This window comes from Terasakiella brassicae, from assembly GCF_014641495.1.
Lineage (GTDB): Bacteria > Pseudomonadota > Alphaproteobacteria > Rhodospirillales > Terasakiellaceae > Terasakiella > Terasakiella brassicae.
On the sequence record NZ_BMHV01000002.1, the window covers coordinates 1 to 57,671 of the forward strand.

Below are 57,671 nucleotides of genomic sequence, written 5' to 3' on the forward strand. Positions count from 1 at the left end.
AAAACTTATCCGTCTGAACCCTAAGATCCTCTGTCTAAGCCCTTGTTTTGCCGAAGCTTTTTGAGAGCCCCTCCGAGGCAGCGCCCCGTTGGTGAAGCCGGGTTATAAAGACCTCAATCAACCCTGTAAACACCTTTTTTCAAAAAAATGAAAAAAAAGGTCAAATAAACTGACACATTACACTTAAGTCATTGTTTTTACAATATAATTTAAATGGTATTATTTGAATTAACCGGGACTCGGTGAATGCCCCTTACATAAAACACATAAGCTATGATAAAGATAACGCCATGACACAAGATAATGATGAGACGGAATTGCCCGTCACCGACCCCATCGTCACCGGCATTCTTGATGCGTTGGCAGGCGGGTCCTCACTGACCGTAGAACAAACCGCACGCGCCATTGCCGAACAACGGCGCAAACCCAAGGATGGCCCGCAGTTATGGCGCAAGTACATGCTGGCGGTTAAACAACAGGCCATGCATCTGGGTAAAACCGGACAAATTGAAATTGTCCATAAAGGCGAAGTCATCGACCCGGATAATTTCAAAGGTCGGGTTCATCTGCGCCTGAAAAAGTAATACGGTCGCGTTACAGACCAACAAAAAAGCCCCTTTCATTTCGATAAGGGGCTTTTTCTATATTTGGCGAATCATTTCACTTTAGAGCATGTCTCATTTAATCTAATCAGAAGACATGCTCTAACTTATTGATTTTACGCAAATACGTCGTCGTAATCTGTTTCAGATTACTCGGGATTTGCTCTAATCGAAGGCATCATCCCAAGTGCCTTGAGTCGCGGCCTTGGAATATTCAGTTGCGCGATTTTCAAAGAAGTTGGCATGTTCCACCGCATTGAGCATGGCATCCAGCCACGGGATCGGATTCTTATCGATATGATATTGCGGGGTCATGCCCAACTGTTCCAAACGACGGTCCCCGATATACCGGATATATTGCTTCACATCCTCGGCGGTCATACCTTCCACGGCGCCCATTTCGAAGCATAAATCAATAAAGGCATCTTCATGGGTGATAATGGTCGCACAGGCCTCATAGAGGCGACGATACAATTCATCACGATCAATCTCGGGATTCTCTTCCAGAAACGTGCGATAGAGCTTGATGATCGAATTACAGTGCAGCGTTTCATCACGAACCGACCATGTAATGATTTGCCCCATGCCCTTCATCTTGTTCAAACGCGGGAAATTCAGGAGAATCGCAAAACTGGCAAACAATTGCAGACCTTCTGTAAACGCCCCAAAAACGGCCAGTGTTGTCGCAATGTCAATTTTAGTTTCAACACCGAATTGCTGCATGTAGTCGTATTTGTCTTTCATTTCCTTATATTGAAGGAAAGCCGCATACTCGGTTTCAGGGATTCCGATGGTATCAAGCAAATGCGAATAGGCGGCAATATGAATGGTCTCCATATTTGAAAAAGCCGCCAACATCATTTGAACCTCGGTCGGTTGGAACACGCGGGTGTAATGACGCATGTAACAGTTATTGACCTCAATATCGCTTTGCGTGAAAAAGCGGAAAATCTGTGTCAGCAGGTGACGTTCGCTTTCCGTCAAGTTCTTGTGCCAGTCTTTGACATCATCCGCCAGAGGGACTTCTTCAGGCAACCAGTGGACCTGTTGCTGGGTCAACCAGGCTTCATAGCACCACGGATAACGGAACGGCTTATAAACGGGATTCGCATCCAGAAGGGACATCTTTTCTTTCTTTCACTATACGTTCGTCTCAGCTCAGCGCCTTACTGACAAGCCAGACATTCTTCATATTTGTTTTCATCACTTAAAGGCAGGCGCGGGTTATCCGGCGTTTCCACTTTTTCCAGCAACACGCGCAAACTTTCCGGCACATGATCTTTGGTGGCGACAACCTCCGCCCGCTGAATGGATTTGGAGCGACAATAATAAAGGCTTTTCAATCCGCGCTTCCAAGCCTGATAGTGCAGTTGATGTAAATCGCGTTTGTGAACATTGGCAGGCAAGAACAGGTTTACAGACTGGGCCTGATCAATAAATTTCGCCCGGTCCGCCGCCAGATCAACCACCCAAATCTGATCCAGTTCAAAGGAGGTTTTAAAAATATCTTTTTCATCCTCACTCAGGAAATCAAGATGCTGAACAGAGCCTTCCTGCACTGTAATCGAGGTCCATGTCTCTTCATCATTTTTGCCATAGCTTTCCAAAACAGCCGCAAGATAAGGGTTACGGACGTTAAAGGAGCCGGACAAGGTTTTATGCATGTAACTGTTGGCGGCAATCGGTTCGATCCCCGGTGAGGTTCCGCCGCAGATAATCGAAATGGACGCCGTTGGCGCAATCGCTGTTTTGCAGGAGAAACGCGCCTTCATGCCATATTCTGCGGCATCGGGGCAGGAGCCCCGTTCGTCCGCCAAAACTTCAGAAGCCTCGTCCGCTTTTTTCTGAATATGAGCAAAGATATTACGGTTCCACGCTTTCGCCAGCGCCGATTCAAAAGGAACGCGATTTTTTTGTAAAAGAGAATGGAACCCCATTACCCCCAACCCAACACTGCGTTCGCGCATCGCTGAATATTTCGCACGCGCCATTTCATCCGGGGCATTCTGAATAAAATCTTCCAGAACGTTATCAAGGAATCGCATGATATCTTCGATAAAGCGAGGATTGTCTTTCCATGCTTCATAGGTTGCGAGGTTCAAAGAAGACAGGCAACAAACGGCTGTGCGTTCTTCCCCATGATGATCGATCCCTGTCGGCAAAGTAATTTCAGCGCACAGGTTTGAGGTTTTTACAGTCAATCCGGCCAGTTTGTGATGTTTCGGCAAGGCCGTATTCACATGGTCGGAATAAATAATATAGGGCTCGCCCGTTTCAATACGAGCCGTCAAAATACGAATCCACATGGCGCGCGCCTTAACACTGCGCATCACCGTTCCATCATGTGGGGACAGCAATTTCCAATCTTCATCATTTTCAACCGCACGCATAAATTTATCGGACAGGAGAACACCATGATGCAAATTGGGAGTTTTTCGGTTGGGATCCCCCCCGGTCGGGCGGCGAAGTTCGATAAATTCTTCCAGTTCCGGGTGCGTGTCGGGCAAATAAACCGCTGCGGACCCACGGCGCAAAGACCCCTGAGAAATCGCCAGGGTCATGGAATCCATCACACGAATGAACGGAACCACACCGGAGGTTTTTCCCACGCGTCCCACCGGTTCGCCGATAGAACGCAAGTTCCCCCAATAAGACCCGATGCCGCCACCTTTGGCAGCCAGCCAGACATTTTCTGTCCATAGTCCGACAATACCGTCCAGCGAATCACTTGCTTCATTTAAAAAGCAGGAAATGGGCAAGCCACGGGTTGTTCCACCATTCGATAAAATCGGTGTCGAGGGCATAAACCACAGACGGCTCATATAATCATAGATACGTTGAGCATGCGCATCATTATCCCCGTATGCTGAGGCCACACGACCAAATAAATCCTGATAGCTTTCTTCTGGTAACAAATAACGGTCCGCCAAAACCGATTTACCAAATTCGGTCAGATATTGATCGCGGCTGTGATCCACATGAACTTGTGCTCCACCTTGAACCTGAACCACATCAAGCATACTTGATTCCACTTTTTTTACGCCTCCGTTTTTGCGTACGATGTCATTTGTATATAGGAACAAAAATCTGTGCCGCGTGAAACACCACGCTCATCATCTTGTACCTTGATCTCGCGATTTAAAGACCGCCCGGGCTGATTCGCAGAGCGACCGCCGCGATTCCCTTGGGGAACGGGCGGTCGTTGGAGCGTTTTGCGTTTAAAAAACATTCCAAGATCAGCTTTCTCGTATCCCAGATATTGTGGGTGAGATGACTGCCTGTCAACAAATTATAGTGATTCTAATGATTTTTTACAGTTCTGAAAAATTCCGCCTGCAAAACAGGCCGCACAACAACTGGACTTCTGAATTTAGGACAAGAATTATGGGTAAACGAACTATCGGATAAACAACAACGCGCGCTCGATACCTTCATCAATCGTTGTTTGAATTTCTTCGCCGAGGAAAACGCCTTCCTCTTCCTGTTCTTTTTTCAGGTTCTTAATTTCACCTAAAATTGTCAGTACTTCTTCCACGATTTGTTTGGCTGCGCCTTTAAGCTTGTCACCTTGGCGCTTTAACAAGTTCTCGGACGCCTGAATACGTTTGCCCACTTTTGAGGCATGAACCGTTTCATGCACAAAAAAGTAATCTTTCAGCGCAGGTTTTAGTTTCTCGGGACTCAGGGTCGTATCGTTCAGGCAGGACAAAACATACTTTGCGTGCTCCATCGGTCGACGGCGCAACTCGTCCATTGTCAGAGGCAAGCGATCAACAACAAAGTTCTGCGACATGCAGGCCGCCTGTAGCATATTAATGTCAAATTTGTTTTTGCGTTGAAACAACACCACGATCACCAGATCAAAAAAGATGTTGTCATAAAATTTATAAAGGCGCGACAAGTTGGTCACAACCGGGCCGACATCGGGTTTTTCCTGCTGATTAACGATCTGGCTGATACATTCATATTCTGTTTCAAATTGCTTTTCGCTCAATTGCAAAGCATAGGACAGCAAACCGAAACTAAAATGCTGGGACAGATTAAACACGCCCTGACTTTCCAGCCTTTGCCATTCTTTATGAACCCGGATCGGCGTTGTTTCTTTCTGTTGTGCCTTTGCCTTAACGGATTCTTTTTTATCCTTTTTACCAAAGGCAAAAACTTTTTTCAGGCTGGATCCCAGCCCCCCGGAAGACTCATCGCGTTTTTTTGCACCGAAGACTTTAATTTCCTGTGGTAACCCCGCAATCCCGGCACGCGCAATTTCGCCCGCCCAATCATCAAACGCCAGACCGACAATCCCGTCAATATCGCGATAGCGGTCTTCCCTATATAAACGCAGAACCTCTTCATCATTGTCTGAACTGTCCGTATGGCTATAGACTCTACGCGACAACAAATCGCGTTTCTCACGGATTAATTCGACAAAAGGTTGTCGTAAAATTTCAGGGAAACGAGGCGACAGTAAAAACAAAGGCGGCACACCATCTTCATGGATCCCGCTGATCTCAACAGCCTTGCCTTTTTCAACAACCGTACTGTCCCCACGCAAAAAGGCCAAGCGTTTACACAAACGATTATAAGCGTAATCAATCAGGATTTTTTCTTCGCGTTCGTAAGCAAATTTTTTTGATACAGGTTTATCAGGTGCGCTCAATAGCGCAGAAGGCGGTTCGTTTTTTTCAGGCTCGGAAACAGCTTGGGGGGCTTGCGCCGGCCCCTCCGTTTCAGTCTGTCTTTCGACTTCTATCGGTTTACGCCCAGCGGCTTGGATACGCTTAATTGTATTGGCCAGCGCATTTTCCAATTCCCCCGCCCTTTTACGGGCAAAAGCCGAAAATTCCTGATCCTTAAATGCAAGGCACTTTTCAAGAAAACTCAGGGCCGTCTGAACCTTCACCAGAATATCCGGTGTTAAATCCCCTGCCTCGTGATTGGCCAATTCCGATAAAATCTGGGTCACCGCATTATCAATGACAGCCATCAGCGTGACTTTATCCGTATTCGGCCCCAAATTCATCAACTGGGCAAAAGCATTCACACCACCGACAGGTGCACTATCGGTTCCTGATGATCCTTCTTTTGGTGGCGTAGGCATGCGCATCACCCTAGTAAAACGTCCATTTTAGCTATAGTTATTTACGATGTTATTTATCAAATTATGATCATCTATAAGTTATAGTTCAAGTCTTTCAAAGGTTATTTTTTCGAAACCTGAGTAAGTTCTCCTCAATTTACAGTTTCCAGCTCTGGTTGACGGAATTCAATTGTTTATGATTATTAACAAAAGTACTATCGTGCCTTATCCACAAACTGTTATGGATACGAACTGATTTTCAATAGGGTTATTTGTCGTGAAGAAAGTTCTAATCGCGCTGTGCATCTTTGTCCTTGTTCTGGCTGCGGCGATTCTCGTTATTCCAAGTTTTATCGATTGGTCCGGTCATCGCGCTGAAATCGCCAAAAAAATAAAAGAAGCAACCGGTCGCGAACTGATCATCGGTGGCGACATTGCCTTCACGGTTATTCCTTCCCCTGTCTTAAAAATCGGCGATATCCATCTTGCCAATGCGGCAAATGCCAGCAGCACGGATATGATTGCGGTTGAACAGCTTGACGTACGTGTCTCCTTACTGCCTTTGTTGGCAGGCAACATACACGTACAATCTATCCGCCTCATTCGCCCTGTCATTCAGTTAGAAGTTTTGGAAAACGGCAAAGGTAACTGGCTATTTGCGACAGACAACACCGCCTCGGACGACATCGAAACAACAAAGCAAAGCAATGATCCGGCCTTTATCGAAAACGACACCTCCAAGACATCTTCCCTACCTATTCAAATCGACAACCTGATCATTGAACAAGGCCAACTGGTTTATCTGGACAAAGCCAATGACATCCGCGAAGACGTGCGCGACATCAATAGTCGGTTTGCCATTGCAGGCTTGAACGGCCCGTTCGAAGCCGGAGGAACAATGTTGGTGCGTGGTATTCCGCTTGGCATTGAAGGATCGATCGGACAAATCATACACGGGCGAACCGCATCGTTTGCCACGCAAGTCAGGTTTGCGCATGGCAACACCAGCACCCGCATCACCGGCACCCTCGTCAACCTTGCCGAAGGTCCTAAAATCAGTGCCAAGCTTGATTTAAAAGGCGATAGTCTCGCCGGTTTTATCAGTGCCTTCCAAAAAACAGATGAAATGGCAGGCGGACTGGACCGTTCTTTTTCCGCCCGTGGCGAGATGACTTACGGCCCCAATGGCTTAAGTCTGGGCAAAGACGGCCTCGCCCTTATGGTGGGGGAAGATCGGGGCACTCTGCATGTTGAGTATGAGAAAAAAGAGACCAAACAGCTGAATGTGAAAGCCAATTTCAGTAAAATTGACGGGGACGCGTGGTTAAATGCATCTCCATATCAAGTCATTGAGCCCACCCCTTTAGCCCCGGTTATCACCTTATCCACCAAACAATCCCAGCAGGGCAGTCGAATTTCGGCGGCAATCGGCAGCGTTCAAACACCTGCCCAGAAATCATCCGTAAAAGCCCCCGCTGCGCCGAACATTCCAACTGATCTAAATGCGACCCTTGCCATTAATATTGATGCCCTCTTATTCAAAGAACAGGCAATCAGACAGGCACAGGCCAATATATCCCTGACACAGGGGGAAATCGCGCTTGAACGTCTGTCCGCCATTTTGCCGGGGGCAGGTGAATTAACCGTTCTGGGCGTTGCCGGAGAGCGCGCTGGGAAACTTGGCTTTGATGGAACACTGGATTTAAATGTCGCACATTTGCGCGGTGCGCTTGATTGGCTTCAAATCGACACCAGTCATGTCCCGCTGGAACGTCTGCAACAAGTCACTCTTAAATCAGATATCAGTTTAACCGGTGAAGAGCTCCATCTTCTGAATATGGAAACAAAACTGGATGGTTCCACTCTGAACGGTGGCCTTACCATCGCCTTGCAATCCAGACCTTCCTTCGGGGCCTCTTTTCATTTGGATCAATTAAATCTGGATGCCTATCTGCCTGCACAAGGGGCCACACACACACACACGAAAAATCAAGACAACGCGGAACAAACCGGGTCTGCCAAAGAACCCCCCGTTCAAAGTCCCGCCGCCCCCGTCCTGCAATCCTTGAGGTTACTGAATACTTTTGATGCCAATCTTGAACTCAGCGCAGCTCAAGTTGTCTATCGCAAACAAACCATCGAAGACATCCAGATAAACGCCACGGTTTTTGATGGCAAACTGGATATTCAAGATGCCCATATCAAACAGTTGGCAGGTGTTCGTCTGGCAGCCAAAGGCGGCATTGCGCCCTCAGAAGACGGTTATCATGCCAACAATCTGTTTCTTTCCCTTGATGCATCTGGTTTCACAAATGCAGCGACGCTCATTGGCCTTCAAGATGCTCTTGACTGGTCCAAGGTCGGCACCGGGAATGCCAGTATCACCTTGAATGGCCCTGTTTTATCCCCCGATATGGATATTAACGTAACCGCCCTTGGCACCACCTTGTTTGCCGCAGCCAAAGCAGACCTGCTTCCGTTGCCCAAAGCAGAAGCCAGCATCAACCTTGCCATTTCCGATTTTGCGAAATTAACCCAAGGTCTTGGAGTGAGCTATCGCCCGCGCGGTCCCCTGACAAAACTGGATATCAGCGCGGACCTGAATGCGGACCTGACGCAAACCAACCTGAAAAACATTGTTGCCCAAATTGGGAAAGAGCAAGTCAGCGGACATATTCTTTTTAAACAACAAGACAGGCCGCACCTTGATGTCAACTTGCAAACCGATCACCTAAACGTCACGCCGTTTTTACCCAATGATCCTCAAACCACGTCAAAGACGCCAACGTCCAATACATCGCAGCCGTCTTCACAGACCGCCCCCCCTTCAAACCGTTGGTCAAAGGATATGATTGATTTTGGCTTCATGCAAAACATGGACGCTGATCTTCAACTAAACGCGAAACGGCTTCTCTATAAAAAGGTCGTTCTGGATAATCTGGTCCTAACCGGGCAGTTAAAAGATGCGGAACTCAATATCAGTGATGCCAGCGCCAACCTGTTTGGTGGACAAGCCAAAATCGTCTCAAAAATTGTCGCGGGCGAAACAAACGATGTTCAGGCCACGGTCGATGCCAGCGGCCTGAAACTAAAATCCCTGCTCAGCCAAACCGGTTCAACAACGCTTGCAGATGGCACATTGGCCCTGAAGACAACGCTCGTCACCCAAGGCAAAAGCGAGAATGATTTTGTTTCCAATCTGAATGGGAATGGTGCCCTCAACCTGAATCAGGTTTCCGTTTCTGGTAAAAATTCAGGCGGTTCCCTTTTCGACATCCTCAATCTCTTGGCGACCCTATCCGGTAAAGACCCTGCAAAAGGTTTGGCCGACATTGCCATTCAATCCGATATCACTAGGGGTGTTGCGAAACTCAGTCAAGCGAGCCTGACGTCCCCCATTGCGGGGGGAAGCGCACAAGGTCAACTGGATTTGCCCAAATGGTATATGGATGTCAGCGGGACCTTAAATATCAAGCAAAATGCCTTGATCGGCCTGTTGGCACAAAAAGCGAAAATGAAACAAGATTATCCCTTCGCCCTGAAAGGACCACTGGATGCCCCCAATGTGAAATTGGACACCGGCAGTCTCAGCAGTGGCGGCGGGTTGATTATTCCCCTGCCCGATAAGTTAGAGAAAAAAGGCTACGGCAATCTTATTCGCGGTCTCATCGGTGCATCCGGCGGTCAAACACAATCTGAAGAAACAACAACACCGACAACACTGCCTGCTCCACAAAGCGACAGTGAAACACTCGCCCCGCCACCACCGCCCAGTGCCGCAAACGACAACACGCTGCCCCTCAGTCCAGAACAACAATTGTTGCAAGGCATTGGGGACTTATTGCGCAAAAAATAAGGGTTTATCGCAAATAAGCCTGCAGGTTTTCTCTAAGATCATCCGGTAAAGGGACGGATTTTTCATTTTGCGTATCCGCCCAGACCATCACATTTTCGATGGTGCTGAAACACTTATCGTTACAGAAAAGCCCCTGTTCGATAACAACGGATGAATTGCCAATTTTGCGCACGAGCGTACCGATTTTCACTTTGCCGGGATAATAAGCCGCCGCGAGATAATGAATGGTGATTTTCGCGATCACCCAACCGATACCGTGGCCCCCAGTACTGCCCGGATAAACCGTTTCCAAAAAATCAACCCGCCCACTTTCCGAATAAGTTGCAAAGGCCGTATTATTCACATGACCAACGCGATCCAGATCGGCAAAGCGAATAACCTCATCCGTCCAATAGGAATAACTTTCCATCTTTCTTAGGACTAACTCATTCACGTTATTGCATCCTTTTGCTATACTTAGAATATTTCTAACAGGAGTCTTTGCCATCTGTACAGTGTCACAAAACAACAAAACTGTTTTGAAGTTCTTAATTTCCAGATGAAGGGTTGAAAAACTCCTCCTTAATGGCGATTTGAGGCTGGTAAAGGAATCCATTTTCCTATAGTGTCCGGCCCAAATGAATATATATGTAATATCGATTACATAGCTGTATTTGCCTGTAACATGATTGGCAGACCTGAATGGGGATGCATCTTGAAGTTGGAGATGACCGTGAAGTCCATTAAACCTGTTCTCATTTCTGGACGTGAAGTACACCCGATTATTGAAGGGGGCAAAGGTGTTGCCGTTTCAAATGGTCGCAGTGCAGGCGCGTTTGCCGCTGCCGGATGTGTGGGTACATTTTCCGGTGTCAATGCCGACTCTTATGACGCGCAAGGCAATCCCATTCCGCAGGTCTATCACAGCAAAACCCGTAAAGAACGTTTCGAAGAGCTGATCGCCTACGCCATTGAAGGCGGCATTGCACAGGCCCGTATCGCACACGAAGCTTCCAACGGCGAAGGCCGCCTGCATATGAACACCTTGTGGGAAGCCGGCGGCACTGAACGTATCATCCACGGCGTTCTCGAAGGGGCCAAAGGTTTAATCCACGGCGTCACTTGTGGCGCGGGCATGCCTTATAAAATGGCGGAACTTGCCGCACAGTATAATGTTTATTATTACCCGATCGTCTCCAGCATGCGCGCCTTTCGCGCCCTGTGGAAACGCTCTTACAGCAAATACGCCAATCTCTTAGGCGGTGTCGTCTATGAAGATCCGTGGAAAGCTGGTGGTCACAACGGCCTGTCCAACGCCGAACGCCATGACGAACCGCAAGACCCGTTCCCGCGCGTTGCTGAAATCCGCAAATTTATGAACAGTGTCGGTTTGAACGATGTTCCTGTCATCATGGCAGGCGGCGTTTGGTATCTGCGTGACTGGGACGAATGGCTGGATAACCCGGAAATTGGCCCGGTGGCCTTCCAGTTTGGTTCTCGTCCCTTGTTGACGCAGGAAAGCCCCATTCCCGATCATTGGAAACAACGCCTGTTGAACCTGAAAGAAGGCGATATTTCGCTAAACAAATACAGCCCGACAGGTTTCTATTCATCACAATTGAATAATGACTTCCTGAAAGAACTCGGGGCGCGTGCCTCCCGTCAGGTGGTCTTCGCCCGTAAACCGACAGAAGACCTCAGCGCGGAAGTTAAAGTCGGCGCACGTGGTCGCCCGATCTATGTCGCGCCAGACCAACAAGCCAGCGTTGAAGGCTGGATTGCGGCAGGTTACACCGAAGGCATGCGTACACCGGACGACACCATGATTTTTGTCACGCCGGAACGTTCCCGCGAAATTCTCGCAGATCAAGCCGCCTGCATGGGTTGTCTGTCTGCCTGTAACTTCTCCAACTGGGCGGATAATGAAGGAAACACGACAGGCCGTCTGGCCGACCCGCGTTCCTTCTGCATCCAGAAAACATTGCAGGATATTGCACATGGCGGGTCTGTGGACAACAACCTCGCCTTTGCCGGGCACAATGCATTCAAATTTGCCAATGACCCGATTTTCCAATCCGGGCGCGAAGGCAAATTCCCCACGGTTGAACAGCTTATTCAGCAGATATTGACAGGAAACTGATTTTTTTTAGGGTTAATTGACCTGTATCAATTTTTCTTCAAACGGTTTCTGACATATTCAGCGCAATGTTGAAACATTCTAATTTTAAAGTACGAATTTCTTCATAGAATATGTCATAACCGTTTAGTCGATAACAGGTGGTTAACATGGAAAAAATACGCCCTTTCAGTCACGCGTTAGACCGTCTACGTGATGCTGGTCTTCGCCCGACACGTCAGCGCCTCGCCCTTGCAAAATTATTGTTTGATGACTGCGACCGTCATATCACAGCCGAACAACTGCACTCCGAAGCACTGGCAGGCAATATCCGCGTTTCCCTGGCGACCGTTTACAACACTCTTCATCAGTTTACTTCTGCCGGCCTGCTGCGCGAAATCGTCGTCGATGCGGGTCGCTCCTACTTTGACACCAACACAACCTGCCACCATCATTTCTTTGATGAAAACACAGGTATCCTGTCTGATGTGCCGGAAGGTCAACTGCAAGTCACCGGTGTTCCCACACCGCCCAACGGTTCCGAAGTGGAAAGCGTTGATGTAGTGGTGCGTATTCGCGCTGCATCATAATTCGATAGAGCTGTCTCTTTCGAATTACAAAGCCGGATTCTGGGGGGGATCCGGCTTTTCCTTTTTTAAGATCAAAGGGCGACCCGTCACTCCATCGTCTTTACATCCATCCTTTCAAGATTCAACCGCGCTGTTTGCGCTGTCTCGCTTTGCGGATCGATCTCAATTGCCGACATCCAGTCTTGCCGGGCAAGGTCATTGTGGCCTTCAATACGGTAGAGCATGCCGCGCTCCAACAGCGCATCCGCATTGTCGGGCATCAGGGCCAGTGCATGATTGATATCGCGCCATGCCTCTTCAAAATTTTCTGTCAGACGATAGATTGTGCCGCGAAAGACATAGGCATCCACAAGGTTTTCATCCAACGATACAGCCTTGTTCAAATCATCCAGCGCGTCCGTGTAATGTCGTGTACTAGCGCGCACATGGGCCCGGTCTACATACAGGTCGGGATTGGTTTCATCCAAATTAATCGCGGTACTGAGTACAGCACGGGCACGGTCATTTTCATTGGCCAGAAACCAGCCTTGTGCGGCTTGTGCCAGAATTTGTGCCTTAAACTCCTTGGATCGACGTGACGTGTCAGCAAGCTGTTCCATGCGTTGTGCGCCTGTTTCATATCGCTTCATCGCAATGAGCGCACTGGCGATACAATGTTCTGCCGCTTCACCGCCGCCTAAACCTTTCCACGATAAACCGCTATCAAAAGCCTTATGTGGCGCTTGACGAACAAGCTGCATACAGGCTTTATACTGTTTCGCATGATCAATCGGTTCGGCCTGCGCTGCGACTGCGCACAGGGACAAAATGACAGTGACGGATAGAAAAGCCTGACGTTTCACTTCAAACCTCTTAACATATTGAGAAACACTTTTTCTTTGTAACGGGTTCACAACATGAACACACTCTTTATCTTCGGCATGGGATTCAGTGCCGGACATTTCGCCCACCGAATGAAAGCCAAAGGCTGGAACATTATCGCCACATCGCGCGAACCGGTCGCCGTTGAGGGAATCGACCTCATCGCATTTGACGGGACAAAACCCATTACCGATTTTCACGAACGGCTCAAGGATGTGACCCATGTCTTGCATTCCATTCCGCCACACAAGGAAACGGGCGATTGCGTCTTCAATCTACATGCCCGTGATCTGGAAAAATTGCCGAACTTAAAATGGATGGGATATCTGTCCACCACCGGTGTCTATGGCACCGCTGGCGGGGCTATGGTAAATGAAGACAGCCCGCGCCACCCCACAAGTGCCCGCGCACGCGCACGCAAGCAGGCCGAAGACAATTGGCTTTCCACCCGCCTGCCCCTGCATATCTTCCGCCTTGCCGGTATTTATGGTCCCACCCGGTCCCTGTTCGATTCGATTGCCAAAGGACGCGCCAAAGCCATAGATAAACCGGGCCATGCCTTTTCGCGCATCCATGTCGAAGATATCGCTGGTGTTCTGGAAGCGTCTATCCTGAAGCCCCATCCGGGCAGCGCCTATAACCTGTGTGACGACGAACCATTGGAACCGCTTGCAGTTTTAAAAACGGCTTGTACCCTTATGGGGGTCGATATGCCCCCGGTTCAGTCCTTTGAAGAAGCCGCCAAAGAAATGAGCCCGATGGCCTTGACCTTCTGGAATGACAACAAGCGGGTCGATAACAGCAAAATAAAAACCGAACTGGGATACGTCCTGCAATATCCCGACCACCGCAGCGGTCTGGAATCCGTCTGGGCGGAGATGCAAAAGAATGTATGAGTTCTTTCACGATCCGATCTACTTCCTCACCATGATAGGCACTGTTGTTTTTGCCTTGTCCGGGGCAATGGCTGCGGCGCGTAAGGAGCTGGACATCTTTGGCTTTATTATCGTCGGCCTTGCCCCGGCGGTGGGGGGCGGGACCGTGCGCGATCTTTTGCTAAATGCCGAAAAGGTCTTTTGGATTGAAGATTTGAATTTCCTGTATGTCGTCATTGTCGTTGCCGTCATTGCCTTCTTTCAGGTTCATCGGCTGGAAGGCAAACGTTACACCCTGTTGATGTGGGCCGATGCCTTTGGGTTGGCGCTTTTCACCATTATGGGGACGCAAATTGCCATGACATATGATATTCACCCCGTCATGGTTGTTGTCATGGGGATGATCACCGGCACATTTGGCGGTATGGTACGCGACATCATCTGCAACGAAGTCCCCTTTTTGCTGCAAAAGGAAATCTACGCCCTCGCCGCGATTGTCGGCAGTTGTGCTTATCTATTTTTCCTGCATTTGGGATTGGACGAACAAGGCGCAATGGTTATCAGCGTTGCGGCGACCTTTATTGTACGCGGCCTTGCCATTGTATTTGGCTGGAGCCTTCCGCCCTATAAAGCTGGTGGAAGTCCCACATGAATATCGAAAAATTAGCAGCACTGAGCGGTGTTTACGGCCTAGTCGATCTTACGCCGCGCAGTGAGTGCTGCACTCAGGGTGCCGTCATCCAGATAATCCAGCTCCCCCCCCACCGGAACACCGTGGGCGAGGCCGGACACAAGAACCGCGCACTCTTCCAGACAATCGGCGATATAGTGCGCGGTCGTTTGACCATCGACCGTTGCACTCGTCGCCAGAATAATTTCTTCCACACCACTATCGCGGGCGCGCTCAACCAATTGGTCGATTTTCAAATCATCCGGGCCGATACCGTCCAACGCCGACAATGTGCCCCCCAACACATGATAACGCCCGCGAAAACTGTTGGATCGTTCCAACGCCCATAAATCCGCAACATCCTGCACCACACAAATCACCCGGTCATCCCGGCGCGGGTCTGTACAGATGGAACAAGGGTCACTGCCGTCCAGATTGCCACAGACTGAACAGCTTTTTACCGCTTGATCCACCCGTTGCAGGGCGAGGCTCAAGGGTTGCAGAACGGTCTCTTTCTTTTTCACAAGATGCAAGGCTGCGCGCCGGGCAGAACGTGGCCCCAGACCGGGCAACTTGGATAAAAGCTGGATCAGTTGTTCGATTTCAGGCGCAGCCATCTTGTTCCTGCTTAAAACGGCAGGGACATACCCGGCGGCAACTGCAAACCACCGGTGATTTCGGACATGCGTTTGTTGACTTCTTCTTCCATCTTGGATTTCGCATCCGCCAAGGCGGCAACGATCAGGTCTTCCATCACTTCTTTATCTTCAGGATCGACCAGATTTTTATCCACATCGATTTTTTTGACATCGGCCTTGCCGTTGATCACCACATTGACCATACCGCCACCAGAAGTCCCGTAGATTTCCAAGTCCAACAGACCGTCTTGAAATTCCTGCATCTTGGCTTGCATCTTCTGCGCCTGTTGCATCATTTTTGCCATGTTTTTCATGGGTTATTCATCTCCACTCGTATTATCCGGGTCACCGGGGTTTTCTTCGATCTGAATCGCCGCGTCCAGCGTATCCAGCTTAATTTCATGTACTTTGTCAATCACGCTTTGCGGGAAGCTGCTGAGGATATCGTGCACCAAGGGGTGTTTGGCAACCTCTTGCTTGCGTTTTGCAATCGCTTCATCCCGGACTTGGGCCAATGTCACATCGCCGGCTTCATGGCGCGATACCCCCACGGCCCACACCCGGTTGGTATGGGTATCGAGGAATTTTTTTAAATCCCCCGCCAAGGTTGACGGCGCATATTCACCGGGTCGAAATTCGATTTTACCGGGGCGAAAAGACACCAGATGCAAATTATTCATCAGGTTTGCTTTCAAAACGATATCGCGCTTTTCTTCGGCAAGTTCGGTCACTTCAACAAAGCTTTGCGGATCAGCCTTGGTTTCGTCCTGCACACGTGGCTGGACTTGGGCCACACCACCATTGACCACACGCATGCTGGTTGTCGGTGCCCCATTGCTGCCGCCACTGGATCCCCCCATATTGGGTGCGCCTACCGCCTGTGCCATCTGTCCGGCACTACCGCCACCACCAGATGGACCACTACCGCCCGGTCCACTGGGTTGCGGATTATTTTTCATTAATCGAATGGCTTCTTCCGGTGTCGGTAAATCGGCAACATAACACAGGCGGATAATCACCATTTCGGCTGCCTGCTGAGGATGCGGCGCATTGCGCACTTCGCCCAACCCCTTCATCAAGATCTGGTAGGCCCGGGCCAAAACCGACATGGCAAGTTTGTCTGACATATCCTTGCCACGCACACGTTCCATTTCAGAAACAACCGCATTTTGTGCTGCATCGGGAACCACTTTCACACGTGTTAACCAGTGGGTCAGTTCCAGCATATCCTGCAAGACCACGTTCGGGTCCGCCCCGGCCGCATACAGGTTATCCATCACAGACAGTGCCGCTGGCGCATCGCCTTGCATGACAGCGTCAAACAGGTCGAACGTGCGCCCCCGATCCGCAAGACCCAACATATCACGGACCTGTTCTTCACCGACTTCGCCGTGACAATGGGCAATCGCCTGATCTAATAAACTCAGCCCGTCACGCACAGACCCATCTGCCGCGCGTGCAATCATCGCCAAGGCATTGTCATCCACAACGGCATTTTCTTTTTCGGCCACCATTTTAAAATGGGTTGCCAGCATATCCTGATCGATACGGCGCAGATCAAAACGTTGACAACGCGATAAAACCGTAACCGGAACTTTGCGAATCTCGGTGGTAGCAAAAATGAATTTCACATGCGCCGGCGGTTCTTCCAATGTCTTCAACAACGCATTGAACGCACCTTTTGACAGCATGTGCACTTCGTCGATGATATAGATTTTATAACGTGCTGACGTTGGGCGATAGCGCACGGATTCAATGACTTCCCGGATGTCGTCCACACCAGTGCGTGAGGCGGCATCCATTTCGATGACATCAACATGACGGTCCTGTGCAATGGCTTTACATTGTTCGCACACACCGCATGGCGTAATGGTTTCCTTGCCCTGACCATCTTCCCCGACACAGTTTAAGGCCCGCGCCACCAGACGGGCGGTTGTGGTTTTCCCGACACCGCGCACCCCGGTCAGCATGAAGGCTTGTGCCAATCTGCCGGACTCGATCGCATTGGACAGCGTGCGCACCATCGCATCCTGTCCAATCAATTCTTCAAATGTAGAGGGACGGTACTTTCGCGCAAGGACGCGATAGGCACCTTTGTCTTCGGTTTCAGTCATAAAAAAGGCCAGCCGTTTCGAATAAATTCTGTTTGCTTAAATTAACAGGGCTTGACCCGACATGCCAGCCGAATTCGGTGATATTCATATGAAAGCGATTATTTCTTTTTCTTCTTTTTATCTTTCTTTTCTTTGGCCTTCATCTCTGCCTTGGTTTGTTTGGCCTGCGCCTGGAGCATTTCACCAAGAATTTCACTTTCAAACTCCCGTAATTTTTCCCAGACCTTTTCTTCTGAAATTTCCAGACCCGCTTTCGCAAAATCGTTCAAGATACGGTCAATAACTGGTTTGGGGCCTGCGCTTGTTAAATCAGCACTGATTAATTCCAGAAAATATTCTTTCTTATCCAAACCGAGTTTTTTTGCCGCCCAATTTGCAATTTTTTTATTGCGTTTGGCTTCCAGATAAAAATGTTCCAATTCATCATTGGCGTGGCGGACTTCATCTGTCGCCCGTTTTGAATTCATGGTTGCTACTACTGACATATCGCGTCCCCGTTTATCCTTTTTCGTCCCGCACTTTCTGCGCTTTTGCATAACGTTCACGCAAATCATCCATCTGTTCTGCAATCGCGGCGGCGGCCCCTTCCCCATCACCGGCTGCGATTGATGTCAAAATGCGCTCATGCTGTGCAATTGTTTTTTCCTTATCCCAAAAACGAAAAATGATCAAGTTCACGATCGGTTGCACGGCTTCGATCACAGATGACATCATAAAACGCAGCATGGTATTGCCTGTTGCATCCACAATTGCACGATGAAAACGCACATCGGACGCACAAAAATCCTGATCCGACAGGGCAGCATTTTTTTGCAAAGACAATTCAAACATCATGCTGTTGATATGGCTTTGTTCACAACGCTGCGCCGCCAGTCGCACGCAGACCAATTCCAGTTCGCGGCGAGCTTCGGCAATATCGGACAGGTCGAATTCCCCCATCGTCGTCAACAAGGATGTCATATTGATCAGCGTATTTTGCGCCTCGTCACTATCGGGGCGATTGACAAAAGTTCCCCCACTTGGCCCCCGGCGTGAACGGATTAAATTTTGCGCAGCCAAACGTTTTAAGGCTTCGCGAATGGTCGGGCGCGACACACCAAAACGCTGCGCCAGTTCCGGTTCGGTTGGCAGGCGTTCATCCACCTTCAAATCCCCATCAACGATGGCTTGGCGCAGGGTTTGCGCAATCTGTTTGGCCAGACTTTCCGTGACCAAGGGTTCGAATTTCAGCCCCATATCTTTTTCATTTCTTTCATGTGTTTCAGACCTTGCACAATGCCCCCTTAGGTCCCAAATATCAACTGAATTATCCCATTTGTTAATTTGTTTGACAAATATAAAAATAACTTTACCCTGCAACTTAGATTCTATTTTTTGAGGTATGCCATGTTTAAATCTCTCCTGCTGTCCCAAAGCAACGATAAAGTCAGCGCACAAATCACCGAGATGGACGAAAGCAAACTCCCGGAAGGGGACGTTCTGGTAAAAGTCGATTATTCAACATTGAATTATAAAGACGGCTTGGTTCTTAACGGCCTTGGTGGATTGGTGCGCAATTATCCCCATATCGGCGGTATTGACTTTGCAGGCACAGTTGAAAGCAGCGACCATAAAGATTTCAAACCCGGCGATAAGGTTGTTCTCACCGGTTGGCGCGTTGGCGAAGCCCATTGGGGCGGCTATTCACAAAAAGCCCGCGTTAACGGCGATTGGCTTGTCCCCCTGCCCGAGGGTTTGACCCCGCGTCAGGCAATGGCCGTTGGCACCGCTGGCTTTACCGCAATGCTCGGGGTTATGGCCCTGGAAGATCATGGATTAACCCCGGATCAAGGCGAAGTTTTGGTCACAGGTGCTGCTGGCGGCGTTGGTTCCGTTGCCGCCGCCATTCTTGCCAAACTTGGGTATAGCGTTGCCGGATCAACGGGCCGGGCCGACACCCATGATTATTTACGCGATATGGGTGTGACCACCATTATTGATCGTAGCGAATTGAACGAACCGTCCAAACGCCCGTTGGAAAAAGAACGCTGGGCCGGTTGCATCGACGCCGTTGGCGGCACGACATTGGCACGCGCACTCGCTCAAATGCAATATGGCGCCAGTGTCGCCGCCATTGGTTTGGCAGGTGGCAATAAACTGGATACCACCGTCATTCCGTTCTTGCTGCGTGGCGTCAATTTGCTGGGTATCGATTCGGTCATGTGCCCCACCGCAAAACGCCTGCGCGCATGGCAACGCATTGCCACCGACCTGCCGATGGAAAAACTGGAAAACATGACCAGCGAAGCCAAATTGCAAGACCTGCCGCAATTGGGAAAAGACATTCTCGCTGGAAACGTTCGCGGGCGGGTCGTTGTCGATATCGCTGGAAGCTAGCATCTTAACATCCCCCCCCTTTGGCAGAAGCCCACAGCACGGACGAGACATGACCCGTCTCGTCCGTTTTGCCTTATTGTTTGTGATGCCCACTCTGTCATCCACTTGGGCAAATGTCACCAAATCGACACCGCATGATCCCGCAAGAGTATCGGAATGCCCGTTAATCCCCGATTATATGGGCAACGACACTGCGCCGATGGGCCATTTTACGGTGTTCAAATAAGTAAATCCCCTGCCATGTTCCCAAAACAGGGCATCCCCCTGTGACCGGAATATTTAAAGATACATCTGTCAGTGCTGATTTGATATGTGCCGGCATGTCATCCGGTCCTTCCACCGTGTGACGCAACCAATCCATATGTTGGGGCACAAGACGGGCAAAAAATTCGTTCAGGTCCAATTGCACATCGGGATCGGCATTTTCCTGAATAGTCAAGCTGGCACTAGTGTGACGGCAGAACAAAGTCAACACCCCTGTTTCCAGGCCACACTCATTTACCCAAGCAACCACATCACGGGTAAATTCATAAAGCCCCTGACCCCGTGTCTGAATGTCAAAACTCGTTTGATACTGGCGCATGATCCTGTCCTCCTGAACCATACCAGCCTACCCATTTTCTTGCGCAGGTCAATCAAAGCGCACAGCAGCCATACTCAGGTTTTTATGTTCAAAACCGCGATGAAGCAAAGTCGCACGTTGGCGTGCCGCCCCCAAGGCCACATAAACCGGTAGCCAATGTTCATCATGCGGATGGACACGCCCATAATGTGGGGCAAGCTGTAGCGCATTCAACAAGGTCTCGTGGTCATTGTCTTGAATGGCGTTTACAAACCAGTTTTCAAATTCCAACGCCCATACATCCGGTGTCTTTTGATACCATTTCAGTTCGCGTAAATTGTGGGTAACAGAACCCGATGCCATAATCAAAACGCCATCTTTTCGCAAAACAGACAGGCGTTTTCCAATATCATAATGATATTGCGCACCCTGCATCGGTTGCAGGCTTAACTGCACAACCGGGATATCTGCTTTTGGATAAATCAAGGATAAAGGCGACCATACCCCATGATCCAGCCCCCGGGTTTCATCCACTTCAGCCCCGACCAGTTGAGCGACCTGATAGGCAAGAATAGGATCACCGGCAACCGGATACCGTTTTTGATAAAGTTCATCGGGAAAGCCATAAAAATCGTGAATGGTTTCCGGTTGCGGACTTCCCGTCACAATCGGTTTGTCTGTTTCCCAATGGGCGCTGATGACGACAATCGCGCGCGGCTTGGGAAAAACCTCACCCAGACTCGATAAAAAGGCCCGACCGGCGCTTTCCGGTTCAATCATCACCGTTGGGGACCCATGAGAGACAAAAAGGCTCGGCATCAACATGATATACTCCTGTTTTCTTTGTTACAGAAAGTATATGCCGATCCCGAGCCTTTGATTAGCCGATAAAAGAGAAACGGATTGTTGCCAAAAGCAATTAAACGACTTTTTCTTCCAGCATTTCACCGATTTTCTTTTGTTTCATCTTTTCGCGCGCCTTGGCGTATTTGTCATCCTGCCAGAACATCAAACAGCCATTACAGCCCTTGCCACAACAACTTTCCAAACCTTGTTTGGGTTTACGGTGCCCGCTGGTGGCTTTCATGGAAATCCGTTTACCCAGCAATTCCGGGTCATCCATGATTGCACGATATTCTTCTTCGCTGATCAGGCCGCGTTCCAGTTCTTGTGCGCGGATTTCAGCCAAGCGACTGACGCGTTCTTCCTCACTCATCGGGGTTTCGCGCCGTGCCACAGTCAAGGCCGGAATACGTTTTTTCAGAACTTCGGTATCTTCTTGATCAAAGACTGAAATCGGCACCCGAATGGCCTTGCCTTGGCCCGGATTCACCTTGTCGGTCACATCCCCTGTTTTTGCGTCAATAAATTCATAAAGACGCAAACGAATGGGTTCAATTTCGTGCGGCGGTAAAAATTCAATGACATCACCAGGCAACAGGAAATTACGGATTTCGAAGATCATATCGTCCCCATCCCATTCGCGGATAATCCCGCCGAATTGCCAGCCCCCGACCGGTTTGGTGCGATCATAGTTATGGGCAACACCGGTTAAGCGCCCTTCGTGGAAACCCATCGTAAAGCCCCGGTTTTGCAGGGTATAAAGTTCGCGCAAATAAGGGTCCGGATCCCAGTTTTCAGGATCTTTATACCAGTCATCAATGGCCAAACGATAAGCCCGCGCGGTAATGGCGGCATAATATTCCGACTTATTGCGCCCTTCGACCTTGAGACTATCCACCCCCAGTTTCAAATATTCCGGCAAAACCGGCATGAGACAGAGGTCTTTGGAATTCAGAATATAAGACCCGAAGTTATCTTCCTCAATCGGGAACAGCTCACCGGGGCGATACTGTTCTTCCATCAAAAATTCAAACAAATCGGCATTCTGATCGGTGATTTCAATCGCCTTGTCGGTGCCATCTTTTAATTTCAGATGCAGTTTGTATTTCCAACGGCATGAATGCGCGCAGTTGCCTTGGTTCGCCCCGCGTTCCGACATAAAGTTGGACAACAGGCAGCGCCCGGAATACGTCATACACATGGAGCCTTGAACAAAAGCTTCCAGTTTAATGCCGGGTTGTTTTTCGCGAATTTCAGCCAGTTCTTCAAAACTGGTTTCACGCGCCAGAACAACGAGCGAGGCCCCTTGGTTTTTCCAGAAATCCACCGTCAGCCACGAACAGACATTGGCCTGTGTAGACACATGGGCTTCCAGTTCCGGGGCATGTTGACGGACAAACTGAAACACGCCGGGGTCTGCAATGATCACGCCATCAGGTTTAACCGTGCGGATTGTTTCAATAAACTTGGGCAGTTTTTCAATATCGCTGTTATGGGTAAACAGGTTCAGCGTCAGATAAATGCGTTTACCGTGTTCGTGAACAAACTTAACCCCTTCCACCAATTCTTCCAATGAAAAGGACGATTGGGTCCGCAGTGATAAATCGGGTGTCCCGGCATAGACCGCATCGGCGCCATAAAGGATCGCCGTTTTCAGCTTGGTCAAGGATCCGGCAGGCATCAACAGTTCAGAACGTTCCGGACGGGTGATGGTGGGCAGTGCGGGCATACTCATGTTCGGGCAATCTTTCGTTCTTCAACGCGTTTCAGGATTTGACGGCGTTCCGTATCGTTGCTGGCCCGCCATCCGGCGATTTCCGCCCCGGTGCGAAAACATCCCAGACAAACCTTGTCACGCGGGTCCAATGTGCAAACGCCGTTACACGGGCTTGCGACCGTATATTGTGTCATCGTCACTTCCTAAACTAATATCTCAGTAAATTTGTCGGTCATATAACATGAACGTCTGGGGGCGTAAACTTATAAAAGTTCCAAGAAGGCCTCAGCACACCCGTTGCAAGGCCGCCCCATGTTTTTTCAACCAATGGCGTGATTTTTTCGCATCTACATCAAAGCGATCCACCGTCTCCCAAAAGGCGGCACTGTGATCCATGTGCCTGAGATGGGAAACTTCATGCGCCACCACATATCGCAAGATTTCCGGCGGGGCCATAATCAAGCGCCAATTAAACGACAGATTCCCCGCAGATGAACAAGACCCCCAGCGCGACACGGTATCACGCACGGAAATACGCTTCACCTGCTTCCCCAATTGTGTCGCCATTGCATGGGCCTGGGGCTGGATATCGGCCTTGGCCTGTTTTTTCAACCAATCCACAAGACGGCGTTGGAAAAATCCCATCTCGCCGGTGATAAATATTTCATAACCTTCGCACCAAACCGTCCCACGCGCATTTGGACGATGGCGCAATGTGTGATCGATCCCTCGCAAGGCAATCACCGATCCATCGCCCAGACTGCTGCTGGGTGTCAGTTTTGCCAATTGATTGGCAATCCAGACCTTGTTGCGCGCCGCCATTTTCAGACCTTCTTCCGGGCTTATCCCTTTGGGTAAGGTGACAACCACGCCGTCTTCTTTGGGGTTTAAGCGCAAGATCAATCGTCGCGCCTGTGCATTTTTGCGCATTTGAACCGGAATTTTCTGTCCGTCAAGTTCAATAAAACCGTTCAATATTTCGCCTCAACAAAATAAAGCCCATGCGCCGGGGCGGTCTGCCCGCCTTTGGCCCGATCTTTCGCCTCCAACGCGTTTTGCAAATCCTGTTTGTTCCATTTCCCACGTCCGACCAGTTCCAGCGAACCCACAATATTGCGCACCTGATGGTGCAAGAAAGAACGCGCGCGCACCCGAACATGGATTTCCTCACCCACTTGCCTGACGCTGATTTCATCCAAGGTGCGTAGCGGACTATTGGCCTGACATTGCACCGCCCGGAAAGTGGAAAAGTCGTGTTTGCCGACTAAAATCTGTGCCGCCTCATGCATGGCATCGGCATCCAGTTTTCTTTGTGTCCACCAAACCCGGCCTTCTTCCAACGCCGGACGTCCGGGACGGCATAAAATACGATAAAGATAACTGCGTTCCAGACAGCTGAAACGGGCGTGAAATTCTTCGTCGGCATATTCACAGTCAACAATGGAAACCCGGTGCGGTTTGACATGATGATTGATCGCCAGCAGCACCTTATTGGGCGGGATATCTTTCTCCATCTCAAAATGGGCCACCATGCCCAGGGCATGCACCCCGGCATCGGTCCGACCCGCGACATGAAGGCGCACCTCGTGCCCGGCAAAAATCAAACAAGCGTCCTCAATGATTTGCTGGACGCTCATCCCGTTATCCTGACGCTGCCACCCCACAAGGCCGGTTCCGTCAAATTCTATGGTCAATTTATACTTAGGCATGTGCCCTTTGTAATCTTTTGAGAAAATTATTGCGATATTTTTTCGTCTTATCGAAAAATATATGTTAGGAATATTTTATGCATTTGTAATGACTAAGATTTAAGGGGCATAAAGTGGCAAAAAAAGGCGTACGCTTCCCGGAAAAAGAACGGGATTATGAAGCAGAAGACCGCCAACGCGTGCAAGAGGATATGGACTCGCTTTTTGCCGTCCCGCTTGCCATTCTGCCTCTGGAAACCAAGGGCCTGAAACGCGCCCGTATGGTGAAAAACGTAAAACTGCAAAGCGCTATTGAAGTTTTCTCTGACCGTGAAACCGGATCCGGCCAACTGGATGTGGAAGACCTGCCCGCCGAATTTGATTGGCCGGAAGATAAGACACACCCCGACCTGATTATCATGCGCAAACTCGCGGTTTTACAAAGCTATGATATCTATTCCCTGCGCATTACCCTGCGCGAACACGGCATCCCCGTCAATGAAGATGTCGCCTTAAAACTGTCCGATGAAAAACAGGCCGAACTGGCCGGATATATGCGCAGCTTCACCATGCCCTTGATCATGCAGATTTACGGGACGGACGATATGTCCATCAAATCTTTTTCTGATGTGGTTGGCCTGTTTAAAGACCCCGATGTCAGAAAGGCACGTGAAAAGCTGCAACAAATGGCTGAAAAGCTGGATATCGACATTATGGAAGTGCCGAAATTTTTGGAAGATTACGGCGATATCTTCCTGTCTTTGTCTTACTATCGCAACAGCATGGACAACATCATGCCCATCGTGAACGAGTTTCTCGATTCAATGGAAGGCATCCGGTCCAACTGGCAATTGCGCAACGACCCGGCCTTGATGAAAACATGCACGATGGTTGAAAATACCATCAACGAGACCTGCGCCTCTATTTCCGGTCGTTTCGAAACTTTTAACAAGGCATCAAAAAACATGTGGAAAAACCTGAATGCGGAACGTTTCCGTCAGGTTAAAGGCATGATCGAAAGTTATCACACCGTCATCGGCGGTATCCTCTGCGGTCTGACCGTAAAAATGATCCACTGGAAACGCCTGTTCCCGGACCCCGATCTTGGCGGGCCGGTGCGTCGTTCTGAATTCATCATGTCGGAAATGAAGCAAGGTATTGACCGTATGCGCGATCTGGAACGCGCCCAACCGATGGGCGCTGTTCTCAATATCGATGAAGACTAACGCGGACACCTAGAAGCCGGTTGCTTTTCTCATCAGCGTTTCGATGGGGCCGCGTTTAAATCGCCGAGCATAAAAGTACGCATAGATAATCGCCACGGCACAGAAAAGCAAAGCTGCCGTGAGCACGCTTAAAACAGATTGCCCACCCAGCATGCCGAACGCCTCAAGCGTGCCCATACCGACAACAATATGCCCGATATAAAGCGATAAAGTCTGGCGACCTGCTGGCAGCAATATCCTGAGGATACCTAGCTTGTCCAAGCTCCTCGCACTTTTCAAACATAGGCCAACAACCAATGACGCGACACTGATCCCCGCCGCAATATACAGGGGGAACGGCGGTACCGGCCCGGTTGCAAACAATAACAACAATTCAGGATCAGCCCCACGGAACAGGTTTGTGCAAAAAAAGGATAAGGTTTCAACACCCAAATATCCGAAAAACCCGAATACAATCAAAGCATTCTGCGTGTTTCTTTCCTTAAGGGACAAGCGGCTTAGAACAATTCCCCAAAGAAGAAAACTCAGCCACGGGAAAACAGGATGCCAGCCATTGAAAAAAAGATTGCGCACAAACCCGGCCAATGTCCAAAAATCAACGTAGTTATAATCCGCCCAATTCCAACCCGCATCATAATCAAAAACCAAAAGCATGATGAAGAAGACAATATTTATAAGAACCATCAAGGTCAGTAAATACGGGGAAGAAAGGCGCAAACAAAAGACACCAAAAAGGAAATAAAAAGCGTAATAATGGAGAATATCAGCGTCAAATATCAGTGTGTTCAACAAACCGAGCACCAATAAAAACAAAGCTCGTTTTATGGTGTCGATGACAGATTGAGTGCCCTTGTCATTTTTGACGGCCAACCCCAAACCAATACCGGCCAACACCACAAAAGTGGCCGCCGCACGTCCTTCTAAAGCCTTCACAAAGGCGTTTAGGAACCCAGCATCCGCCGGACCGTCCATCACCACATTAAAATTGACGATGACCATCCCGACAAACGCCACTAAACGCGCGATATCCAGCCCGTCGAGGCGTGAGTTTTCTTGAATGCCACCCATTTAAAATCTCCTTGAAACAGCATCCAAGTTTCGAATGACCTCTAAACCTAAGCAGGTGTCATCAAAGCTTTTCCCCGACAGGAATATCAAACCCGCGCAAGAAACTTTGCGCATCGGTTGCACCTTTACCGCTGCGTTGCACCTTCATCAAACGTAAAGACCCTTCTGCACAGGCAATCACCAGCCCGTCCGTATCCAGACGTGTCCCGGCCTCGCCCGATAGATCACATAACTCGGCTTCAATTACCTTGATACGATCCTGCCCCACGCCAAACCATGTCCCCGGCCACGGGGTAAAGGCACGTATTTTGCGCTCAATCACCGTATTAGGCTGGGTCCAGTCAATGCGGCTTTCCTCTTTTTCCAATTTTTTGGCATAGGTCACGCCGTCTTGCGGCTGTGCTTGAGGTTTCGCATATCCCCCTTGCACCGCCCGCAAGGCTTCCAGTGTCAGTTTTGCGCTTTCCATCGCCAAACTATCATGCAGGGATTCCCCCGTTGTTGACGTTGTAATTGCAACCGGTTGGATCAGCAACATATCCCCTGTATCCAGACCTTCATCCATCTGCATAATTGTGACACCGGAAACATCGTCGCCCGCCTCGATCGCACGTTGGATCGGTGCCGCGCCGCGCCAGCGTGGCAAGATCGATGCATGGGCATTTAAACATCCATGAACGGGGGCGTCCAAAATCGCCTTGGGCAAAATCAATCCATAGGCCGCGACAACCGCACAATCAGCTTTCAAATCGGCAAAGGCCTGTTGTTCTTCTGCTGACTTCAAACTAACCGGCGTGCGCACTTCAATCCCTTGAGAGTCCGCATAGGCATGAACGGGGGTCAGTTGGACTTTTTGCCCGCGACCGCTTTTGCGCGGCGGCTGGCTGTAGACGCAAACCACATTGTGTCCGGCATCAATCAGGCCCGCTAAAATTGAGACACTGAAATCCGGTGTCCCCATAAAGACCAGACGCATGGGTTTTTCTACTTTGAGAAATTCACTTTCAGTCATCGCCTTTATTTCCGACACGCTGTCGGCCCTCTTTTGCGTCTATATCTTTCGGGAACCTTTTAACGGATAGATCAATCCGCTTTTTTCATTTTAGTCAACTTGCGCATAATCATAGACCGCTTAATGCGTGAAATATGATCAATAAACAAGGTGCCTTCCAAATGATCGATTTCATGCTGAACGCATGTCGCCAGCAACCCGTCAGCATCAATTTCATGGGCTGTGCCGTTTTCATCAAGATATTTGACTTTGACGCGTTCAGGACGTTCGACTTCACTAAAGCTTTTTGGAACAGACAGACAGCCTTCTTCGTAGATACCCGTCTCATCGGATGCCCACAGAATTTCAGGATTAATCATTTTCACCGGGGCAGGTTCTTCGTCATCGCCCGCCACATCAATCACGATGACGCGCTTAAGCACACCGACCTGTGGTGCGGCCAAACCGATCCCCGGTGCGTCATACATGGTGTCCAGCATGTCATCCAACAGGGTGCGGATTTCATCGGTGACTTCTTCGACCGGGTCCGCCTTTTTCTTCAGGACCGGATCCGGTGCGGTCAAAATATCCAAAATAGCCACGGCGTAACTCTTACTTCTTTTAATTCCATAGATGATCAGGACATAAGAGGATATGATGCCTAGGTCAAGTTAAAGCGGGCCAAACTCGCCTGTTTTGCGGTCAAAAGCCGTCAAAGTGCCGCTTTCAATGTCGAAATGCAGACCATAAATTTTCAAAGTCTTGTTTTCCACCCGTTCCTTGATGAAACCAAATTCCATCAGGTTGTTCATGGAATTTACAATAGACGCTTTTTCAATTTCTTCAGGGATACGGTGACCCGCCTTGATCGATTCTGCACAACATCCCGGATTTTCAAAGGTGTTATGCACCATGCCGATCCAGTGATGGACAAAGTCTGTTCCCAAGGCTTCCTTATTATTTTCTGTATCGATGGCGGCTTGAATCGCCCCGCAATGGGCGTGCCCCATGATCATAATATTTTCGACCTTCAGGACCTTCACACCATATTCCAGCGCCGAGCTCACCCCGTGATGATGAGTATCTTTTTCATAAGGTGGAACCAGATTGCCGACATTACGCACCGCGAAAATTTCACCCGGTCCAATCTGCATGATAATCGACGGGTCAACCCGTGAATCAGAGCACGAAATCAACAATGTTTTTGGATGCTGTCCGTTTTCGACCAAATCATTAAAGGTATCGATATGTTCCAGATAATAACCATCGAGGAACTTTTTATATCCCTCTTTCAGCTTCTTCACAGCTTCCATTGCTTTAACCCTGATATATCCGATTAATGTCTGTAAAAATGTAGTCAATTACAAAAGCAGGTCAAGTGCAAATAATGGTATTTCGGTATTACAATGCAAATTAATTTAAAGAGCACAGGAAATTAATCGTACTTCGCCTAAATCATTTGCAAAGATAAGCCATACCATGCGCTGACGTACTACCATGCCCACCGACAAACTGCCCCCATACGATATGCGTTGCCCCCATTTCCCCAGCTTTATTTAAAGCCTGATTTCGTGCATTTGTTGTTCCTTGCTCAACAAAAAGACCGTACAAAGATGACACCCCATGCACATCTCCAAGCAAAGTGCATTCCTCGACATCTTTCTGCGCCGCCACAACAACACCGTAATCAATTGGCTTTATATTCGTCGAAGTTTCACAAGCATTTAAAGACATTAATACAGACACTGCGAACACAACTTTTTTCATTCTTTTGGCCCTTTTATAAAATCTATTATCCGGTTCTATCGTAAACATAAATTAACTTTAAAAAATCGTAAAACCTAAAGATTTATTCTATTAAATAAATTCACTTTCCGCATAACCTTGGGCAAATAACAGGCTGCGCAGGTTGCTATACTGGATATTATGGCGCGCTTTTTCCACCACGGAAGGTTTTGCATGATAGGCCACGCCCAGTCCCGCTTCCAATAACATCGGCAAATCGTTGGCCCCATCGCCGACAGCCACAGCGTCATCCACAGAAAGCCCCTGTTCCTGACAAAGTGATTGCAGATACGCAAGCTTACTGTCTTTGGTCACGATCGGATCCATGACGTTTCCTGTCAAAACTCCATCGATAATTTCCATATTATTTCCGGCATTGAAATCAAAGCCGACATCGCCTGCCACCCGTGATGTAAAAAAGGTGAAACCACCGGATACAAGGGCGCAATAAGCCCCGTTTGCTTTCATGGTTGCGACCAGTTCTTTTGCCCCCGGATTCAGACGAACCAAGCCCATTGCTTCTTCTAAAAAGCTTTCAGATAAGCCTTTCAACATCGAAACGCGTTCGCGCAAAGCTTCGCGAAAGGGAATTTCGCCGTTCATCGCGCGTGTGGTAATTTCGGCAACCTGTTCTTTCAGTCCGGCGAATTCCGCCAAATCGTCCAGCGTTTCCCCCGCCACGATGGTGGAATCCATATCCGCGATTAGCAGCTTTTTCTTACGTCCCTGCGCTTTTTGAAAAATCACATCAACTTGCGTGAATTTAGACCGAAGATCATTGAGATGGACGACTTCTGAAATCTCAACATCGTAGGCTTCCCCTTCTGACAAACAGACCGGCTTTGCATTCGGCAGATGTTTGAGAATCTGCTCCGGCGTAATTTGTTGCTTTTCAGGGTTTGCAATAAAAGTCAGAACATAGGACATTAGGGTACGAGCCGTAGAGTTTTGCGGTGCGCCATTTTATGCCAGAGGAAACCAAGAAAGTCTATGCCAACCGTTACGAAAAATCAGGTTGTTGTCATCGCCGGTCCCACCGCCAGCGGAAAGTCGGCCCTTGCGTTGGATGTCGCCACTGAATTTAATGGTGTCATCATCAACGCCGATTCCATGCAAATATATAAAGGAATCCCGATCGTCACTGCCTGTCCAAGTCCAGAAGACGAAGCACGTATCCCCCATCGCCTGTATCAAATTATGGACCCGGCAGAAACCTGTTCCGCCGGATATTGGGAAAAGCTCTGTGTTACGGAAATTGAAAAGGCATGGGCAGAAAATAAACTGCCCATCGTCACAGGCGGAACCGGACTATATATTAAGACTTTGGTGGAAGGTATTTCCCAACTGCCCGCCATCCCCGATGAAATCCGAAACGACATCCGTCAACGCGGCGACCAGTTGGGGGTCGAGGCCCTTTATGCTGAATTGCAAGCCAAAGACCCGGAAATGGCCGCGCGCCTGAAGCCGCGCGATATGCAGCGAATCTGCCGCGCATTGGAAGTTTTGGAAAGCACCGGCAAATCACTGGCCCAATTACAACGTGACATAAAACCCACACCCACACTGAACGCCCGCTTCGAAAGCCATGTGGTTATGCCGCCGCGCGATATTCTTTATGCCCGTTGTGACCAGCGCTTTGACTTGATGATGGAACAGGGCGCGGTTGAAGAAATCACCGCCTTTGCCAAGCTTGAACTGGATCCGAAAGTCCCGGCAATGAAAGCACTTGGTGTCCCCGAACTGTTGTCTTACGTGCGCCATGAATGCACCCTGGGTGAGGCGCGAAGCCAGGCCCAAATGCAGACAAGACGGTTTGCAAAACGTCAATGCACCTGGTTTCGGAATCAGATTTCTGCGGTAGAAATTCACAATACGCAATATTCGGAAAGTTTGCGCGACGAAATTTATAATAAAATTCGTCATTTTTTGTTGACCCCAGACAGTTGACCCATTAGTTTGCGCAGCTCGAACCTGCGCAGCACTTGCGCGGGAGTTTTTGTGTCTTAAAAACGGGCACAAGAAAATTCGTTGAGACGGAGGATTATTGCATGTCCACGAAACAAATGACCGGTTCTGAAATCATCATCCAAGCTTTGAAAGATCAAGGTGTGGATGTGATGTTTGGGCTACCGGGTGGCGTGCTTCTTCCGCTGTATGACGCACTGTTCAAACAAAACGGTCTCCGCCACATTCTGGTGAAGCACGAACAGGCTGCTGTCCACGCTGCGGAAGGGTATGCACGCTCTACCGGGAAAGTGGGAACAGTCCTAGTGACTTCTGGTCCCGGTGCGACCAACACCGTGACGGGCCTTGTTGATGCCATGATGGACAGCGTACCGCTGGTCTGCCTGACCGGGCAGGTCCCGTCCAGCCTGATCGGCAACGATGCCTTTCAGGAAGCTGATATCACCGGGATCACACGCGGCGTCACCAAACACAACTATCTTGTTAAAGATGTAAATGAATTGGGCCGTATTCTGCACGAAGCCTATTATGTTGCGCGTTCCGGTCGTCCCGGCCCTGTTTTGGTGGATATTCCCAAGGATGTTCTGCTGGCCCTTGGCAATTATACGACACCGGGTAAAAACACGGCGGTTGAACACCGTTCTTACAAACCGCAAGTCAAGGGCGATACGGCGGCGATCAAACAAGCCATTGATTTGATCAAAAACGCAAAACGCCCCCTGTTTTACGGCGGCGGCGGGATCGTCAATTCCGGCGATGCAGCCTGCACATTGTTCAGCCAACTGGTGAAAATGACCGGCATTCCCTGTTCCCTGACCTTGATGGGTCTGGGCGCTTTTCCGGGGTCCGATGACCAGTTCCTCGGGATGATGGGGATGCATGGCACGTACGAAGCCAACCTTGCCATGCATGACTGCGATGTGATGATCAATATCGGGGCGCGTTTTGACGACCGTGTTACCGGCGCGTTGGATAAATTCTCGCCGGGATCCAAGAAAATTCATGTGGATATCGACCCCAGTTCGATCAACAAAAACATTATCGTGGACGTGCCGATCATCGGCGATGTTGCCCATGTTTTGGAAGAATTGATCAAATACTGGAAAGCCGATCAAGCACAGGTCAACGCCAAAGCGTTGGATAAATGGTGGAAACAAATCAATGAATGGCGCAAAGTTGACAGCCTGAAATACACCAAATCCAATAAAGTCATTAAGCCGCAATATGCCTTGGAACGTATCCGTGATCTGGCAAAAGACACAGGTAAAGACACCTACTATACGACCGAAGTTGGCCAACACCAGATGTGGGCGGCACAACATTTGTGCTTTGAAAAACCCAAACGCTGGATGACTTCTGGCGGTCTGGGCACAATGGGATATGGTTTCCCGTCTGCGATGGGTGTTCAAACCGCACATCCCGATGCCTTGGTTATCGCCATTGCCGGGGACGGCTCTTTCCAGATGAACCTGCAGGAAATCGCCACCTTAATGGCCTATCGCCTGCCGGTGAAATGTTTCATCCTCAATAACAAATTTCTCGGGATGGTTCGCCAATGGCAGGAAATGTTCCACGGTGAACGCTATTCTGAAAGCCATATCGACGTTCAACCCGATTTTGTCAAACTGGCCGAAGCCTATGGTGCAACCGGCCTGCGCGCGACCACACCGGGTGAACTGGATGACGTGATCAAGCAAGCCTTTGCTTCGGATCTGCCGACCATCATCGACATTCTGGTGGATGCAGAAGAAAACGTTTTCCCGATGATCCCGTCCGGTGCGGCCCATAATGAAATCATTCTCGGCCCTGAGGATTCTCAATCCAGCGAAAACGGCGGCAGCGTCGAATCCGGTGTTCTGGTTTAAAGCTTAGGAGTAATAAAAATGACCAATAATGACAAAGATGACCTCCTACGCCACACGGTTTCCGTTCTTGTGGACAACGAATCCGGTGTTCTGGCCCGCGTTGTGGGCCTGTTTTCCGGTCGGGGGTACAACATTGACAGCCTGACCGTGGCCGAAGTCGACCATGTGGATAATTTGTCAAAGATTACAATCGTTACCAGCGGTACGCGCCAAGTGATCGAACAGATCAAAGCGCAGCTGGATCGCCTTGTTCCTGTGCGCAAGGTCGTCGATCTCACCATCGACGGCCCCAGTGTGGAACGTGAAATGGCGTTGGTAAAGGTTGCAGGCGAGGGGGAACATCGTGTAGAAGCTTTGCGTATTGCCGATATTTTCCGCGCGCGCGTTATCGACAGCTCGAATTCTTCCTTCGTGTTCGAAGTGTTCGGTAAAGCCGGCAAAGTCGATGCGTTTATTAAACTGATGGAGCCATTGGGGCTGGTTGACGTTTCACGTACCGGTGTCGTGGCAATTTCTCGCGGAGCCCAAGGGCTCTAAGGGAAGCGTCTAAATTTTTATTGTCTTATAGTTCAAGGGGTATTTGAACATGCAGGTTTATTACGATCGTGACGCAGACGTCAATTTGATCAAAACCAAAAAAGTAGCCATCGTTGGTTACGGCTCCCAAGGTCACGCACATACATTGAACCTGCGCGACTCCGGTTGCACAGAAATCGCTGTTGCGCTGCGCGAAGGCTCTGCTACACGTAAAAAAGCCGAAGGCGAAGGCCTGAAGGTTATGTCTGTTGCCGAAGCTGCGGCTTGGGCTGACGTTCTGATGATCCTGACACCGGATGAACTGCAAGCCGGTATCTACAAATCAGAAATCGCACCGAACCTGAAAGAAGGTTCCGCACTGGCATTCGCACACGGTTTGAACATTCACTTCAACCTGATCGAAGTTCCGGCTGGCAACGATGTTATTATGATCGCGCCGAAAGGTCCGGGTCACACCGTTCGTGGCGAATACGTTAAAGGCGGCGGCGTTCCCTGCTTGATCGCGGTTCATCAGGATGCGTCCGGCAATGCCAAAGAAATCGCCATGTCTTACGCTTGTGGCGTTGGCGGCGGTCGTTCCGGCATCATCGAAACCAACTTCAAAGAAGAATGTGAAACCGACCTGTTCGGTGAACAAGCTGTTCTTTGCGGTGGTTTGACTGAACTGATCCGTTATGGTTTCGAAACACTGACAGAAGCCGGTTACGCACCGGAAATGGCTTACTTCGAATGTTTGCACGAAGTCAAACTGATCGTTGACCTGATGTACGAAGGCGGCATGCACAACATGCGCTATTCCATCTCCAACACAGCGGAATACGGCGACTATGTTTCCGGCCCGCGTGTTATTGATGCTTCAGTTAAAGAGCGCATGAAAGACGTACTGACCGATATCCAAACCGGTAAGTTCGTTCGTGACTTCATGTTGGAAAACCAGGTTGGCCAACCGTTCCTGAAAGCACGTCGTGCGCAAGGTGCGGCTCACCCGCTGGAAGAAACAGGCGAAAAACTACGCGGCATGATGCCTTGGATCAAATCCAATGCATTGGTCGACAAGGAACGCAACTAAGCCTTCGGGTTTAGAACGCGTAGCTCCACTTTGGTGAGAGCATTGCACGCACTGCAAGAAGAAAGAGGTCCGATATCTGTCGGACCTCTTTTTTTGTTCGCCTTTTTCATCTCGTTTAATTCGATAATATCGAAGTTATCCTTTGATTTTATTCGTTTGATAGAACCGTAGCTTTTCTCGTAGATAATCGCGATTGAAACCTTTTTCCGGTAGGCCCCATGTCGCGACATTCTGCCTTTATGCGTTTGGATTTTGCCCTTGGTATGTTGGAAGAAGGCGATCTGGATGCCGCCATCGAAGCCGCCTTGGCCGCCATTGATGCCCTGCCCAACGAAGCGCAATTCCATTTTGTGCTGGGGGAACTTTATGAAAAAACAAAAGCACCTGAAAAAGCCATTGCCGCCTATCAACAAGCCTTGATTTTGCAGGATCAGGATCATCTAGGTGCAGGGGTACGCCTGTCTTTACTGGGCGCTGGTGAACAAATGCAGCGCCTGCCTGCCGATTATGTCGAAGCCCTGTTTGACGATTACGCCCCCCGCTTTGAGAAAAACCTGCTCAAGCACTTGTCCTATCAGGCACCGGAGCAGGTTTTCAATCTGTTATTTACCCATCTTGCCAAAATGCCCCGCAAACCGCATGTCCTTGATCTGGGCTGTGGCACCGGCTTGGCCGGACAACATATCCACCCCATTGCGGGTCGTCTGGAAGGCATTGATCTTTCGAAAAAAATGTTGAAGCAGGCCGAAAAGAAAAAAATATATAACCGCTTGCAACAAGGCGATATCCTTGCAGAAGTTTCTGAAAACGCACCGCGTTTCGATCTGGTTATCGCCTGTGATGTGTTTAACTATCTTGGGGATCTCAGTGCTGTTTTTCAGCGGACTGTACAACGCCTGCGCCCCGGTGGTTTTCTGGCCTTCAGTGTGGAAAGTTCCGGTTTTGACCCGGCCTGTGAAAGTTTTAACCTGAATCACACGCAGCGTTTTATCCACAATCGGCAAACTGTGCGCAATTGGTTATCGGCCAGCGGGTTTCATATCATCGAAGAACGCTTCGTTCCCATTCGCACGGAAAATGGCGAACCTGTAGAAGGCCATCTCGTCCTCGCCCGGCTGAAAACACAACTCTCAACAAAATTGTCCCCGTTTCCGGTGGAAGAAACAGAAACGGCCCGACAGCACATTGCCATCGAGCCGATGTAACCCATTGAAATTGTATAGCCTTAGGCGAGGATATTAATCCCGCCCCGTGCAGCAGCGGCGGCAGAGGCTTTCGCCTGCTCGCTCACTTGTTCCACAAGTGTTGCAGCGGCAGCGGTCTGGCTTTCAATCGCCTGTCGCGTCATCGCGATACTGGCTTCCTGATTATTCGAAGCTTTTTGCATCGCCATGGCAGTCGCGGCAAGTCCGGTAATGTCCATGTTTCAACGTCCTTCTATCGTTTAAAACGCACTTCTGTCGTCTACCACAACAGTAAAACACCGATTGGTCGGAGAGTCAATTTTTTGCGGGGATTGAACAACTCACATAGAAAAACCCTGCACTTGGAGGGGGGGGTATAATAAGCGCAGGGTTTTCTATGTGCATTCAGGGAAGGTGGGGGCAATCCATTCGACTGGAATCGTAAGGAGAGTTATCCCTGAAAATCTCTAGGACCATTTAATACTGGCGATAACAGCCCTAAAGTATGACTTCGAGTGTGAATGTATCATACTTTATATCTATTTCATCCTTTTTTTTGCGAATAATTAAAAAAAATTCTTCGACAAGAATTCAACATACAAGAATTTCTCAAAAAGACGTTGACAGACGACCCCGCAATCCCGTTTTATATAGACAGAGAAAAAATGAACCAAAGGTTTCAATTCCATGACCGCTTTTGAAACAAGCATGATGATCTTAAGTGCAGGCGCTTTGAGCGCGGCCCTGATCGTGCGTTTCTATGGTCAAAAACAACTCTCTCTCCTCCTTGCACGACTTACCCGCCCCTGAGCGAGCCCTGCTTCTTGTCCATGATTTGAAAAAAGTGACCTGAAGCAACGTTCAGGGGATAAGGCTTGTTGCTTTTCCAAGCTGTTTTCACTAATTTTCGTAGCAAATGCCAATTCTAGGATGAGATAGATGACAACCGATTCTAACCGTGTAATTATTTTTGACACCACCTTGCGTGACGGGGAACAATCCCCCGGTGCCTCCATGAACCTGGAAGAAAAACTGCGCATCGCCAGCATACTGGAAGAAATGGGTGTAGATGTCATCGAAGCCGGTTTTCCAATCGCTTCGGAAGGGGATTTTGAATCTGTAAGCGAAATTGCCAAACAGGCCAAAAATGCCAGCATTTGTGGTTTGGCCCGTGCCGCGCGCGGGGATATTGAACGCTGTTTCAATGCCGTTAAGCACGCACCGAAACATCGTATTCATACATTTATTTCCACATCGCCACTGCATATGAAATATAAATTGCAGATGGAACCCGATGCCGTTCTGGCAAAAGTCAAAGAATCCGTCACCTTTGCACGCTCCTTGGTTGAAGATGTCGAATGGTCAGCCGAAGACGGCACCCGAACCGAAGCCGATTTCCTGTGTCGTTGTGTCGAAGCCGCCATTGATGCCGGTGCACGCACCATCAACATCCCCGATACCGTTGGTTATACGGTCCCGGAAGAATATTATGCCCTGATCGATATGTTGATGAACCGCGTTCCCAACATCGACAAAGCAATTATTTCCACCCATTGTCATAATGATCTGGGTTTGGCGGTTGCCAACTCCCTGTCCGCTGTACGTGCTGGTGCGCGTCAGGTGGAATGTACCATCAACGGTCTGGGCGAACGCGCCGGCAATGCCGCCTTGGAAGAAATCGTCATGGCCTTGCGCACCCGCAAAGACTTCCTGCCCTATGATACCGGCATTAAATCCGAATTGATCACACGGGCCTCACGCATGGTGTCAGCCATCACAGGCTTTTCCGTCCAGCCTAACAAGGCCATCGTCGGCAAGAACGCCTTTGCCCACGAATCCGGCATTCATCAGGACGGAATGTTAAAACACGCTGGCACTTACGAGATTATGACACCGGAAAGTGTCGGACTGGATAATGCCAACAAAATCGTCTTGGGCAAACATTCCGGTCGCCATGCGTTTAAAGATAAGCTGTCCGCCTTGGGGTATGAGCTGGGCGACAATGCCTTGAACGATGCCTTCAAACGGTTTAAGGATCTGGCCGATCAGAAAAAAGATGTTTATGACGAAGACATTATCGCCTTGGTCGATGATGAAGTCATGCGCGTCAACGAACGGGTCAAACTGAAACATTTCCAAGTCACTTGCGGCACCCACGTCAAAGAACAAATCGCAGCCCTGGCGATCGAAGTTGATGGGGAAGAGCGCAAAACCATTGCCGCCGGCGATGGCCCGGTCGATGCGGCCTTCAAGGCCATTAAAGAAATTGTGCCCCTGCCGAATGCCCATCTGGAACTGTATCAGGTCCATGCCGTGACCAAAGGAACGGATGCACAGGCCGAAGTCACAGTCCGTCTGGAAGAAGACGGTAAAACCGTCAACGGACGCGGCGCGGATGTGGACACTATGGTCGCTTCCGTCACCGCTTATTTAAACGCGGTGAACAAATTGCTGGTCAAGCGCACCAAAGGTAAACCCGAAGACATCGGTACCATCTAAGCCGCGCGTTAGACATAAACATCCCCCCATTCTTTTTTGGGGGGCGAAAAAGTTAAAAACCGCCTAAATCACGGACACTAAAGGGAGAAAGCCAAGCCTTGTTTTCTCCCTTTTTTGCGGCCCTCATCTTTTATTAACTTCTTTGCTTCATCATGCATGGGTTAAGAAGTGTGCGAAGTCTCGAACTGTTACAAAAAAAATGTTTGCGGCTCGTGATAAGGACTAGTATTGCGGCACGCGACTTCTTATAAAGGTTAATCGGTTTTTCGAAGTATTTTTGAAAAGCCATTTGGGTTATCAGGGCTTGGCCTGCAAAACGAGAGTTGAGGCGAGATGTTTTCAAAACTGTTCGGCGTTCTGTCCGCTGACATGGCAATCGATTTAGGAACCGCAAACACACTGGTTTACGTCAAAGGTAAAGGGATTGTTCTCAACGAACCGTCCGTTGTCGCCATTGCCGATAACATGGGTAAAAAACAGGTTCTTGCCGTTGGTGAAGAAGCCAAGCAAATGCTTGGCCGTACACCGGGTAATATTCAAGCCATTCGCCCTTTGCGCGACGGGGTGATTGCTGATTTTGAAATTGCCGAGGAAATGATCAAGCACTTTATCCGCAAGGTGCATAATCGCCGCAGCTTTGCCGCCCCCTTGGTTGTGATCTGCGTGCCTTCCGGCTCAACCGCTGTTGAACGCCGCGCCATCCAAAATTCTGCTGAAAATGCAGGTGCCCGCAAAGTTATGCTGATCGAAGAACCGATGGCCGCAGCCATTGGTGCAGGCTTGCCTGTGACCGAACCGACCGGTTCCATGGTCGTTGATATCGGCGGTGGGACCACCGAAGTTGCCGTCTTGTCTTTAGGCGGCATTGTTTATGCGCGCTCTGTGCGTGTCGGTGGCGACAAAATGGACGAAGCCATCATCGCCTATATCCGGCGCACGCACAACCTGCTGGTTGGTGAAGGTACCGCAGAACGGATTAAAAAAGAAATCGGGTCGGCTTGCCCGCCGGAAGACGGCGAAGGCCGCACGATGGAAATCAAAGGCCGCGATTTGATGAATGGCGTACCGAAAGAATTGGTCATTTCAGAGCGCGAGATTGCAGAAAGCCTGACAGAACCAGTCGGTGCCATCATCGAAGCCTGCAAAGTCGCCCTTGAAAACACCGCCCCGGAACTGGCGGCCGATATCGTTGATAAAGGCATCGTTCTGACAGGCGGGGCTGGTATGCTGCGCAATCTGGATTTCGTTTTGCGCCATTCCACCGGACTACCGGTTTCCATTGCCGATGATCCACTATCTTGCGTCGCACTGGGTACAGGTCGCTCGCTTGAAGAAATGAAGAAGCTTAAGCACGTCCTGTCTTCTATGTATTAATAAATAAAGCGTTTTAGCTTAAAACGCTTTTGCCTTGAGAATGAGGGAAACATCTTTTGGTAAAGCACGGACCAGGCGCACAAAACCGGGTCGATGTGATCCGAAATCTGCTGCAGAGATTTGCATATCTCGGGCTGATTTTGGCGGCTTTTGCCCTGATGATGCTCGGCAAGGCCGAAACGGTCATTGTCGAAGAAGCCCGCGCCCGCATTAACGATGCTTTTGCCCCCATTCTCGAAGCGGTTGCGGAACCGGCAGAAACCGTGCGCGGTTATCTGGCTGAAGCGCGGCAATTTTTAGCCGTGCATGAAGAAAACCAACGCCTGAGCGAAGAAAACAAACGTTTGTTAAAATGGCAAACCGTTGCCCGTCAGGTTGAGAGTGAAAACGCCGTTCTGCGCGAACTACTGAAATTTGAAGTGGGGCCGCAAGCCACTTACAAAACCGCTCGCGTCATTTCCGATGATGGCGGGATTTTCTCGGAAAGCATGCTGGTTTATGCCGGTGTTCGCGAAGGGGTGAAAAACGGACAAGCCGTTGTCACGGGTGAAGGCCTTGTCGGTCGCATTGCCGGTGTTGCCTATCGTTCCGCCCGTATCCTGCTTTTATCCGATTTGAACTCCCGCATTCCGGTCATGATCGAAAGCTCACGCGCGCGCGGGATTATGATTGGTCGCAACGAAGAAAAACCCATTTTAAGTAAACTGCCGCCCGGCACCATTGTATCCCCGGGTGATCGCATCGTGACATCCGGTCATGGCGGTGCTTTCCCGCAAGGTATTCCTGTTGGTCAAGTTTCCTCTGTCAGCGATAAAGCGATCGAGGTTACGTTGTACGTCGACAGTTCCCGTCTTGAGATCGTGCGCATTATTGATTACGGATTGGATGGCATTTTGGACCGTGACCGTTTAAGAACCGATCTTCCCAAAAATGACCTTCCTGCGAAACCGGTTGCACAACCCGTTCATACACCGATTGAAATGCGCACGGTTGTGCCAAAACCGGGGACAGAAAGGAGACCGTCAGAGCCATGAAACCGGGTTTTTGGCAGCGTCTGGATTTATGGGCGCGCAATATCTCTCCGGTGGGGTTGTCGGTCGTTCTTATTTTGCTTAGCGTCATTCCCACCCATATTCCGGGATACGGGTCCATCGTACCCCAATTGGCATTGATGGGCATTTTTCACTGGACCGTTTTTCGCCCCGACCTGTTGCCGATCATTGCCGTTTTCGCCATTGGCATTCTGCAAGATGCGTTAAGCGGTGCACCGATGGGATTAAACACGATTGTTTACCTCACTGTATTCGGTGTCGTTTTAGGGCAACGCCGTTTCTTTTTGGGGAAAACCTTCTGGGTGGAATGGCTGGGGTTTAGCATCATCGCGGCCGGGGCCGCGCTGCAAGCCTGGTTGTTACTATCCGCCTATCACATGCATGTTCTTGTCCCCGGCCCGGTCTTTTTTCAATACCTTATGACCATTGGATTTTACCCTCTTCTGGCGTGGCTTATGGGCCGCTGGCAACGCAGTATTTTACGATAATAAAAAAAGGAACCCGTTTAAATGCATCGCAGTTCGGACAGATCAAAACTCTTCAGCAGGCGTGCGGCCGTCCTTGGCGGTGGCAAGCTGGTTTTGATGTCTGCACTGGTCGGGCGCATGTATTATCTGCAAGTCGTCGAAGCCCCGCGTTTCAAAACAATGGCGGAAGAAAACCGCATTTCCATCCGTCTGTTACCGCCGCCACGCGGCAATATTGTGGATCGTTTTGGCGAAGAACTGGCTGTCAATGAACAAAACTACCGGGTCATCATCACCGCCGAAGATACCAATGGCAACCCCAAGGGGACGCTGGATACATTGGGTCAAATCATCGAAATCGGTGAAAAAGAAAAAAACAAAATCCTGAAAGAAATCAAACGCAAACGCAGCTTTGTCCCCGTCACTGTGCGCGAAAACCTGACATGGGAAGAAGTCGCACAGATCGAAGTCAACACACCGGACCTTCCCGGCAGTGAAATTGATGTCGGTCAGACCCGCCATTATCCAAAAGGCAATTACAGTGCGCATGTTCTGGGCTATGTGGCTTCTGTTACCGAACGTGATGCCAAAGACGACCCTTTATTGGAATTACCCGGTTTTCGAATCGGGAAGTCCGGCATCGAAAAACTGCATGATCTAAAGCTACGCGGCACGGGTGGTACCTCTCAGGTTGAAGTCAACGCACTGGGTCGTGTGATTCAGGAAGTCCAGCGCCAAGACGGAGAACCCGGCGCAGAAATCACCCTGACACTGGATGCCGGATTACAGGAAATGGTCGCCGAACGTCTCGGCGAAGAAGCCGCAGCGGCTGTTGTTCTGGATATCCATACCGGCGAAGTTCTTTCGATGGCGTCCAGCCCGACATATGACCCAAATGCCTTTAATCGCGGGTTATCCCATAAGGAATGGCAAAACCTGATCACCAATCCACGCGGCCCTCTGACCAACAAAGCCATTGCCGGGCAATATGCCCCCGGTTCCACCTTTAAAATGGTTGTCGCCTTGGCCGCCCTTGAAAAAGGGGTTATCACTCCTTCACAGGAAATCTATTGCCCCGGTCACATGGAACTGGGCAACGCACGTTTTCACTGCTGGAAAAGAGGCGGGCACGGTCATGTCAATATGGAAGAAGCCCATATGCATTCCTGCGATGTCTATTTCTATGAAATTGCCAAACGCACCGGGATTAACCGCATACACGATATGGCACGTCGCCTCGGCATTGGCGAATTAAACGGCATTGACCTGCCCGGCGAACGCACCGGTTTGATGCCATCGCGGGACTGGAAGCTGGCCACCATCGGGGCACCGTGGCAAGGCGGGGAAACCCTGATTACCGGTATCGGTCAAGGGTACGTCTTGGCCACCCCGTTACAACTGGCTGTGATGACGGCACGCATTGTCAGCGGGACCAAAATCATTCCGCATCTGACACGTAAAATCACCACCAGTGATGCGGTCGAGGTCCCGGTCCGCACCACATTCGAGCCACTAGGCATTTCACAAGCCCATTTAAAAATCGTGCAGCGCGGTATGAATGCCGTTACCAATATCCCCGGTGGAACAGCCTTTCGTTCGCGCATCAAGGAAGCTGAATTCGCAATGGCCGGTAAAACCGGGACCGCACAGGTTCGCCGCATTTCCAAATCCGAGCGGGACACACGGGTGTTGAAAAATGATGAACTGCCGTGGGAACTGCGTGATCACGCCCTGTTTGTCGCCTTTGCCCCTTATAACAACCCGCGCTACGCGGTTTCTGTTGTGGTTGAGCATGGCGGATCGGGGTCAAAAACGGCGGCACCGATTGCCCGCGACATTCTGCTGGAAGCCCAAAGACGAGAATCTGCACGCGGTGAATTATTGGTCCCCACCAAAACCACCCCTAAAAAAAATGAAAAGGAGGCGTAAGGACACACCATGATGACACGCTATCGCCTCGGGCAAGATAAACTCACGCTAGGTCGCAAAATTCTCGAATTAAATTGGGGGTTTGTTCTTTTACTGATTTTAACGGCCTGCGTGGGATTTGCCATGCTTTATTCGGCGGCCTCACCCGACCCGGATGTCCCCGGTTCGATCGGCAGTTGGGATCCTTGGGCAAAACGTCAACTCATCCGTTTTATCGGCGGCATGGGCATCATGTTTATTGTCGCGCTAACCGATATCCGCATCTGGTTGCGATACTCCTATATCCTTTATTTCATTGCGCTTGGTTTATTGATCGGCGTTGAAGTCAAAGGGTCAATAGGGATGGGTGCACAACGCTGGATCAGTCTGGGCTTTTTCCAGCTTCAACCATCGGAGTTGATGAAAATCACACTTGTACTGGCACTGGCACGTTATTTCCATGGCCGCAGCCTTGAAGAAATTCAAAGCATTCCCTATCTGTTTGTACCTTTATTTATGGTCGCGGCCCCTTCTGTCTTAATTTTGCGCCAACCCGATCTCGGGACAACCTTGATGCTGATTCTCGGCAGTGGTGTAATTTTCTTCCTTGCCGGTGTGCGTCTATGGAAGTTTATCCTTGTCGGCACATCTGCCTTGGCCGCCATTCCCGTGGCGTGGCAGTTCCTGCATACTTATCAGAAAAAACGTGTTCTCACCTTTTTAAACCCGGAAAATGACCCTCTGGGGGCTGGCTACCACATTATGCAATCCAAAATCGCATTCGGGTCCGGCGGCATTGCTGGCAAGGGATTTGGATTGGGATCACAAAGTCACCTTAACTTCTTACCGGAAAAACAAACCGACTTTATTTTCACCATGCTGGCAGAAGAACATGGTCTCATCGGTGGGCTGGCGGTTATGGGGCTATACCTGTTGTTATTGATCTATGGCTATGCGATTGCCATGCGTTCGCGTAATAATTTTGGCCGTCTGGTTGCGTTGGGTGTCACGACAACCTTTTTCCTGTATGTCTTCATTAATATGGGAATGGTGATGGGCCTTTTGCCGGTCGTTGGCGTTCCGTTGCCGTTGATTTCATATGGCGGAACGGTCATGATTTCCATCCTCTTCAGCTTCGGCCTGTTGCTCAGTGTTTCAATCCACAAGGATGTCACCATCTCGCGCAAGGGTGAACACGAAGACCTTTAACCAATCAATACCGGATTTCGAGAATTTCCAGTTCATCGTCGCCTTTTGGGGTTTTGACTGTTACCAAATCCCCGACACGCGCTTTCATCAACGCACGCGCAACAGGTGAGATCCAACTGATCAGGCCATTGGTCGAATCGACTTCATCTTCCCCGACGATGCGGATGCTGACTTTTTCTTCGCGGTCATTTTCATAAACAACAAATGCCCCGAAAAAAATCTGATCCCGATTGGTTTGTTCTTCCGGGTTGACCACAACCGCAGCCTCTATACGCTTTGTTAAAAAACGCACCCGTCGGTCAATTTCACGCAAACGGCGCTTACCGTACTGGTAATCGGCATTTTCCGATCGATCACCATTGCCGGCCGCCCATGTGACAACCTTGACCACCTCGGAACGTTCCACCGACCAAAGCTGATGTTTCTCGTCTTTTAACGTTTGCAAGCCTTGCGGCGTTATATAATTCGGTCTTTCCATGGAACTTTCACTTGTGTGTTTCTCTTTTCCTACTAGATTAAGACCCAAAGGTCAAAACAGGTGTGATATGAAACGTTCCAAATCTTTAAAACTTGCCCTGATGGGCGCGACAATCCTTACCATGAGTGCTTGCGACAGCGGCAATGAAGTTGCGGCTATTTTCGAAGATGTCGATGAATGTGCACGTTATGAAGGACAGGATCTGGATCAATGCCGCCAAGGGTTTGAACAGGCTGCGGCTGAACATATCCGCACAGCACCCAAATATACCTCCGTCGAAGATTGCCAAGCTGATTTTGGTAATGAAAATTGCGAACAAGCCCCCATGCAAACCACATCAGGCGGGTCGGTTTTCATGCCGATGATGATGGGTTATATGATGGGGTCTATGCTCAGTGGCGGAACGCGTTCCAACGTCGCAACCCAACCGCTCTATCGTTCAAAAGACGACCCGAAAAGCTTCCGCACGGGGGACAATCAAAAAGTTGCCACCCAAACCGGTGTGCAAAAAGTCCCGTCAAATGTTACGAAAAGCCCAAGCACGAAAACCTCGACCCTGCGTCGCGGTGGTTTTGGCTCCACCGCCGCCCGTATGAGCACCCGCAGTTTCGGCGGATAAGAAATCATGCATCGTATCCGCATTGAAGAACGTCCAAACTGGCAACAATTGGCGAAGGAAGTCGGCTTTCATTTTCATACAATCGACGGCGAACGCTATTGGGATGAAAGTGCCTGTTATCGATTTACACTGGATCAAATTGAAAACCATATCGAAGACCCGACTGCGGAACTCGAACACATGTGTTTTCAGGTTGTGGACCGGGTCGTTCAGGATGAAGCCTTGTTGCAGAAACTCGCCATCCCGCATTCTTACTGGGATTATGTGCGCCAAAGCTGGCAAAACCGTGAAAAAAATTTATATGGCCGTATGGATTTTTCCTATGACGGACAATCCCCTGCCAAGCTTTTGGAATATAATGCCGACACACCAACTTCCCTTTATGAAAGTGCCGCTTTTCAATGGGTCTGGATGGAACAGGCCATGGAACAAGGGTTGATCCCGCCCGATTGCGATCAATTTAACTCCATTCACGAAGCCCTTATCGGTGCTTTTGCCAATATGAACCTTCAAAGCCCCCTGCATGTTGCCTCCAGCCAAGGAAGTCTGGAAGACGAAGGCACCGTTCTTTATCTGGAAGAATGCGCAACCCAAGCCGGTCTTCAGACCCATTTCATTCATATGGAAGAAATCGGAATTGATGAAAAAGGCCGACTAACCGATTTACAGGACAATGTCATTCATACCCTGTTCAAGCTTTATCCGTGGGAATGGATGATGCAGGAAGAATTCGGCAAAGCCATGCCAACATCCGGGACCACCTTTATCGAACCGGCGTGGAAAAGCATTCTCTCCAATAAAGGATTGTTGCCTCTGTTGTGGGAGATGTTTGAAGGTCATCCCAATCTTCTCCCAGCGTATTTTGCAAATGATCCCAAGGCCCATATGGTCGGGGATACCTTTGTCCGCAAACCCCTTCTGTCTCGCGAAGGCGCCAATGTCAGCATTCACCGTGCAGGTGAATCTTTGGAAAACGTTGAGGGACCTTACGGGGCAGAAGGCATGATCGTACAAGCCTTACATCCGCTCCCCGTTTTTGAAGGAAATCACACTGTCATTGGCAGTTGGCTGGTGGCCAGCCAACCCTGTGGCATCGGGATTCGCGAAGATAACAGCGCCATTACCAAAGATAGCTCGCGATTTGTACCACATGTGATTCGAGACTGACCCCCGGTTAAAGAATTGAAAAAAATTACACTGCTGTGCGCGTCATCACATAAATTCTTTCGTTTTAATTCTACTATAGGGAATAAATTAGAATTTTGATATAATAGGCGAGGCAGCATTAAGGGATATGGTCATGGCGGAGATTACATTAAATGATGTGAAGTTGCTTGACGGTGACAGTTCGCCGGCGCGACGGGCTGTGCTCGCACAGAAACTGGCAAATGATCTGAAAAATAAAACCTTATCCGAAACCGAATATGATCTTGCCATTGCGATCTGCCAAAAACTGGCCGACGATGTCGATACCACCGTTCGCAGCTCTTTATCTCAAGCCCTCAAAACCAATAATGACATTCCCAAGGATTTGGCTCTGTCTCTGGCCAAAGACGTGCTTGAAGTCAGCCTTCCCATGCTGGAATTCAGCAACTTACTGGAAGACAACGATCTTATAGACATTATCCATACAGGCGATACTGATCGTCAAATGGCGATTTCTCATCGCCCAACCCTCAGCCCGACCTTGACCCACAGTTTATGTGAAGCGGGTAACGAGGCGGTTGTGGAAAGCACCTTAAAAAATGAAGGGGCTGCCTTTGAAGACAATACCTATGAGCTTGTCCTGCAACGTTTTGAAAAAAACGAAGCCATTCATGCTGGCCTGGCGATGCGCCATCAGCTGCCGCCCCATATCATTGACCTGTTGGTCGATGTCATCAGCGACCAGTTAAAAGCCTACCTCCTAAGCCACCAGAAACTGTCCCCTGTTCTGATCGAACGTGTGGTGCTGGAATCCCGTGAAGATGCCAAACGCCGCTTGTTACATGATCCGCGCTCAAAACGCGACGCAGAGAAACTCGTTCTCGCCATGAATAAGCAGGGAAAACTGACCCCGGAACTGATCTTCCGTGCCCTGGAAATCGGGGACCGTCCTTTCTTTGAATATGCGATGGCACACCGTGTCGGAATTGATATTCAAGCCGCCCGGACTTTGATTAAAGACCCCGGTGCAAAAGGCTTTGCCGCCCTTTATAAAAAGGCCGATCTGCCGCGCAAAGACTTTAGTGCAATTAACTATCTCGTCGATGTGGAATATCGCAGTCATAGCCACCGCCCGATTACAGCACGTGAAAAACGTGAGACACCGGAAAGCTGGTTGACAGAAACAGAGACAAAAAAGAAGAAGTGGCGTTTATTTTAGGAAGCTAGCCAAACAGCTTATCAATATCGTCTTGTGAAACATCTTGTCCTGCGGGTGGATTTTCCACCTTGGGCTTTGTTGCTTTCGGTGCGGCAGGTTGATCGAACATACTGTCAATATCGTCCTGCGAAACCGCGCCATCAGAGGCAGGCAGCGGTGTTTTTGCCGCAGGCGTTGCCGGTTGGTCAAACATGCTGTCTATATCATTTTGCGATACCGCCTGCCCTACCTTTGGCGAGTTATCCCCACCGAACAAAGCATCAATATCATCTTGCGACACTTCGTGCCCACTGACTTGCGGGCCATGCATCGCAATATCACCATCGCGCATCCCAATAACATCTTCGATGGTTTCATCATTATCGACCGGCATTTCACCAAGGCCTTCGCGCCCGACAATATCAACCAGACTATCCAGCGTGCCTTCCAGACGATTCATAATGCGCACAATTTTCGAAATGCGCTGCCCCGTCAAATCATGGAAAGAGCAAGATTCAAAGATTTTATTGGTGCTGTCCTGAATCGCATTCAAAGAAACCTGCGCCGGTTCATATTTAATATTGGCACTCAGTTCATCCACGTTGGATAAAATATCTTCTGCGGACTCCATAATCGTGTTCGTTGCGTCTTCTGTTGTCTCACAGATCGTGTTGAGCTGTTCTGCCACCGTATTGAAATGATCAACCGGAGATTTCGGATGTCGAATAGATGCCAACTCAGCCTTGATCTTTGTAATATAACGTACCAGATGATGAATCTGCTCCGCCAATACGGTTAGTTGCTCACCGCTTTGCATTCAAATCTCCTTTAGTCGCTCTCTCTCAAGACAGCCACGAACATTGCATAGACAACGGCACCTATCATACGCGCAACAGGATAGCGCGTACAAGTGCCGCAAATTCTTTTTTTCTGCAAAAGATCGCCTAATGGTGTTTGTGCTTAATGCAAATACCATTAAAGATATGCCATATCGTGTAAGGACTCACAGAATGTCATAAAAGAATATTATATTCAGAGTTGAAATTGTATGTTTTTGAACAGTTGGCTTAGCCAACAAAAAATAAAACCGCTCTCTCCCTTTCATAACCCTCTCAAATACACAACCGTCATCCTCGCGAAAGCGGGGATCCAGTTATGGGTTGCCCCTATTTCTGGATTCTCAATCAGGGTGGGAATGACATATTTGGTTTGAGGGACATACAATGACCGCACGTATCACCACCGTCACGTTCCAAGGCATCGACGTTATCGAAGTCGAGGTTCAGGTTTCCATTACCACCGGCCTTCCCGCCCTCAACATCGTTGGATTGGCGGATAAAGCGGTGTCAGAAGCCCGTGAGCGGGTGCGCGCGGCCCTGAGTGCTTTGGGATTGTCGCTGCCGCCCAAACGCATCACGGTTAATCTGTCACCTGCCGATCTTGCCAAGGAAGGGTCGCATTTTGATCTCCCCATCGCGCTGGGTTTACTGGCGGCAATGGATGTCCTGAATGAAGAAGACCTCAGCCCCTTTATTGTCTTGGGGGAACTGGCATTGGATGGGCGGCTTTCCCCTGTCACCGGTGTTTTACCTGCGGCCATCCATGCTCAAGTAAAGGATCGCAATATTCTGTGTCCCAACCCCCAAGGCGGTGAAGCGGTTTGGGCGGGGGATCTGGATGTGGTTGCGCCCAACAATCTCTTGGAATTGGTCAATCATTTTAAAGGTCGGCAAGTGCTGAGCCGTCCCAAACCTGTTCGCGTTCAAAAACAAGACGGTCCGGCCCATCTGGATTTGCGCGATATTCGTGGACAGGAAAGTGCCAAGCGTGCCTTGGAAGTTGCCGCAGCCGGAAATCACAACTTGCTGTTTTGCGGTCCCCCCGGTGCCGGAAAATCCATGCTGGCCCGCCGCCTGCCCGGTATTTTACCCCCCTTGGATGCGCAAGAAGCCTTGGAAGTTTCCATGATCCATTCCATCGCCGGAACCTTGCCCGAAGGGGGATTGATGATCCAACGCCCCTTTCGCGACCCACATCATTCGGCTTCCATGCCGGCATTGATCGGCGGTGGCCACCGGGTGCGTCCCGGGGAAGTCTCCCTCGCCCATCTTGGCATTTTGTTTTTGGATGAATTACCGGAATATAACCGCACCGCCCTTGAGGCCTTGCGACAGCCGCTGGAAAGCGGGCGCGCTGAAATTGCCCGCGCCAATGCCCATATATCCTATCCTGCGCGCGTCCAATTAATCGCAGCCATGAACCCATGTCGATGCGGTCATCTGGATGATGCGGCGCTGGCTTGTTCCCGTGCACCAAAATGTGCGGAAAGTTACCGGGATAAAATATCCGGCCCCTTGCTGGATCGCATCGATATTCATCTGGATGTCCCGGCGGTCAATCCAACCGATTTGCATTTACCACCCCCCCAAGAAGGAACGCTGGACGTGCGCCAGCGCGTGTTACAGGCCCGCACGATACAGAAAGACCGTTATAAGAATCACGGCATTCGCACCAATGCGGAAGCCGATGGTGAATTCTTGCTGAAAATCGCCACACCGGACAAAGCCGGACAAAATCTGTTATTGGAAGCCACAAAAAAACTGCGTCTTTCTGCACGCGGGTATCATCGGGTTTTACGGGTCGCGCGTACCTTGGCCGACTTATCCGGCAGTGATCAGGTTCAGGTTGAACATATCGGGGAAAGTCTGTCTTATCGGCCCAACATGACCCGCAAAAAGAACACGGCTCAGTTGCCATAAAAAAAAGCCCGCATGAAAACGGCCTCAGGCTGCTGACAAAGTGTTTTAGTAAATAATTGTCCAAAAGCCATCACCCCGCACTTGATACAGGATCCATTTAAAATGAATAGGTTAAACGTTACTCATTGAGCAAAGATGGATCCCCGATCAGGGTCGGGGATGACAGTTTAGGGGCTTTGTCGATAATCCGAGGCCGCATGAAAGCGGCCTTTTCAAATATATTTTAATGCTTAAGCGGCGCGACGACCTGCAATATTCGGTGTCTTGCGTTGGACTTTTTTCGGTCCGCGCTTTTTAAATCCACCTTCGGTTTTTTTCTTGAAACCACCATCGGATTTCTTTTTAAAGCCACCTTCCGTCTTTTTCTTAAAGCCGTCTTCCGCTTTTTTCGGGCCTTTGGCAAAGGTGCGTTTTTTACCTGTACCACCACCACCGAAGCGACGGCGTTTTTGATCGCCGTTTGCCTTAAACGGAATTGGGTCCTGATGATAAGGATGTTCGGATTCAACATCAACGCGTTGCTGAATGGTGCGTTCAATGGCTTGCAACAGATCGCCTTCACCATCGGTACAGAAAGACAGGGCAACACCGCTTTGACCGGCACGACCTGTACGACCGATACGGTGGACATAAGCATCGCCTTCCAACGGCATATCATAGTTAATGACGTGCGAAATATCGGCAACATCAATACCGCGTGCCGCGACATCGGTCGCCACCAACAATTCGATATCACCATTACGGAAGGCGCGCAGAACACGTTGACGTGCAGCCTGTTGACGATCCCCATGAATGGTATCGGTTTTATGACCGCGTTCTTTCAGGTTATCACACAAACGGTCTGCCATCGCTTTTGTACGTGTAAAGATCAGCACTTTTTTCAAAGTCGGATCATCCAGCAGATGATCCAGCAATTTCGGCTTGTCTTTCTGTTTCATGTGCATGACACGGTGATCAATTGTGTTGGCGACAGAATTTTCACGTGCGGCTTCGACCATTTTCGGTGAAACCAGAACACCGCTTGCCAAGCCGCGAACCTGTTTAGACATGGTCGCCGAAAACATAACGGTTTGTTTTTCTGCCGGCATGGAGGCCGCGACTTTTCGGACATCGTGGATAAAGCCCATATCAAGCATACGGTCAGCTTCGTCCAAAATGAAGGTATGAACATCATCACATTTAATGGAACCGCGTTCCATATGGTCCATCAACCGGCCCGGTGTCGCCACAACAATGTGGACACCACGTTGCAATTGTTGCAATTGCTGGCGATAGGGGGAACCGCCATAAATAACCGTATGGAAAACTTTTTGGCCTTTGGTAAAGGAGCGAATTGCCACCCCTATCTGTTGGGCCAGTTCCCGTGTCGGCGCCAAAATAATACAGCGCGGTTTTCCAGCGGCTGTTTTTTCGTTTTCTGCCAACAGGCGATGAACCAAAGGCAGCACAAAGGCCGCTGTTTTACCGCCGCCTGTTTGAGCAACACCCATCAGATCGTGGCCGTTCATCAAATGCGGAATAGCTTTATCTTGAATATGTGTCGGCGTATCGAAGCCTTGTTTGGCAATAGCGTCGAGCAAAGGTTGGGCAAGGCCCAACATATCAAATGTGGTCACAGTTTTACGTTCCTGTATCATCTGCGGTTTCGTCACCCTAAAATGCGTCCTGGTGACATCTAAAATTCCGCACATGATGCCCAGATCGGGGCAAGGGAACGCGACCGGCACCGCTTAAAAGCGATACTCCTGCTGCACACAGGACTGACAGATTTCTGCCACGGGCACGTGCATTAACTTTGCACGCACGGAAACAACGTGAGGCGGCTTATCCGCCTTTTTCCCCGAAATGTCAAGAAAAGCTTGCAGCTTTCACCAGACAAAAAAAGAGGCTGCCTCTCGATAATCCACAAGACAGCCCCAATTCTAACCTTACAGGGGGGAAGGTTAATTATTTTTTCAGCTTGAGAACTTGCTCTTTAACTTCGTCAAGAGACTCAGTGAAACGAGAGTGGATTGTTTCAAAAGCTTCTGTGTTGGATTTACCAGCCATTTCGGCCAGTTCACGCATGTTGGACAATGCTTTTTCAATCGCTTCTTTCACCAGGTCTGTTTGCTGGGCCACTTTATCTTGCGGCTCACCGGCAACAGACAGGTCTTTGAACGTTGCCTGCATTTCTTCCATCGCTTGACCGAGGATTTCAGCCTGACGTTTGAAAACAGCCTGCATGCCTTCCAAAGCAACTTTGTTGGCTTGTGCAAGTGCTTCTACGTTTTTGCGCTGGCTTTCCATAATGACGTTACCGTCAACACCGGGGATTTTGTATTCAGAGAACGCTTTTGAAAAGTCGCCCATGAATTTTTGCGGGTCGAATTCGCTCATCAGTTTTGTCGGGTCGAAATCGCCGAACATTTTAGAAGCGTCAAAAGCGAACGGATTAGCTTGTTTGGTCATTGGGTTTGCTCCAATAAAGAATGATAAGGTTGCTGCACTGCAATATTTCTAAGCTCAATATGGTATAATGCTACCTAAGAGTCAACCTCTTTTTGTGCAGTGCACAAAAAATATTTTAACCCTCTCATGGTAACGCTTTTGCTTACCTTATAAGGCTTTGATTTATTACGCTTTACAGAAAAATGATCTTTCTATGACATTGGAAAAAAAGCTGGATCACCCTGCCAGTTCCTTGGAACGTTGCGTTGCAGCATCAACGGCACGTGCCATCGGTTGTCCGATTCCATCTTCCCCCATCAAAACTTCAAGGGCCGCCTGTGTCGTTCCCCCCGGTGAGGTCACATTCTTGCGCAGCTCTGCCGCATCAATCCCGCTTTGACGCATCAGCTCACCGGCCCCGGCAACCGTTGCCCGCGCCAACTGGGTGGCAAGATCTTGGGACAATCCTGCCTGAATGCCAGCTTGGGTTAAACATTCTGTCATATAGAACACATAGGCCGGACCGGACCCGGACACGGCGGTCACCGGGTCCATAAGGGCTTCGTCATCAACCCACGCCACTTCGCCAATGGCTTCCAGAAGCTTGCTGCATTCGGTTTTGGCCCCATCGCTTACATGAGGATTGGCGCATGCCACACTGATCCCGCGCCGCACCGCCGCCGGCGTGTTGGGCATGACACGCACAATCGCGGCATCCTGTCCCAGAATATTTTCAAAATAAGATAGGGTTTTTCCGGCAGCAATAGACAGGAACGTTGTGTTTGTCGCAAATCGTTTACAAGCTTGGGCCGCAGCATCCATCCCTTGCGGTTTTACCGCCAACAACACAATATCGGCCGAAAAATCTTCTTCAATTTTGGCAATGTCATCATAAACAACCACACCATGACGTTGGCGCAAGGCTTGGGCGTTTTCCTCAGAATGTTCCACGATGCGAATATCTTCAGCCGCAATCCCCTGATCGAGCCAGCCTGCCAGCATCGCACCGCCCATCTTACCGCAACCGACCAAAACGATACCCATTTTATTGTTCTCCTGCTTTCAGTCCCTCGGCTTCCAGTTCCGAAGTTTTTGTTTCGATGCGTTCCTGCAAGGTTGCCATAAATTCACGGCGTTTCAGGCCCGGTTCAATCGGCGGCATAATTTCCATGATAATTTTACCCGGTTTTTTCAGGAAACTACGCCGCCCCCAATACAGGCCGGAGTTCAACCCGACCGGAATAACCGGCATGCCTGTTTGGGTGTAAATCGCGGCGATACCGGGATGATATGTCCCCGGCTCCCCCGGGGCTGAGCGTGTCCCTTCCGGGAAAATCACAACATTACGGTCTTCTGCCAAGGCCTTTTTAACATCAGCAACCATGTTTTTCAGGGCACTTGCCCCGGCAGAACGGTTCACGGCAATATGTCCGCTGCGTTTTACATACCAGCCATAAAAGGGGATTTTCAGTAATTCTTCTTTTAAAATATATGCCGTTCGAAGACGCAACAGAACAAAAATTGCTGTATCCCAGGCAGATTGGTGCTTACAGGCAATAATCCCGCCCGCTTTGGGTAGGTTTTCAAGTCCCCGAATTTCATAATCAATCCCGGTGATATGACGCATCCCCCACATAACATAACGCGTCCAAAACTGGGAACCCTTGCGCATTTCCTGTGAAGAAAAAGGTAACAACACAAGCAAAATTAATGCGATGACCCCTGTGCCGCCAAAAAGATAAATGTTAAATAATACAGATCGAATAAATGTCATTTCAATATCTCAAGATCAGTTTGTCGCGCCAGTTCCTGACGCAGCCAGACCAGTAAAAATTTGTTATATTCACCAACCATCAGAGCTGCCGTTCCCGGCCAACGCCACCATTGATCGACTTTCACATGTTCAGGAAAGACCGGATGCGCAATCAGCCGGACCTGAGGCATGGAAAAAGAAAACTCCAACAGGCTGCGCGGCATATGATAGTTCGCCGTCACCAATCGTAAAGACTTAAATCCGGTTTTTTTAATCCAGTGCTCTGTTTCCTTGGCATTGCCCCGCGTGCTGTCGGCTTCGTGTCCAATATCAATGCAACATTCAAGCTCTTGCGGGGCACTTTTGGACAAGGCAAGTAATTCTTCAAGCTCCACCCCACGATAAACGCCGGAGATCAGTAGCTTTTGGGCTTTCTTTTGTGTCAAAAGGGTCATGCCCGTATTCAAACGCTCCGTCCCGCCGGTCAGCACAACAATACCATCCGTTGTGGTATAATCATCTTCCACCAGTCGCGGCACTTGATCCATAAAAACAATAAACCCGCCGGACCAGACCAAACAGGTCAAAATACAAAAAATTGCCAATGGACCGAAAAGTCGGCGTTTTTTTTGAGGTAACATCCGCACCATAATCAAACCATTTTACGAAGTGTACGCAAGACAGCAACACGTGCGGTCAGGTATCCCATTGCCGCTGCAACAATCGGCAAGCCCATAACAGTCGCCCATTGCCAAAGGCCGATATCAATATCAGGCAATAAAGCACTGTCAATTTGACGATATAAATAGGCAAACCCCGCGAACGTTGGACCGGCAGCCGCCAGTCCCAACAGCCCGCCGCGCAAGCCCAAATTCAGCGCATGTTCGGCAAATTGGCGCGCGATATAGGTATCCTGTGCCCCGATAAGATGGAGCACTTCAATCACATCCTGATGGATGGCAAGTCCGGTTTTGGTCACAAAGAAGACCGTGCCAATAGAGGCCAACACAATAAGCGATAAAACAATATAAGCCCCCCATTCCAAGGTTTGGCTCATGCGGATCAGGCGATCCAGCCAAATACGGTGATCATCCATCGTCGCACCGGGGGCCACTTTATTCATGGCATCGACCAGCTGTTGCCCATCCACATCCATCCCACTGCGCAGCGAGACGTCAATCAAATGCGGCAGCGGCATATTATCCAAGGCCCGACTATTGCCCAGCCACGGTTCCAGCAACGACACAACATGCGTACGCGCAATCGGTTCGGCGAGAACCACAGCCGGATGGGCCCGCAAAATTTTCAAGACCCCTTCGATCTGGGCTTGATCCTGCTTCACGCTGTCACCCGGTGGCACCTGAACCGTCAAGGTATCGGAGACACCGCGTTCCCAACGTGCACTGACCGACTGCATAATCGCTGTCGCCACCACAGACAAGGCCGCCAGATAAACCATAAAGGCAATCAGCCACGGCAGAAAACGCGTGCCCGGATCTTTATCCAATGGCACGTCTTTATGGTGATTGAAGGACAGAAAACTCATCTTATCTTACCCTCCATCCGCACATTGGGACGGTGTGCCGGGCGCAGCGGTCCCATTTGTTCAACACGACCATCTTCAATGCAGATACGCGGGTGGCCGAACTGACGGACCAGTCCTTCGTTGTGTGTCGCCATAACAATCGTCGTGCCCAGTTTATTCAATTCTTCCAAAAGATGAAGCAAACGCACAGCCAGTTTATCATCCACATTCCCTGTCGGTTCATCGGCCAGCAACAAGCGGGGGCGGGTAATGACGGCACGCGCCAAGGCGACACGTTGCTGTTGCCCCCCGGATAATGTACTGGGGCGCGCACTCATATGATCTTTCAATCCAACCCAGGTTAAAAGTTCCGTCACATGCTTGCGAATATCTTTTTCATGCACATTGGCAACGCGCATCGGTAAGGCGACATTATCAAATGTCGACATATGATCCAGCAGGCGAAATTCCTGAAAAACAACCCCGACTTGGCGGCGCAGGGCCGGTAATGTGTCCCGTCCAGTGGTCGCAATATCACTGCCGAACAGGGAAATAAGACCACGGGTTGGGCGATGGGCCAAATACATCAATTTCAACAAGGATGATTTCCCCGCCCCGCTCGGTCCTGTCAGAAAATGAAAGGCACCTTCTTCCAGTGTCAGGGAAACATCGCGCAAAACCTCCGGCCCTACACCGTAGCGTAAACCTACATTTTCCAGCTTTACAATTACCAAAATCAACCGCCTCTTACTTTAAATGCGATACCCTTTGTACGCATTCTTATCGCGTTCGTTAAGACCTTATTCACACATAATATATTAAAGTCAAAACTAACGCGATTTTTTAAGCAACGGGCAGTCTTGCCTAGACGCAAAGAAACGCCTATAAAGAATAAGGACTTAGGTAAAAGCTGGTGGCTCCATGATTATTAGTTGTCCAAATTGCTCGGCACATTATTCCGTTCCTATCGCTGCACTCGGCGAAGAGGGGCGCACACTGC

General features: G+C 49.6%; 57 protein-coding genes (1 of these 57 running past the window's edge). 25 read left to right on the forward strand and 32 right to left on the reverse strand.

Annotated elements, in window-relative coordinates:
* Positions 1-290 precede the first annotated feature (290 nt).
* Positions 291-584: a DUF3253 domain-containing protein gene (locus tag IEW74_RS01230; RefSeq protein WP_188660316.1), complete on the forward strand. Its 294-nt coding sequence runs from the start codon at positions 291-293 to the stop codon at positions 582-584.
* 183 nt (positions 585-767) lie between these two features.
* Here the strand turns inward: IEW74_RS01230 and IEW74_RS01235 are convergent, their stop codons facing one another.
* The 3 genes from IEW74_RS01235 to IEW74_RS01245 form a co-directional block, all read right to left on the reverse strand.
* Positions 768-1,727 (reverse strand): ribonucleotide-diphosphate reductase subunit beta, encoded by a 960-nt coding sequence (locus IEW74_RS01235; RefSeq protein ID WP_188660319.1) that lies wholly within the window; start codon positions 1,725-1,727, stop codon positions 768-770.
* 41 nt (positions 1,728-1,768) lie between these two features.
* On the reverse strand, positions 1,769-3,622 hold the full coding sequence (locus tag IEW74_RS01240; protein WP_188660929.1) for a ribonucleoside-diphosphate reductase subunit alpha: 1,854 nt from the start codon (positions 3,620-3,622) through the stop codon (positions 1,769-1,771).
* Positions 3,623-3,999: 377 nt separating this feature from the next.
* Positions 4,000-5,700: a hypothetical protein gene (locus IEW74_RS01245; protein WP_188660322.1), complete on the reverse strand. Its 1,701-nt coding sequence runs from the start codon at positions 5,698-5,700 to the stop codon at positions 4,000-4,002.
* Between the two features lie 256 nt (positions 5,701-5,956).
* Between IEW74_RS01245 and IEW74_RS01250 the strand changes: the two genes are divergently transcribed.
* Positions 5,957-9,535 (forward strand): AsmA family protein, encoded by a 3,579-nt coding sequence (locus IEW74_RS01250; protein ID WP_188660325.1) that lies wholly within the window; start codon positions 5,957-5,959, stop codon positions 9,533-9,535.
* Between the two features lie 4 nt (positions 9,536-9,539).
* Here IEW74_RS01250 and IEW74_RS01255 read toward each other — a convergent pair whose 3' ends face one another.
* A complete protein-coding gene (locus IEW74_RS01255; RefSeq protein ID WP_188660328.1) occupies positions 9,540-9,968 on the reverse strand; it encodes an acyl-CoA thioesterase in 429 nt (142 codons plus the stop codon).
* Between the two features lie 279 nt (positions 9,969-10,247).
* Here IEW74_RS01255 and IEW74_RS01260 point away from each other — a divergent pair, with 279 nt between their 5' ends.
* Positions 10,248-11,654 (forward strand): NAD(P)H-dependent flavin oxidoreductase, encoded by a 1,407-nt coding sequence (locus IEW74_RS01260; protein ID WP_188660331.1) that lies wholly within the window; start codon positions 10,248-10,250, stop codon positions 11,652-11,654.
* A gap of 146 nt (positions 11,655-11,800) precedes the next feature.
* Entirely contained in the window at positions 11,801-12,220 is a 420-nt protein-coding gene (gene irrA / locus IEW74_RS01265; RefSeq protein ID WP_188660334.1) for an iron response transcriptional regulator IrrA, read from the forward strand.
* A gap of 86 nt (positions 12,221-12,306) precedes the next feature.
* Here the strand turns inward: irrA and IEW74_RS01270 are convergent, their stop codons facing one another.
* Positions 12,307-13,062, reverse strand: a complete 756-nt coding sequence (locus IEW74_RS01270; protein ID WP_188660337.1) for a tetratricopeptide repeat protein — start codon at positions 13,060-13,062, stop codon at positions 12,307-12,309.
* 54 nt (positions 13,063-13,116) lie between these two features.
* Between IEW74_RS01270 and IEW74_RS01275 the strand changes: the two genes are divergently transcribed.
* Together IEW74_RS01275 and IEW74_RS01280 are read left to right on the forward strand one after the other, a co-directional pair.
* Positions 13,117-13,977: an SDR family oxidoreductase gene (locus IEW74_RS01275; RefSeq protein ID WP_188660340.1), complete on the forward strand. Its 861-nt coding sequence runs from the start codon at positions 13,117-13,119 to the stop codon at positions 13,975-13,977.
* Entirely contained in the window at positions 13,970-14,608 is a 639-nt protein-coding gene (locus tag IEW74_RS01280) for a trimeric intracellular cation channel family protein (RefSeq protein WP_188660343.1), read from the forward strand. Before IEW74_RS01275 ends, IEW74_RS01280 begins: the two co-directional genes overlap by 8 nt.
* 38 nt (positions 14,609-14,646) lie before the next feature.
* On the opposite strand, the gene recR is transcribed toward IEW74_RS01280, so the two are convergent.
* The 5 genes from recR to IEW74_RS01305 all read right to left on the reverse strand — a co-directional run bounded on the left by recR (position 14,647) and on the right by IEW74_RS01305 (position 18,614).
* A complete protein-coding gene (recR, locus tag IEW74_RS01285; protein WP_188660345.1) occupies positions 14,647-15,243 on the reverse strand; it encodes a recombination mediator RecR in 597 nt (198 codons plus the stop codon).
* A gap of 11 nt (positions 15,244-15,254) precedes the next feature.
* Positions 15,255-15,578, reverse strand: coding sequence for a YbaB/EbfC family nucleoid-associated protein (locus tag IEW74_RS01290; protein WP_188660348.1), 324 nt, complete (start codon positions 15,576-15,578; stop codon positions 15,255-15,257).
* A gap of 3 nt (positions 15,579-15,581) precedes the next feature.
* Entirely contained in the window at positions 15,582-17,378 is a 1,797-nt protein-coding gene (locus IEW74_RS01295) for a DNA polymerase III subunit gamma/tau (protein ID WP_188660351.1), read from the reverse strand.
* A gap of 98 nt (positions 17,379-17,476) precedes the next feature.
* Positions 17,477-17,863 carry an ATPase inhibitor subunit zeta gene (locus IEW74_RS01300; RefSeq protein WP_188660354.1) on the reverse strand — a complete coding sequence of 129 codons (387 nt, stop codon included), beginning with the start codon at positions 17,861-17,863 and terminating at the stop codon, positions 17,477-17,479.
* 13 nt (positions 17,864-17,876) lie between these two features.
* Positions 17,877-18,614 carry a FadR/GntR family transcriptional regulator gene (locus IEW74_RS01305; protein ID WP_188660357.1) on the reverse strand — a complete coding sequence of 246 codons (738 nt, stop codon included), beginning with the start codon at positions 18,612-18,614 and terminating at the stop codon, positions 17,877-17,879.
* Positions 18,615-18,764: 150 nt separating this feature from the next.
* Here IEW74_RS01305 and acuI point away from each other — a divergent pair, with 150 nt between their 5' ends.
* Positions 18,765-19,754 carry an acrylyl-CoA reductase (NADPH) gene (gene acuI / locus IEW74_RS01310; protein ID WP_188660360.1) on the forward strand — a complete coding sequence of 330 codons (990 nt, stop codon included), beginning with the start codon at positions 18,765-18,767 and terminating at the stop codon, positions 19,752-19,754.
* A 163-nt stretch (positions 19,755-19,917) separates the two neighbouring features.
* On the opposite strand, the gene IEW74_RS01315 is transcribed toward acuI, so the two are convergent.
* The 6 genes from IEW74_RS01315 to truA all read right to left on the reverse strand — a co-directional run bounded on the left by IEW74_RS01315 (position 19,918) and on the right by truA (position 24,585).
* Positions 19,918-20,337: a secondary thiamine-phosphate synthase enzyme YjbQ gene (locus IEW74_RS01315; protein ID WP_188660363.1), complete on the reverse strand. Its 420-nt coding sequence runs from the start codon at positions 20,335-20,337 to the stop codon at positions 19,918-19,920.
* Positions 20,338-20,385: 48 nt separating this feature from the next.
* Entirely contained in the window at positions 20,386-21,141 is a 756-nt protein-coding gene (locus IEW74_RS01320) for a DODA-type extradiol aromatic ring-opening family dioxygenase (RefSeq protein WP_229734196.1), read from the reverse strand.
* 94 nt (positions 21,142-21,235) lie between these two features.
* Complete coding sequence (locus tag IEW74_RS01325; protein WP_229734197.1) at positions 21,236-22,894, reverse strand: U32 family peptidase; 1,659 nt, start codon at positions 22,892-22,894, stop codon at positions 21,236-21,238.
* Positions 22,891-23,070, reverse strand: coding sequence for a DUF1289 domain-containing protein (locus IEW74_RS01330; RefSeq protein ID WP_188660366.1), 180 nt, complete (start codon positions 23,068-23,070; stop codon positions 22,891-22,893). Before IEW74_RS01330 ends, IEW74_RS01325 begins: the two co-directional genes overlap by 4 nt.
* A 91-nt stretch (positions 23,071-23,161) precedes the next feature.
* Positions 23,162-23,851: a M48 family metallopeptidase gene (locus tag IEW74_RS01335; RefSeq protein WP_188660369.1), complete on the reverse strand. Its 690-nt coding sequence runs from the start codon at positions 23,849-23,851 to the stop codon at positions 23,162-23,164.
* The gene (truA, locus tag IEW74_RS01340) at positions 23,848-24,585 is read right to left on the reverse strand and encodes a tRNA pseudouridine(38-40) synthase TruA (RefSeq protein ID WP_188660372.1); all 738 of its coding nucleotides are present in this window, start codon (positions 24,583-24,585) and stop codon (positions 23,848-23,850) included. Before truA ends, IEW74_RS01335 begins: the two co-directional genes overlap by 4 nt.
* 113 nt (positions 24,586-24,698) lie before the next feature.
* On the opposite strand from truA, the gene IEW74_RS01345 reads away from it, so the two are divergent.
* Entirely contained in the window at positions 24,699-25,790 is a 1,092-nt protein-coding gene (locus tag IEW74_RS01345) for a hypothetical protein (protein WP_229734198.1), read from the forward strand.
* A 9-nt stretch (positions 25,791-25,799) separates the two neighbouring features.
* Here IEW74_RS01345 and IEW74_RS01350 read toward each other — a convergent pair whose 3' ends face one another.
* The 6 genes from IEW74_RS01350 to serB form a co-directional block, all read right to left on the reverse strand.
* Positions 25,800-26,858: a DUF418 domain-containing protein gene (locus tag IEW74_RS01350; protein ID WP_188660375.1), complete on the reverse strand. Its 1,059-nt coding sequence runs from the start codon at positions 26,856-26,858 to the stop codon at positions 25,800-25,802.
* 61 nt (positions 26,859-26,919) lie between these two features.
* Complete coding sequence (fmt, locus tag IEW74_RS01355; RefSeq protein WP_188660938.1) at positions 26,920-27,834, reverse strand: methionyl-tRNA formyltransferase; 915 nt, start codon at positions 27,832-27,834, stop codon at positions 26,920-26,922.
* Between the two features lie 107 nt (positions 27,835-27,941).
* Positions 27,942-28,451 (reverse strand): peptide deformylase, encoded by a 510-nt coding sequence (gene def, locus IEW74_RS01360; RefSeq protein ID WP_188660377.1) that lies wholly within the window; start codon positions 28,449-28,451, stop codon positions 27,942-27,944.
* A gap of 69 nt (positions 28,452-28,520) precedes the next feature.
* Positions 28,521-29,162, reverse strand: a complete 642-nt coding sequence (locus IEW74_RS01365) for a carbonic anhydrase (RefSeq protein WP_188660379.1) — start codon at positions 29,160-29,162, stop codon at positions 28,521-28,523.
* A 142-nt stretch (positions 29,163-29,304) separates the two neighbouring features.
* Complete coding sequence (locus IEW74_RS01370; RefSeq protein ID WP_188660381.1) at positions 29,305-29,616, reverse strand: hypothetical protein; 312 nt, start codon at positions 29,614-29,616, stop codon at positions 29,305-29,307.
* Between the two features lie 90 nt (positions 29,617-29,706).
* Positions 29,707-30,561, reverse strand: a complete 855-nt coding sequence (gene serB, locus IEW74_RS01375) for a phosphoserine phosphatase SerB (protein WP_188660384.1) — start codon at positions 30,559-30,561, stop codon at positions 29,707-29,709.
* 63 nt (positions 30,562-30,624) lie between these two features.
* Here serB and miaA point away from each other — a divergent pair, with 63 nt between their 5' ends.
* From miaA to IEW74_RS01400, 5 genes are all read left to right on the forward strand, one after another.
* A complete protein-coding gene (miaA, locus tag IEW74_RS01380) occupies positions 30,625-31,581 on the forward strand; it encodes a tRNA (adenosine(37)-N6)-dimethylallyltransferase MiaA (protein ID WP_188660387.1) in 957 nt (318 codons plus the stop codon).
* 101 nt (positions 31,582-31,682) lie between these two features.
* Positions 31,683-33,464, forward strand: coding sequence for a biosynthetic-type acetolactate synthase large subunit (gene ilvB, locus IEW74_RS01385; protein ID WP_188660389.1), 1,782 nt, complete (start codon positions 31,683-31,685; stop codon positions 33,462-33,464).
* Between the two features lie 18 nt (positions 33,465-33,482).
* On the forward strand, positions 33,483-34,001 hold the full coding sequence (ilvN, locus tag IEW74_RS01390; RefSeq protein ID WP_188660392.1) for an acetolactate synthase small subunit: 519 nt from the start codon (positions 33,483-33,485) through the stop codon (positions 33,999-34,001).
* Positions 34,002-34,050: 49 nt separating this feature from the next.
* Positions 34,051-35,070: a ketol-acid reductoisomerase gene (gene ilvC, locus IEW74_RS01395; RefSeq protein ID WP_188660395.1), complete on the forward strand. Its 1,020-nt coding sequence runs from the start codon at positions 34,051-34,053 to the stop codon at positions 35,068-35,070.
* 218 nt (positions 35,071-35,288) lie between these two features.
* Positions 35,289-36,275: a methyltransferase gene (locus tag IEW74_RS01400; RefSeq protein ID WP_188660398.1), complete on the forward strand. Its 987-nt coding sequence runs from the start codon at positions 35,289-35,291 to the stop codon at positions 36,273-36,275.
* Between the two features lie 20 nt (positions 36,276-36,295).
* Here IEW74_RS01400 and IEW74_RS01405 read toward each other — a convergent pair whose 3' ends face one another.
* Positions 36,296-36,493: a putative motility protein gene (locus IEW74_RS01405; RefSeq protein WP_188660401.1), complete on the reverse strand. Its 198-nt coding sequence runs from the start codon at positions 36,491-36,493 to the stop codon at positions 36,296-36,298.
* 448 nt (positions 36,494-36,941) lie between these two features.
* Between IEW74_RS01405 and IEW74_RS17475 the strand changes: the two genes are divergently transcribed.
* From IEW74_RS17475 to rodA, 7 genes are all read left to right on the forward strand, one after another.
* Complete coding sequence (locus IEW74_RS17475; protein ID WP_268233793.1) at positions 36,942-37,064, forward strand: hypothetical protein; 123 nt, start codon at positions 36,942-36,944, stop codon at positions 37,062-37,064.
* A 129-nt stretch (positions 37,065-37,193) separates the two neighbouring features.
* Entirely contained in the window at positions 37,194-38,753 is a 1,560-nt protein-coding gene (locus IEW74_RS01410; protein ID WP_188660403.1) for a 2-isopropylmalate synthase, read from the forward strand.
* Positions 38,754-39,086: 333 nt separating this feature from the next.
* The gene (locus IEW74_RS01415; protein ID WP_188660406.1) at positions 39,087-40,127 is read left to right on the forward strand and encodes a rod shape-determining protein; all 1,041 of its coding nucleotides are present in this window, start codon (positions 39,087-39,089) and stop codon (positions 40,125-40,127) included.
* Between the two features lie 56 nt (positions 40,128-40,183).
* The gene (mreC, locus tag IEW74_RS01420) at positions 40,184-41,161 is read left to right on the forward strand and encodes a rod shape-determining protein MreC (protein WP_229734199.1); all 978 of its coding nucleotides are present in this window, start codon (positions 40,184-40,186) and stop codon (positions 41,159-41,161) included.
* Positions 41,158-41,667: a rod shape-determining protein MreD gene (gene mreD / locus IEW74_RS01425; protein ID WP_188660408.1), complete on the forward strand. Its 510-nt coding sequence runs from the start codon at positions 41,158-41,160 to the stop codon at positions 41,665-41,667. Before mreC ends, mreD begins: the two co-directional genes overlap by 4 nt.
* A gap of 21 nt (positions 41,668-41,688) precedes the next feature.
* Positions 41,689-43,575, forward strand: a complete 1,887-nt coding sequence (gene mrdA / locus IEW74_RS01430) for a penicillin-binding protein 2 (protein WP_188660411.1) — start codon at positions 41,689-41,691, stop codon at positions 43,573-43,575.
* A gap of 9 nt (positions 43,576-43,584) precedes the next feature.
* Positions 43,585-44,763 carry a rod shape-determining protein RodA gene (gene rodA / locus IEW74_RS01435; RefSeq protein WP_373283767.1) on the forward strand — a complete coding sequence of 393 codons (1,179 nt, stop codon included), beginning with the start codon at positions 43,585-43,587 and terminating at the stop codon, positions 44,761-44,763.
* Positions 44,764-44,767: 4 nt separating this feature from the next.
* On the opposite strand, the gene greB is transcribed toward rodA, so the two are convergent.
* A complete protein-coding gene (gene greB / locus IEW74_RS01440; RefSeq protein ID WP_188660414.1) occupies positions 44,768-45,241 on the reverse strand; it encodes a transcription elongation factor GreB in 474 nt (157 codons plus the stop codon).
* Positions 45,242-45,308: 67 nt separating this feature from the next.
* Between greB and IEW74_RS01445 the strand changes: the two genes are divergently transcribed.
* From IEW74_RS01445 to IEW74_RS01455, 3 genes are all read left to right on the forward strand, one after another.
* Positions 45,309-45,860: a DUF1190 domain-containing protein gene (locus tag IEW74_RS01445; protein ID WP_188660417.1), complete on the forward strand. Its 552-nt coding sequence runs from the start codon at positions 45,309-45,311 to the stop codon at positions 45,858-45,860.
* Between the two features lie 6 nt (positions 45,861-45,866).
* Entirely contained in the window at positions 45,867-47,027 is a 1,161-nt protein-coding gene (locus tag IEW74_RS01450; protein ID WP_188660420.1) for a glutathionylspermidine synthase family protein, read from the forward strand.
* A 133-nt stretch (positions 47,028-47,160) separates the two neighbouring features.
* On the forward strand, positions 47,161-48,225 hold the full coding sequence (locus IEW74_RS01455; protein ID WP_188660423.1) for a DUF2336 domain-containing protein: 1,065 nt from the start codon (positions 47,161-47,163) through the stop codon (positions 48,223-48,225).
* Between the two features lie 4 nt (positions 48,226-48,229).
* Here the strand turns inward: IEW74_RS01455 and IEW74_RS01460 are convergent, their stop codons facing one another.
* Positions 48,230-49,021, reverse strand: coding sequence for a hypothetical protein (locus tag IEW74_RS01460; RefSeq protein ID WP_188660425.1), 792 nt, complete (start codon positions 49,019-49,021; stop codon positions 48,230-48,232).
* A gap of 406 nt (positions 49,022-49,427) precedes the next feature.
* Between IEW74_RS01460 and IEW74_RS01465 the strand changes: the two genes are divergently transcribed.
* Complete coding sequence (locus IEW74_RS01465) at positions 49,428-50,963, forward strand: YifB family Mg chelatase-like AAA ATPase (RefSeq protein ID WP_188660428.1); 1,536 nt, start codon at positions 49,428-49,430, stop codon at positions 50,961-50,963.
* A gap of 230 nt (positions 50,964-51,193) precedes the next feature.
* Here the strand turns inward: IEW74_RS01465 and IEW74_RS01470 are convergent, their stop codons facing one another.
* From IEW74_RS01470 to ftsE, 7 genes are all read right to left on the reverse strand, one after another.
* The gene (locus IEW74_RS01470) at positions 51,194-52,615 is read right to left on the reverse strand and encodes a DEAD/DEAH box helicase (protein WP_188660431.1); all 1,422 of its coding nucleotides are present in this window, start codon (positions 52,613-52,615) and stop codon (positions 51,194-51,196) included.
* Between the two features lie 295 nt (positions 52,616-52,910).
* A complete protein-coding gene (locus IEW74_RS01475; RefSeq protein WP_229734200.1) occupies positions 52,911-53,414 on the reverse strand; it encodes a phasin family protein in 504 nt (167 codons plus the stop codon).
* A gap of 216 nt (positions 53,415-53,630) precedes the next feature.
* Positions 53,631-54,437: a pyrroline-5-carboxylate reductase gene (gene proC, locus IEW74_RS01480; RefSeq protein WP_188660434.1), complete on the reverse strand. Its 807-nt coding sequence runs from the start codon at positions 54,435-54,437 to the stop codon at positions 53,631-53,633.
* Between the two features lies 1 nt (position 54,438).
* Positions 54,439-55,167, reverse strand: a complete 729-nt coding sequence (locus IEW74_RS01485) for a lysophospholipid acyltransferase family protein (RefSeq protein ID WP_188660437.1) — start codon at positions 55,165-55,167, stop codon at positions 54,439-54,441.
* Entirely contained in the window at positions 55,164-55,787 is a 624-nt protein-coding gene (locus IEW74_RS01490) for a YdcF family protein (RefSeq protein WP_229734201.1), read from the reverse strand. The genes IEW74_RS01485 and IEW74_RS01490 overlap by 4 nt, the downstream gene beginning before the upstream one ends.
* An 11-nt stretch (positions 55,788-55,798) precedes the next feature.
* Positions 55,799-56,692, reverse strand: coding sequence for a cell division protein FtsX (locus IEW74_RS01495; RefSeq protein WP_188660443.1), 894 nt, complete (start codon positions 56,690-56,692; stop codon positions 55,799-55,801).
* A complete protein-coding gene (gene ftsE / locus IEW74_RS01500; protein ID WP_188660947.1) occupies positions 56,689-57,399 on the reverse strand; it encodes a cell division ATP-binding protein FtsE in 711 nt (236 codons plus the stop codon). Before ftsE ends, IEW74_RS01495 begins: the two co-directional genes overlap by 4 nt.
* A 193-nt stretch (positions 57,400-57,592) precedes the next feature.
* Here ftsE and IEW74_RS01505 point away from each other — a divergent pair, with 193 nt between their 5' ends.
* A protein-coding gene (locus IEW74_RS01505; RefSeq protein ID WP_188660446.1) for a zinc-ribbon domain-containing protein crosses the window boundary here: on the forward strand, positions 57,593-57,671 show its beginning. Its footprint extends 887 nt past the window's final position; the window shows 79 of its 966 coding nt (coding positions 1-79); the start codon lies at positions 57,593-57,595; its stop codon lies beyond the right edge, outside the window.

Excerpts from the sequence above, each read along its gene's own strand:
- fmt (WP_188660938.1), bottom strand. The coding sequence starts at position 27,834 with ATGCGTCTGGTCTTTATGGGGACACCGGATTTCAGTGTCTCAATTTTA.
- IEW74_RS01290 (WP_188660348.1), bottom strand. The coding sequence starts at position 15,578 with ATGAAAAACATGGCAAAAATGATGCAACAGGCGCAGAAGATGCAAGCC.
- rodA (WP_373283767.1), top strand. The coding sequence starts at position 43,585 with ATGATGACACGCTATCGCCTCGGGCAAGATAAACTCACGCTAGGTCGC.
- greB (WP_188660414.1), bottom strand. The coding sequence starts at position 45,241 with ATGGAAAGACCGAATTATATAACGCCGCAAGGCTTGCAAACGTTAAAA.
- IEW74_RS01295 (WP_188660351.1), bottom strand. The coding sequence starts at position 17,378 with ATGACTGAAACCGAAGACAAAGGTGCCTATCGCGTCCTTGCGCGAAAG.
- IEW74_RS01300 (WP_188660354.1), bottom strand. The coding sequence starts at position 17,863 with ATGTCAGTAGTAGCAACCATGAATTCAAAACGGGCGACAGATGAAGTC.
- IEW74_RS01315 (WP_188660363.1), bottom strand. The coding sequence starts at position 20,337 with ATGCGCCAGTATCAAACGAGTTTTGACATTCAGACACGGGGTCAGGGG.
- acuI (WP_188660360.1), top strand. The coding sequence starts at position 18,765 with ATGTTTAAATCTCTCCTGCTGTCCCAAAGCAACGATAAAGTCAGCGCA.
- truA (WP_188660372.1), bottom strand. The coding sequence starts at position 24,585 with ATGCCTAAGTATAAATTGACCATAGAATTTGACGGAACCGGCCTTGTG.
- IEW74_RS01245 (WP_188660322.1), bottom strand. The coding sequence starts at position 5,700 with ATGCCTACGCCACCAAAAGAAGGATCATCAGGAACCGATAGTGCACCT.
- IEW74_RS01475 (WP_229734200.1), bottom strand. The coding sequence starts at position 53,414 with ATGACCAAACAAGCTAATCCGTTCGCTTTTGACGCTTCTAAAATGTTC.
- mrdA (WP_188660411.1), top strand. The coding sequence starts at position 41,689 with ATGCATCGCAGTTCGGACAGATCAAAACTCTTCAGCAGGCGTGCGGCC.
- ilvB (WP_188660389.1), top strand. The coding sequence starts at position 31,683 with ATGTCCACGAAACAAATGACCGGTTCTGAAATCATCATCCAAGCTTTG.
- IEW74_RS01370 (WP_188660381.1), bottom strand. The coding sequence starts at position 29,616 with ATGAAAAAAGTTGTGTTCGCAGTGTCTGTATTAATGTCTTTAAATGCT.
- IEW74_RS01460 (WP_188660425.1), bottom strand. The coding sequence starts at position 49,021 with ATGCAAAGCGGTGAGCAACTAACCGTATTGGCGGAGCAGATTCATCAT.
- IEW74_RS01230 (WP_188660316.1), top strand. The coding sequence starts at position 291 with ATGACACAAGATAATGATGAGACGGAATTGCCCGTCACCGACCCCATC.
- IEW74_RS01275 (WP_188660340.1), top strand. The coding sequence starts at position 13,117 with ATGAACACACTCTTTATCTTCGGCATGGGATTCAGTGCCGGACATTTC.
- IEW74_RS17475 (WP_268233793.1), top strand. The coding sequence starts at position 36,942 with ATGACCGCTTTTGAAACAAGCATGATGATCTTAAGTGCAGGCGCTTTG.
- miaA (WP_188660387.1), top strand. The coding sequence starts at position 30,625 with ATGCCAACCGTTACGAAAAATCAGGTTGTTGTCATCGCCGGTCCCACC.
- serB (WP_188660384.1), bottom strand. The coding sequence starts at position 30,561 with ATGTCCTATGTTCTGACTTTTATTGCAAACCCTGAAAAGCAACAAATT.
- IEW74_RS01330 (WP_188660366.1), bottom strand. The coding sequence starts at position 23,070 with ATGACACAATATACGGTCGCAAGCCCGTGTAACGGCGTTTGCACATTG.
- IEW74_RS01485 (WP_188660437.1), bottom strand. The coding sequence starts at position 55,167 with ATGACATTTATTCGATCTGTATTATTTAACATTTATCTTTTTGGCGGC.
- IEW74_RS01415 (WP_188660406.1), top strand. The coding sequence starts at position 39,087 with ATGTTTTCAAAACTGTTCGGCGTTCTGTCCGCTGACATGGCAATCGAT.
- IEW74_RS01235 (WP_188660319.1), bottom strand. The coding sequence starts at position 1,727 with ATGTCCCTTCTGGATGCGAATCCCGTTTATAAGCCGTTCCGTTATCCG.
- proC (WP_188660434.1), bottom strand. The coding sequence starts at position 54,437 with ATGGGTATCGTTTTGGTCGGTTGCGGTAAGATGGGCGGTGCGATGCTG.
- ilvC (WP_188660395.1), top strand. The coding sequence starts at position 34,051 with ATGCAGGTTTATTACGATCGTGACGCAGACGTCAATTTGATCAAAACC.
- IEW74_RS01465 (WP_188660428.1), top strand. The coding sequence starts at position 49,428 with ATGACCGCACGTATCACCACCGTCACGTTCCAAGGCATCGACGTTATC.
- IEW74_RS01400 (WP_188660398.1), top strand. The coding sequence starts at position 35,289 with ATGTCGCGACATTCTGCCTTTATGCGTTTGGATTTTGCCCTTGGTATG.
- IEW74_RS01405 (WP_188660401.1), bottom strand. The coding sequence starts at position 36,493 with ATGGACATTACCGGACTTGCCGCGACTGCCATGGCGATGCAAAAAGCT.
- IEW74_RS01410 (WP_188660403.1), top strand. The coding sequence starts at position 37,194 with ATGACAACCGATTCTAACCGTGTAATTATTTTTGACACCACCTTGCGT.
- IEW74_RS01350 (WP_188660375.1), bottom strand. The coding sequence starts at position 26,858 with ATGGGTGGCATTCAAGAAAACTCACGCCTCGACGGGCTGGATATCGCG.
- IEW74_RS01455 (WP_188660423.1), top strand. The coding sequence starts at position 47,161 with ATGGCGGAGATTACATTAAATGATGTGAAGTTGCTTGACGGTGACAGT.
- IEW74_RS01320 (WP_229734196.1), bottom strand. The coding sequence starts at position 21,141 with ATGTTGATGCCGAGCCTTTTTGTCTCTCATGGGTCCCCAACGGTGATG.
- IEW74_RS01495 (WP_188660443.1), bottom strand. The coding sequence starts at position 56,692 with ATGAGTTTTCTGTCCTTCAATCACCATAAAGACGTGCCATTGGATAAA.
- IEW74_RS01365 (WP_188660379.1), bottom strand. The coding sequence starts at position 29,162 with ATGGAAGCTGTGAAGAAGCTGAAAGAGGGATATAAAAAGTTCCTCGAT.
- mreD (WP_188660408.1), top strand. The coding sequence starts at position 41,158 with ATGAAACCGGGTTTTTGGCAGCGTCTGGATTTATGGGCGCGCAATATC.
- IEW74_RS01325 (WP_229734197.1), bottom strand. The coding sequence starts at position 22,894 with ATGAGTATGCCCGCACTGCCCACCATCACCCGTCCGGAACGTTCTGAA.
- recR (WP_188660345.1), bottom strand. The coding sequence starts at position 15,243 with ATGGCTGCGCCTGAAATCGAACAACTGATCCAGCTTTTATCCAAGTTG.
- IEW74_RS01240 (WP_188660929.1), bottom strand. The coding sequence starts at position 3,622 with ATGCTTGATGTGGTTCAGGTTCAAGGTGGAGCACAAGTTCATGTGGAT.
- IEW74_RS01490 (WP_229734201.1), bottom strand. The coding sequence starts at position 55,787 with ATGTTACCTCAAAAAAAACGCCGACTTTTCGGTCCATTGGCAATTTTT.
- IEW74_RS01445 (WP_188660417.1), top strand. The coding sequence starts at position 45,309 with ATGAAACGTTCCAAATCTTTAAAACTTGCCCTGATGGGCGCGACAATC.
- ilvN (WP_188660392.1), top strand. The coding sequence starts at position 33,483 with ATGACCAATAATGACAAAGATGACCTCCTACGCCACACGGTTTCCGTT.
- IEW74_RS01280 (WP_188660343.1), top strand. The coding sequence starts at position 13,970 with ATGTATGAGTTCTTTCACGATCCGATCTACTTCCTCACCATGATAGGC.
- irrA (WP_188660334.1), top strand. The coding sequence starts at position 11,801 with ATGGAAAAAATACGCCCTTTCAGTCACGCGTTAGACCGTCTACGTGAT.
- IEW74_RS01305 (WP_188660357.1), bottom strand. The coding sequence starts at position 18,614 with ATGGGGCTGAAATTCGAACCCTTGGTCACGGAAAGTCTGGCCAAACAG.
- IEW74_RS01450 (WP_188660420.1), top strand. The coding sequence starts at position 45,867 with ATGCATCGTATCCGCATTGAAGAACGTCCAAACTGGCAACAATTGGCG.